Here is a 56,721-nt window from a genome sequence, read left to right as displayed (position 1 = left end):
ACCTCGAGCCGCCCGCTGAGCAGGATTCCGCCCTCTTCGCCCTCATGCGAGAGCAGGACGGCGCCCGTGTCGGCGCCGGGCTGATAGGTCTCGCGCAGGATCTGGAGCGCCCGTCCGAAGAGGTCTCCGCCGAGCTGCCGGTAGGAGATGCGTCCCTTGCCGATCTCGGTCATCTCCTCGGCGCTGTAGAAGACCTGCCTCGGCGCTCCGGGCGAGAGCGCGAAGAACTCCGCGAGGCTGATCGGCGCCCCGTCGAGGATGCGCTTGAGCGCCCCCACCGAAGGATTGCTGCGGTTGGATTCGATCAGCGAGATGGTCGAATTGGCCACGCCCGCCCGACGCGCCAGCTCTCTTTGAGAGAGGCCGCGCATCTGGCGCAGATGGCGCAGTCTGCCGCCGAGGTCCTCCATGGCCTTCCTCCTCCGGCCGCGCCTGTCGAGGCCGTTGCGGCTGACGCAACGTTACAGGATGCGCTCCTGAAGATTCAAGGCCTTGCCTCGCGAATGAAAAGGACTTGTTTTAAATTTTCGCCGGATCTCTCATGAGGCGCCCCGCGCGACGGGGAATGCCGCAGAGGAGATCGCCGTGAACGCCCCCGCCCGCCCCAATTCGCCTTCGCTCGACGCCTTCTGGATGCCCTTCACGGCCAATCGCCAGTTCAAGAAGGCTCCGCGCATGCTCGTCTCCGCCGAGGGGATGCATTATTCCTCCGACGACGGCCGCAAGATCCTCGACGGCACCGCCGGGCTCTGGTGCGTCAACGCCGGGCACGGACGCCGCCAGATCTCCGAAGCCGTGGCGCGGCAGATCGCGACCATGGATTTCGCTCCCACCTTCCAGATGGGTCACCCCGTCGCCTTCGAATTCGCCGAGCGCCTCGCGGAGATCGCGCCGGGCGAGGGCGCGGCGAAACTGGACCGCGTGTTCTACACCAATTCCGGTTCGGAATCGGTGGACACCGCCCTCAAGATCGCCATCGCCTGGCAGCGCGCCATGGGGCAGGGGACGCGCACCCGCGTCATCGGCCGCGAACGCGGCTATCACGGCGTGGGCTTCGGCGGCATCTCGGTGGGCGGCCTGGTGAACAATCGCCGCGTCTTCCCGCAGATCCCCGCCGACCATCTGCGCCACACCCATGATCCGGCCCGCAACGCCTTCACGCCCGGCCTGCCCGAGCATGGCGCCGAACTCGCCGAGGATCTGGAGCGGCTCGTGGCGCTGCACGGCGCCGAGACCATCGCCGCCGTGATCGTGGAGCCTCTGGCGGGCTCGACGGGCGTTCTGCCGCCGCCGAAGGGTTATCTCCAGCGCCTGCGCGAGATCGCGACGAAACACGGCATCCTGCTGATCTTCGACGAGGTGATCACCGGATTCGGCCGCCTCGGGACTCCCTTCGCCGCCGATTACTTCGGCGTGACGCCCGACCTCATGACCACCGCCAAGGGCCTGACCAACGGCGCGGTGCCCATGGGCGCGGTCTTCGCGAGCCGCAAGGTGCATGACGGCCTGATGACCGGACCGGACGCCGCCATCGAGCTGTTCCACGGCTACACCTATTCCGGCCATCCCCTCGCCTGCGCGGCGGGGATCGCCACGCTGGACGTCTATCGCGAGGAGAGCCTCCTGACCCGCGCCGCGGATCTGGCTCAGGCCTGGGAGGAGGCGATCTTCAGCCTCAAGGGCCTGCCGCATGTGATCGACATCCGCACGCTGGGGCTGGTGGCGGGCGTCGAGCTTTCGTCCCGCGAAGGCGCCGTCGGGGCCCGGGCCTACGACGTCTTCGTGGATTGCTTCGAGAAGGGCCTCCTGATCCGCGTCACCGGCGACATCGTGGCGCTTTCGCCGCCGCTGATCCTCGAAAAGGCGCAGATCGGCGAAATCGTCTCGATTCTGGGCGAGGCCATCAAGCGCGTCGCCTGACCTCTCCGGAGCGGGGCCTTCGCGGGCCCCGCTCCCCGCTCCTCAATATTTCAGGCGGGCGTAATAGGACTCCTGAGCCGCCTTGCGCGCCTGCCCGAAGGTCTCGATTCCCCGATGCTGGAGCAGCGGCAGCAGCTTGAGGAAAACCTCGGCGGTGGCGAGGGCGTCCCCCGCCGCCGTATGCCGCCCCGTGATCTTCACCCCCAGACGCCCCGCGATGGAATCGAGGCTGTGCGAGGTCGCGTCCGGATGCAGGATGCTCGAGAGCAGCAGCGTGTCCAGCACCGGCTGATCGAAGCGGACCCCCGCCTGCTCCTCCTTGAGCGCCAGAAAGCGCATGTCGAAGGCCACGTTGTGCCCCACCAGAGCCGTGTCGGCGGCGAAGGCGTGGAACACCGGCAGGACCTCGCCGATGGTCGGCTTGCCGCGCACCATCTCCGGCGTGACGCCGTGGATGGGAATCCCCGCCTCCGGGATGTCGCGCCGGGGATCGACCAGCTGCTCGAAGAGCTCGCCCCGCAGGATCCGCCCGTTGACGATCCGCGCCGCGCCGATCTGGATGATCTCGTCGCCGCCCGAAGGATTCAGCCCCGTGGTCTCGGTGTCGAAGACCGTATAGGCGAGGCCCGTCAGCGGGCGGTCGTCGAGGTGGCGGCTGGCCTCGCTGGCGGCGAAGAGGTTGAAGTCGTAATATTCCGGGCGGCTGGAGAGCGTTTCGGAATCCGCCGCCTCGGCGCCGCTGGCCGCCGGCAGCAGGAAGCGGAAGAAGGCGAGATCGCGCTTGCGGTCGCGCTCCAGCCAGATCTCCCCGCCATGACGCTCCGCCAGATCGCGCACGGAGGGTCCGCCTTCGCCGTTCATGGCCTCGCCCAGCCAGCCGGAGAGGGTTTCGGCGGCTGGCGCGCCCTCGCCCCGCCAGACGATGTCCAGATGAGCCCAGCCTCCGGCGGGCGCCAGACGCAGGCTCAGGCCCTGCGCCTTCAGCCGCGTCGCCAGACGCCCCCCGAGGAAGGCCAGAGCCTCGATCAGCCCGAAGCTGTCCACGCTGAGCCAGAGGTCTTCGGGCGCCTCCTCCACGGCGGCGGAGGCGCCATGGCCCGATTCCATCCGCCGCGCGGCCGCCGACAGCAGATCCGCGCCGAGCATGTCCTGAAGCGGCCAGCGGATCCGCGCGTCGCGGGCGGCTTCGGCGGCGGTGGTTTCGAGGCGCGCGCTCATGGCGCCCACCTCGTCGCGGACCACCTGCTGGAACTGCTCGCGTTCGTCGGGCTGCAGATCGGGATAGTCGAGCGTGTCGAGGGCCGCCTGCATGCTGGTGAAGGAGGAGCGGCTCGCCTCGATCAGCCCTTGCAGATGCCGGTCGCGCTGGATCTGGGCGGCGTGCTCTTCCGTCACGTCGTCGAACATGAGGACGAAGCCGGTCATGGCCCCTTCGCCGCCCGAGCGCACCGGCGCCATGCCCACCTGAAGGAGGCGCCCCTCCGGCGTGGCCGCGACGAAGCGCGCCGAGGCCGCGCCTTCTCCGCGGGCCTGGCGCCGCTCGACCGTCTCGCGGGCGTGATCGAGGCGGGCGGCGTCCACCACGCCGTGGATCGAGCGCCCGAGCCCCATCAGCTCGACGCCCCCCGCGCCTCCCGGAGACCGCGAGAGCCGTTTCGTCAGAGCCCGCGCCCGGCCGTTGTAGAGCAGGATCCGCCCTTCGAGATTGCAGACCACCACGCTTTGCTGAAGCTCCGCCATGAGCGCCGCGAGCTGGTCGCGTTCATGGGCCACGGCGGCGCTGGCTTCGCGCACGCGGGCGTCGAGGCTGTCCTGAAGGGCCTTGCGGCGCTCCGCCAGATCGGAGACGGCGGCGGTCAGGGCCCGGATCTCCGGCGCGCCTTCGGGCGCGGGCGCGGGCGCGGCGGGATTCTCGGCCATGACGCGCAGGGAATCCGTCAGACGCGCCGCCGGCGCCGCCCAGAGCTTCCGAACCCGCCCGGCGGCCCAGGCTCCGAGCCCCGCCGCCGCCAGCCACCAGAGCGCCCCCACGCCGATCAGCGGCCCTGCGGCGCTTCCCAAGGCCGCCGACAGCGCGCCGTCCTGCTCCGGCGTGAGGGTCGAGCGCAGCAGCAGCGCCCCGAGGACCAGCCAGAGCGCCAGAGCCGCCCCCGGCGCCAGCAGAGCGCCGATCCGGCGCGTCCGGCGGCTCACGCGAGCATCTCCTGAACCATCTTCACGAGATCGCGGGTGGAGAAGGGTTTCGTGACATAGGCGTCGGCGCCCGCGCCCACGCCTCTGGCGATGTCGGCGTCGCGGCCCTTGGCGGTGAGCATCAGGATGCGGATTCCCGCCAGGGCGGCGTCGGCGCGCACGGCCTCGCAGACGTCGAATCCGGTCATGCCGGGCATCATGCCGTCCAGAAGCACCAGCCGGGGACGCTCGCGACGGATGGCCTCCAGGGCGCTCGGGCCGTCGCGGGCGACCAGAACCTCATAGCCCGCCCGCTTCATCATGAACTCCAGCGAGACGACGATGTTGGGTTCGTCGTCGGCGATCAGGACCTTGGTGGTCATTCTGGCTTCCTCCCCGGCTTCGTTTCTTGTCTTGTGGGTCTGGTCTCATGCGTCTGGGCGGTCTTGCGCGGCCTCCTCCCGTCCGACGGGCAGACGGAAGGAGAAGCATGACCCCTGACCGGGCTGCGAGTCGAGGCTCATGCTGCCGCCGAAACGCTCCACGATCTCGCGGCTGATCGGCAGCCCGAGCCCCGTTCCGGGCGGACGGGTCAGGGCGTCTCCGGCCTGACGGAACTTCTCGAAGATGGTCGCCTGATCCGCCAGAGGCACGCCGGGGCCGTTGTCCCGGATCTCCACGACCAGCCAGCCCGGCTCCTCGCGGAGGAGGATTTCGGCGCGGCCTCCGGCCTCGGGCATGAATTTCGCGGCGTTGGAGAGCAGATTCACCATCACCTGGGTCAGGCGGTCGGGATCGGCGTGGAGCAGGCGCGGCCCCTCCGGCAGGCTGAGGACGAGCTCGGCGTCCTTCTTGTGGAAGAGCTCCGCCGTGGCGCGCGCGGCGTCCGAGACCAGCTTGCGCAGGTCCATCTCGACGATGCGCCATTCCGCATGGCCGGATTCGATCTTGGCCAGATCCAGCACCTGATTCACCAGCCGCCCGAGCCGCTCGCTTTCGGCGATGATGATGCCGAGGAACTCCTCGCGCTCGACTTCCTCCATGTCCGGGGCGTCGAGCATCAGCTCCGAGAGCGCCCGGATGGAGGTCAGGGGGGTGCGCAGCTCGTGCGTCACCGAGGACATGAAGTCGTCCTTCATCTGGTCGAGGCTTTTCAGGCGTTCGTTGGCCTCGCGCAGTTCGGCGCCCGCCTTCTCCAGAGCCCGGGCGTAGGCGCGGACCTCCGAGGCCTCGCCGACGATCTCCATCACGTCCTCGATGCCCAAAGGCGATTCCTGCGCCGCCTTGGAGATCAGCACCCGCGCCGAGGCGCTCCCCACCACGCCCGCCAGACGCCGCTCCACGCGATCCACCAGACGGGCGTCGGCGCGGATCTGCGCGACCGAGGGCGCGCGGGTCTCGCGGGCGTAATCCTCGAAGAAGCGCCGCGACTGCTCCGGCCCGAGCAGCCTGGCGGCCAGTCCGGTGAGATCCTCCAGCCGCGCCCGGCCGCGCCAGAAGATCGGGGCCTGATCGCGGCCCTGGGCCGAGTCCTGCGCGAAGACCTCGACGAAGAGCAGCGCCTGGCTCGCCTCCCGCGCCGAGGGCGCCCGCGCCAGGGAAAGCCCCACGTAAAGCGCGACGTTGACCAGCAGGCTCCAGAAGAGCGAATGCGACAGCGGATCCAGAGCGGTCAGGCCGAAGAGGCTCTCCGGCGCGAGCCAGCCGATTCCGAAGGGGCCATGCCGCAGGAATCCGTCGGGGATCCAGCCCGACTTCGCCACCGAAGGCAGCATCAGCGTCCAGATCCAGACGAGGAATCCGCCCGCCATGCCCGCGAAGGCGCCCCGCAGGGTTCCGCCGCGCCAGTAGATCCCCCCGAGCAGCGCAGGCGCGAACTGCGCCACCGCCGCGAAGCTGATCAGCCCGATGGAGACCAGGGCGTAGGCGTCTCCGGCGATCTGGAAATAGAGATAGCCGAGCAGCAGCACCCCCACGATGGCCGCCCGCCGGATGTTGAGCAGAAGCCGCGTCAGATCGCCTCCGGCCCGCCCTCCGAACCAGGGCTGGCGCAGGAGCGCGGGCATCACGAGATCGTTGCAGACCATGGTCGAGATCGCCACCGTCTCGACGATCAGCATGCCCGTGGCCGCCGACAAGCCGCCGACATAGGCGAAGAGCGCCAGAGCCGTCGCGCCCTGCGAGAGCGGCAGCGACAGCACGAAGGTCTCGGGATCCATGACGCCGGGCCCGAACAGGACCAATCCGCCCAGAGCGATGGGCAGAACGAAGAGGTTGATCGCCAGAAGATAGGCCGGAAAGGCCCAGGCGGCGCGCTTCACATGGCGCTCGTCCACGCATTCCACGACCATCATCTGGAATTGCCGCGGCAGCAGCAGCACCGAGAACATGGCCAGCATGGTCATGCCGAACCACTCGGCGTAGGGGAATCCGCCGCCGCCCTGTCCGCCGTCGATCCGGAGGAGGTCCGTCAGGCCGGGCAGGGCCTTCGCGCGCGCCCAGACGTCGGCCATGCCCCCGAAGAGCCCCCAGGTCACGAAGGCCCCCACCGCCAGGAAGGCGACCAGCTTGACGAGGGATTCGAAGGCGATGGCCGCCACCATCCCTTCATGACGCTCGGCGCTGTCGAGGTGCCGCGTGCCGAAGAGGATCGCGAAGGCCGCCAGAGCCAGAGCCACCATCAGCGCGCCGTCGCGCCACCAGACGAGGGCCTCCTCCTGAGGGCCGGACCCCTGGGTGAGGATCTGGTAGCCCGCCGAAACCGCCTTGAGCTGCAAGGCGATGTAGGGCACCACCCCCACCACCGCGATCACCGTCGCCAGAGCCGCGAGGGCGGGGCTCTTGCCGTAGCGGCTGGCGATGAAGTCGGCGATGGAGGTGATGCGGTGGCTCTGGGCGATGCGGATCATCTTGCGCAGCACGATCCAGGCGACCAGCATCGCCAGCATCGGCCCGAGATAGATCGGCAGGAACCAGACGCCGCCCGCCGCCGCCCTCCCCACGCTGCCGAAATAGGTCCAGGCCGTGCAGTAGACCGCCAGCGACAGCGTGTAGATCCAGGCGTTCCCGATCACCGAACGGCCCTGCGCGGCGCGGCGGTCGGCGAAGGCGGCGATGGCGAAGAGCGCCAGAAGATAGAGTCCCGAGACCGTCAGCACCACCGGGGCGGAGATCATGGCCGCCTCCTCTCGAGCGCCCAGGCCAGAGCCGCGATCAGCCCGCCCCAGATCACGAAGAGCGCCACGGGCGTCAGAGGCAGGCCGAAGATCTCCGTCTCGCTGTCCCAGAGCGCCAGAAGGGGGAAATTGAACAGGGCGAAGCCCGCCGCGCAGAGCGCGATCAGAACCGGCGTGCGGGAATCCTCCTTGGGGCTGGGGCCGCCCTTCCCGGAGCCTCCCTCCCGAGCCTCCCGGTCCTCCCTGGCCGAGTCTTCCCCTGCGGCGTCTTCCTCTTCGCCCCGGCCCGTCATATCGCGTCGAACCGGTAATGCAGCGCGAGGAAGCGCTTGAACTCGCGCACCACCGCGAGGCAGTCGCTCAGGGCCTGGCGCTCCAGCCGCCCGAGATCGGCGAGCGCGACCTTGTTGCCCGGCGGCTTGCCCTCTCCGATCTGGCGGAGGTTGTTCTCCAGCTTCAGCGCCATGAGGAAATGCAGGGCCTCGGTCAGGTCGCGGGCCTCCTTCGGCTGGATCTTCTTCGCCGCGACGAGGCCGTTCAGACGCGCCGCCGTGCCCAGCTCCTTCAGCCGCGCCTCCAGCGCCAGAGAGCGCACCCCATGGACGATGGGGAAGATCGCCAGCTTCTTGAGGTCGATTTCGGCGGCCTCGCGTCCGCGCAGGCCCGGCAGCCGCGACCACCAGCTGCGCTCCTCGCCGAACTGCGTGGCGGCCTTCGCGAAGCGCGAGAGCCAGAAGGGATTGTCCGAAAGCCCGCGGTCCAGATGGGCGCGGGCCTCCTCCAGCAGGGCGGGGTCTCCGGCGACGGCGGCGGCGTCGAGGAAGATGGCGACGTTCAGCGCGCCCGCCGGATCCGAGCCGTCTATCCAGCCGTCGAGGGTGCGCCGGAACGCCGCCAGAGGCTGGCGCCAGAGCGGGCGGCTCAGCATGATGCCGCCGGGGCAGGGCGGATATCCGAAGCCGATCAGGGCGCGGGTGAACGCCTCCGTGACCTCCTCCAGGCGCGGGCAGGCGAATCCGTCGCGCAGGAGCAGGGCGTTGTCCTGATCGGTCTTGATGATCTGTTCGCCGCGGCCCTCGCTGCCCATGACGATCAGGCAGCTGTTGGCGCGCAGCTCCTCCGGCGCGAGCAGCTCCCAGAGCCGCCGGAAGATCTGGCGGTTCAGCTCGCCGACCAGCCGCGCGATGGTCTCGACCTTCACGCCGTCCTTGCGCAGCAGCCGGATGAGTCCGTCGATCTGTCGCGCCGCCGCCCCGAGATCCTCGACCGTCTCGGCCTGCTCGGCCTCCAGGGCGATGAGGTGCGAATGGCTGGCCATGAAGGCCATCAGATCGAGCTGGCTGAGCAGCCCGACGGCCTCGCCGTTCTGGGTCACCACCAGGCGCCGCACCCGATGGCGCAGCATGAGCAGCATGGCTTCGAAGAGCTCGTCCTCGACCGAAACGGAGAAGGGCTTGAAGACGGCGAGTTCGCGGGCGGAGATTTCGGCGGGCGGGCGGCCGCTGAGCAGAGCCTCGCGCAGATTGGTGGTGGTGAAGACGCCGACGCGGGCGCCGTCGCGGATCAGGGCCTCGCTGAGGCCGCGTTGCGCAAGCTCGCGGCAGAGGGTCAGGAGATCCGCGCTCCCCTCCACGAAAAGCGGCTTGCGCAGGGGCGCCTCTCCGACGCGGGAGGTCATGAGCGAGACGAATTCGCGTCGGGCTCCGCCGCTCTCCGGCGCGGGCGAGGCCTCCTGCACGGGTTCCGCGCGCGACATGCCGATCCCCCCTCTGACAAGCGCGACGCCGAAGCGCTGCGGCCTCTGACGCGCGGCCGATCCTTGCGGCGTTCCGGAAGATCTTGTCGCACGTCGGGTGTGGATTCGCAATAATCTTGCGCGAAATCCTCCCGGAAGGGAGAGGCTGCGCCTCCGGAGCGGGCGGCGCGGTCCTGTTTCGCCCGAGAGGAGGGCGCAGCTCGGCGCGGCGCGGCGAATCAGGCGCGAATCGGCCTCCGGTCCTGCGCCGGATCGCGCGCGAATCGCTCTGGCCGGGGCCCGCCCTCCCGGCCCGGGCCCGAGCGCGTCCCGGAAGTGGGCGCCTGCGACGACGGCGCGAGGCCCGCGCCCCTCAGAACCCTTGCGGTCGACAGGGGCGCCGGTCCATAGTCCGCCCGCCTTGTCGAAGCTGTGTGATCGGACCCAATGGTTTACGTTGAGCTTGCGCTGGTGCTTCTGTTGACGGTGATCAACGGCGCCTTCGCCATGTCGGAGCTGGCGGTCGTCTCCGCCCGCCCCGCGCGCCTGAGGCCCATGGCGGAGAGAGGCGTGGCGGGGGCCGAAAAGGCCCTCGCGCTCGGCGCGGATCCCGGGAAATTCCTCTCGTCGGTGCAGATCGGCATCACGCTGATCGGCATCCTGTCGGGCGCGGTCTCGGGCGCGACGCTCGGCCAGCGGCTCGCGGGCGCGCTCGGCGAGGCGGGGCTTTCGCCGGGGCTGGCCTCGGGTCTGGGCGTCGGGATCGTGGTGACGCTGATCACCTATCTCCAGCTCATCATCGGCGAGCTGGTGCCCAAGCAGATCGCGCTGCGCGATCCGGAGCGCGTGGCCTGCCTCGTGGCGCCCTTCATGACCGGCCTCGCGAAGGTGGCCTCGCCCATCGTCTGGGTGCTCGACAGATCGGGCAAGCTGGTGCTGAAGCTGCTCGGCCAGAGCGGCGACGAAGAGAAGTCGATCACCGAGGAGGAGGTCAAGAGCATCGTGGCCGAGGCCGAAAGCGCGGGCGTCCTCGAACCGAGCGAACGGCGGATCATCTCCAGCGTGATGCGGCTGAGCGACCGCCAGGTGCAGAGCGTCATGACGCCGCGCGTGGACGTCGACATGATCGACCTCTCGGAGGATTTCGACGAGAACCGCAAGGTGATCATGGGCAGCCGCCATTCGCGCTTCCCGGCCCATGAGGGCGATCCCGACGAGATCATCGGCGTGATCTGGATCCGCGACATCTTCGACGAAACCGGCGTGCGGACGCGCGATCTGCGCAGCCTCGTGCGCGAGGCGCCGATCATCCCCGAGGGCCTGGAGGCTCTGGACGCGGTGGACGTGCTGCGCAAGTCCACGGCGCACATGGGCCTGATCCACGACGAATACGGCAATTTCCTCGGCGTGATCACCCCCGCCGACGTCCTCGAAGCCATCGTGGGCGCCTTCGCCAGCGATTCCGACGAGGGCGAGGAGGCCATGGTCCTCCGCCCCGACGGCTCCATCCTCGTCTCCGGCTGGGCGCCGATCTCCGACGTGGCCGAGGTCCTGAACCTCAACCTGCCGAAGCGGCGCGGCTACGAGACGGCGGCGGGCTTCCTCATCCAGGTCTTCGGCGTGCTGCCCAAGGTGGGCGACAGGATCCAGGCCGAGGGCTGGGAGTTCGAGATCATGGACCTCGACGGCCGCCGGATCGACAAGATCCTGGCCAGCCCGCTGGCCCCGCCCTCTGCGGAAGGCTGAACGCCGCCCCTTGCGGAAATCCGCGGCGCGCCGCACATTGGAGAACGTATCCGTATCCGTTGCTTTCAACTCCTGTCGCTTGCATGATCGTCTTCGAGAACGTGTTCAAATCCTACCCGACGAGTCGCGGCGCGAGGGTCATCCTCGAAGGCGCGAACGTCGTCATCCCGACCGACCGCAACGTCGGCGTGCTCGGCCGCAACGGCGCGGGCAAGTCGACGCTCATGCGGATGATCGCGGGAGTGGAGGCGCCCGACATGGGCGAGATCCTCTGCGACCGGACCATCTCGCCGCCCATCGGCTTCGGGGGGCTGCTGAATCCGAAGCTGACCGGCGAGGAGAACATCCTCTACGCCGCCCGGCTCTATGATCAGGACCCCGATCTGACGGTGGCCTATGGCCGGCTCTTCGCCGAGATCGGCGATTATTTCCACATGCCCGTGCGCACCTACAGCTCCGGCATGCGGGCCCGCATGACCTTCGCGCTCACCGCCGCGATCGACTTCGAGGTCTATCTGATCGACGAGGTGCTGGCGGTCGGCGACAAGGCCTTCAAGGAGAAGTGCAAACGCTTCTTCCATGAGCGCCGGGGCCGCTCCTCCATGCTGATCGTGTCGCATCAGGCCTCCACCATCGCGGAGTTCTGCGACTGCGCCGCCGTGCTCAGGAGCGGAGAACTCACCTTCTACGACGATCTGAAGGACGCGCGTCAGGCGCACGAACTCTAGAGAATCCTCCGGTCCCGCCGGTCGGCCGGAGGCTCCGGAGCTTCCGTCCGGCCGCGCGCCCACCCGGAGCCTGTTCCGGCCGCCCCGGATCTTCCGGAGCCGTCTGCTTGCTTGTCTCGTGGTCGCGTCGTCACGATGCGAAGCCCTTCCGGCTTCAGGCGAGGACGCGCCAGCTTTTTCAGGATCCGGTCATGATGGACAGCGTCGTCCCCCCGCCGCCCGCCGCGCCCGCGCCGGGCCCCGCGCCCACGAAGCCTGCGGCCGCGAAGCCCGCTCCTCCGCAGGCGGCGCCCGCCGCCGCTCCGGCCCCGGAGACGCCTCCCGACGGGCTGCTGGAGCGCGCCCGCCGCGAGGCCGAGCGTCAGCGGCGCCGCAAGAGCCGGATGGTGGGCCTGCGGTTCTTCCTCTTCGTCCTCGCCCCGACCCTGCTGACGGCCTATTACCTGCATTACTGGGCCACGCCCTATTACGAGAGCGAGACCACCTTCACCATCCAGAGCTCGGAAACGAGCTCGATTCCCTCCCTGGAGACGCTCGGCGGCCAGTTCACCGGGGTGGCCAACGCTCAGGACGCCGCGACCATCCGGGAGTTCATCCTCTCGCGCAACACCATGCGGCGCATCGAGGAGGACGAAGGCTATCTGAGCCATTTCCGCTCCACGAAGGTGGATCCCCTGCGCCGCCTCTCCGCCGGAGTCGCCGAGGACGATCAGCTCGCCTACTACCGCAACCGGGTCAAGGTGGCCTTCAACCCCAACGACAAGGTGATGACCCTCTCGGCCCAGGCGACCGACGCCGATTACGCGCGACAGATCGTGGGGCATCTCCTGCGCTACAGCGAGGAGAAGATCAACGACATCTCCTCGCGCATCCGCGACGACCAGCTGCGCACCGCCGACCGCGCCCTGGAGCAGCGCCGCGACGATCTGCGCGCGGCGCGTCAGGCGGTGCTGAGCCTCCAGCAGCGCCATGGCGAGCCCGATCCGCAATCGATCCTCGCCACCATGGTCAGCCGCCTTGCGGGCATAGAGACCACCATCGCCACGAAGAACGCCGAATATCAGGCCATGCAGTGGAATCCCGGCGGCGACGGACGCGGCACTCAGGCGGGCCGCAAGCTCATGGCGGAGATCGACTCCCTGCGCGAGGAAGCTCGACGCATCGCCGCGGGGATCGCCGCCAGCGCTCCCCGGCTGAACGAATTCGAGGCGGCGCTCTTCGAGCGCGAGACCCGTCAGACCATCTGGACCAGCGCCGTGGCCGCCTCCGGGCAGGCCCAGGCCGAGGCCCTGCGCCAGCATCGTTATCTGGCGGTGATCAATTCGCCTCTTGCGCCGGTCGATCCGCGTTATCCTCAGGTGATGCGCTCGACGCTGCTGGCTCTGGTGTTCTTCTTCTTCCTCTACAACGTGCTGGCGCTGATCGTCATGGCGATCCGGGAGCATGCGAAGATATGAGCGAGGTTCGGGACAGGATCCGCGGACGCCGCGTCGGGAGCCTCCCGGCCGGGCTGATGGGGTTCCGGCGGGTCTTCATCGCCAATTTCCTGCGCGAGACGCGCGCGCGTCTGGGCGAGGGGCGTTTCGCCTGGCTGCGGCTGCTGGTCACGCATCTGGTGGTGATCGGCCTCTTCTATTTCATGCGGAGCGCGGTCGGCGGACATTCGGCCTTGCCGGTGGATCTGCTGACCTCTCTGCTGGCGGGGTTCTTTCCCTTCCTGCTCTGCCGCTCCACGATGGACGGCGCCGCCAACGCGCTCGAGTCCAATCGGGCGCTGCTCTATTATCCGGGCGTGCGGCCTCTGGATTTCGTGCTCGCCTTCGCGGCTCTGGAGGGGGTGACCATCGTCGCGGCCTGCGCGGTGGTCCTGGCGGCGAATTATCAGTTCAATCCGGTTCCGCAGCTGCATGATCCGCTCGAAACGCTGATGGCTCTGGCGGCGGCCTGGCTGCTCGGGGGAGGGGTGGGGCTGATCCTGATGTCCCTCCAGACGCTGCGGCCCAATCTCCGGCTGCTGATCCAGGTGCTGAAGCGGCCTCTGCTGTTCGTGTCGGGGGTGATGTACGCCGCGACGGAGATTCCGCTCTGGCTGGCGCAGATGCTGTCGTGGAATCCGATCTTCCACGCCACCGAGATGATGCGCGAAGGAATCTCGGCGAGCTACCGGTCTCCGATCCACGACCCGCTCTATCTGCTCCTCTGGATCCTGGGATCCTGGGCGACGGGTCTGGCGATGGAGCGCCATCTCCGCCGCAACATCCGCTCCTGAGGCCGGTCAGCCGAGGAAGCCGAAATCCGGATGGGCCGCGAAGCGCCATTTGCGCAGAGGCCCCGCCATGACGTTGAGGTAATACATCCCGATTCCATGAGGCGCCGCGCAGGGGTGATGTCCGCGCGGCACCAGCACCACGTCGTGATCCGCCACGGCGATGGTCTCGTCGAGAGATCCGTCCTCGGTGAAGACGCGCTGGATCCCGAAGCCTTTCGCAGGGTTGAGGCGGTGATAATAGGTTTCTTCGAGACAGGTCATGCGCGGGAAGTCGTCTTCGTCATGGCGATGGGGCGGATAGGAGGACCAATGCCCCGCCGGCGTGAAGACCTCCGTGACCAGCAGGCTTTGCGCGACCTCGCGGTCCTCCATGGCGATGTTGTGGATATGCCGGAGATTGCTCCCTGTCCCGCGATCCGCCCGGACGATCCCCTCGGGCCCGAGGCGGCGGGCTTTGAAATCTCCGCCGCCCGGCGCCGTGCAGACCGCCAGGAGGCAGGGCGTGGCCGCTTCGGCCTTCCATGCGCTGTCCGCCGGGACGTAGAGCGCATGAGGCGGCGTCCCCTCGAAGACCTCCATGCGCTGGCCCATCTCGCCGAAGTCCGCTTCGGGCGTCGAGAGCCGCGCCTTGCCCTCGACGAGGACGAGGATCGCCTCGCGGCCGCCCGTCAGGGCCTCCGCGCTCTCGCCCGGCGCGAGCCGATGCAGCGCGAAGCCGACATGGCTCCATCCGGCGTTGTCCGGCGTGACGTCGTGGATCAGGCCATGCCCGGCGAGGGGCTTGCGGCGCAGATGGGACATGTCGGCCTCCTTCAGCTTGCGGCGCGGTCGAGGCCCGAGGCTCGGGCCATGCGGCGCAGGGCTTCGAGCCCCATGCTCTGATACGCCATGGGATCGCGGACGTCGGGATCCTGCTCGGCCTCGATGACCAGCCAGCCCTGATAGCCGTGATCGGCGGCGAGCTTCAGCACGGGCATGAAATCCACGCCGCCTTCGGGATCTCCGGGCACGGTGAAGACGCCCCGCCGCACCCCTTCGAGGAAGGACAGGCCCTCCGTCTCGACCTGCTGCATGATCTCGGGCCGGACGTTCTTGGCGTGCAGATGCGCGACGCGGTCCATGTGTTTCGCCGCGACCTTCGCCGGGTCTCCGCCGCCGAAGAAGCAATGACCCGTGTCGAAGAGCAGCCGCGTCTTCGGCCCGACATGCGCCATGAGAAGGTCGATCTCCCCGGGCGTCTGGACGATGGTGCCCATGTGGTGATGATAGACCAGCTGGAGGCCCTGCGTCTCCAGATGGGCGGCCAGAGCCTCGACGGCGGCGCCGAAGGCGGGCCATTGATCGGCGGGCAGGACGGGGCGTCGGCTGAGGGGCGTCGAATCCTCGCCGTGGATGGCGTTGGAGGTCTCGCAGACGATGCAGACCTCGCAATCCATGGCTTTCAGAAGATCCAGATGCGGCTGGATGGCGCGTTTCTCGGCCTCCAGATCATGGGCCAGCAGATTGGTCGACCACCAGCCCGAGACGAAGCGCAGGCCATGGGGCGCGAGCGCCGCCTTGAGCGCCTGCGGCTCGGCGGGCATCTTGTGGCCCTTCTCGATTCCATCGAAGCCGATCAGGGCGGCCTCGCGCAGGCAGCGTTCCAGAGAGATCGAGGCCCCCAGACGACGGTCGTCGTCGTTGGACCAGGCGATGGGATTGGTTCCGTAAAGGATCATGATGGGCCTCAATCGGCGCGTTGGTTGCGGCGGGCTTGGTCGTAGCGGGCGCGGGCCTCCCGGACTTCGGCGCGGGCGGAGGCTTCCGGCGGGGCCACGTCCCACCAGGCGCCCCCCGCCTCGGTGGAGGGTCCGGGGTCGGTGTCGATCACGAGGACCACGGGGCCTTGATCCGCCCTGGCCCGGAGGAGCGCGGCCTCCAGTCCGGCGATGTCCGAAAGCTTCTCCGTGCGGGCGCCCATGGCGGCGGCGTGGGCGGCGAAGTCGATATGGCTCGGATTCACATGGCGGCTGTCGTCGAGGAGATTGTTGAAGGCCGCGCCGCCCGTCGCCTTCTGCAGGCGGTTGATGCAGCCATAGCCGCGGTTGTCGGTCAGAACCACGGTGATCCTGATCCCGAGCATGGCCGCCGTGGCGAGTTCGGAATTGGCCATCATGTAGCTGCCGTCGCCGAGCATGCAGACCACATCGGCCTCCGGACGCGCCATCTTGATCCCCAGGGCGCCGGCGATCTCGTAGCCCATGCAGCTGAAGCCGTATTCCATGTGATAGCCGCCCTGAGGCGCCTTCCAGAGCTTGTGGAGCTCTCCGGGCATGGTTCCGGCGGCGCTCATGACGACCGTGTCGGGCCCGCTCGACCTCTGGACCGCGCCGATGACCTGCATGTCGGTGGGGAGGGCGTTGGCCTCGGCGTCGGGCGGCGCCGTGACCTTGTCGGCTTCGGCGAACCACGCGGATTTCAGCGCGGCGGAGGGCGCAGGCGCGCGATGTCCGCCGAGGGCGGCGGTCAGCTCCTCGAGGGCCAGCTTCGCGTCGGCGACGAGGCTTTGCGCGCCGTGTTTGGCGGCGTCATGGGCCTGGACGTTGATCGTCAGGAGCTTGCGCTCCGGATTGCGGAAGAGCGCCCGGGAGCCGGTCGTGAAGTCCTGAAGCCGCGTGCCGATCCCGATGACGAGATCCGCCGCCTCCGCCAGAGCATTGGCCGAAGCGGCTCCGGTCACGCCGACGGGGCCGAAATTCAGCGGATGATCCCAATCCAGCGCGGATTTCCCCGCCTGAGTCTCCACCACCGGGATGGAATGGGCCTCGGCGAAGGCGCGGAGGGTCTCGCAGGCGAGGGCGTAATGGACGCCGCCCCCCGCCACGATCACCGGAGCCTTCGCCGCCCGGATCGTCGCGAGGGCCTCGGCCAGCTCGACGGGATCGGGCCTCGGGCGCCGGATGCGCCAGAGCTTCGGCGCGAAGAAGCTTTCGGGATAATCGAAGGCTTCCGATTGCGTGTCCTGACAGAAGGCCAGCGTGACCGGGCCGCAGCGCGCCGGATCGGTCAGGGTCGCCAGAGCGCGGGGCAGGGCGGTGAGCAGATGCTCCGGGCGGGAGATGCGGTCGAAATATCGGCTGACCGGGCGGAAGCAATCATTGGCGGAGATGGTCCCGTCGCCGAAATCCTCGACCTGCTGAAGCACCGGATCCGGCCCGCGATCCGCAAAGACGTCTCCGGGAACCAGCAGCACCGGCAGACGGTTCACATGGGCCAGAGCCGCCGCCGTCACGAGATTCAGAGCCCCCGGCCCGATGGAGGTCGTGACGGCCATGGCCTTGCGGCGATTCATGGCCTTGGCGTAGGCGATGGCGGCGTGCGCCATGGTCTGTTCGTTATGGCCGCGCCAGGTGGGCAGCTCCTCGCGCCAGGCGTGGAGCGCCTCGCCGATTCCGGCCACGTTGCCATGTCCGAAGATCGCCCAGAAGCCTTCGATGAAGCGTCCGCCCGCTTCGGATTCCTGGCGGGTCAGCCAGAGCGCCATGGCTTGCGCCGCCGTCAGACGCAGGGTCCTGCTCATCGCGCCGTCTCCTTTTCGCGCCCTGTCTCTTGTGCGCGCGCCCTCTCCCAGATGGCGCAGAGCGCCGAGAACCGCGCCGCCATCTCCTCGACCGCCGCCGCATCCGCGATCTCTCCGGCGAACCAGCGCCGGGCCGTCGGGGCGAAGATGCTGCGGCCCACCGCGAAGCCCTTCACGAGGGGCTGTCTCGCCGCCAGAGCGAAGGACCGCGCGAGAACCTCCTCCGGCGCCTCCAGCCCGAGGACGACGATCCCCCGGCAATGCGGATCATGATCCTCGACCGCCGCGCAGGCGGCCAGCCATGCGGCTTCGTCCTCGAAGGGCTCCAGCTTCCACCAGTCCGGATAGACGCCGATCTCGTAGAAGCGGCGGATCAGATCGGCGGAGGTCTCCGGCCCGACCGGACCCACCTTCGAGGGGATGATCTCGAGCAGGAACTCCAGGCGCGCCCGCCGCGCCGCGAGGAAGAGGCGCTTCACCGAGGCCTCCTGCTCGGCGCGCATCTCCGGCGGGTCGTCGGGATGGATGAAGCAGAGGACTTTCACCACATGCTCCAGCGGCCATTCCTGCAGGCCGCCGCAATCCTCGCCGACCTCCGGCTCGAAGGCGAGAGGCCGCGAGCCGGGCAGCTCGGCGGGGCGTCCGATCCAGAGCCCCGAGCCCGCCGCCCGATGCAAGGCCCGCGCGCCGAGGCGTCCGTCGGAAAGGAAGCCATAGCCGGGGCGGTCTCCGGCCACGCGCCTGGCCGCCTCCAGGCAGAGCAGCTTGAAGGCGCCGATCCGCGCGGGGGCCTCCGCCGGGGAGACTCCCGCTCTGGCGGCGATCTCCTCAAGCTGGGCGCGATGGTCGAAGGCGAAGACCTTGAGGCTCGGCCAGGCGCCGCGCCGCGTGGTCGACCAATGCAGCCGCTCAAGCTCGGCGTCATGGCGCAAGGCGGGCGTGACGATTCCGCGCCTGAGGAAGAACTGAAGCTCCTCCCAGCTTGGATAGGCGGGGGCGCAGCCATGGCGGCTCACCGCGAAGGCGCCGCAGGCGTTGGCCCATGTGAGGCTCGTGCGCCAGTCCTCGCCGCGCAGCCAGCCGCGCAGGAGTCCCGCCATGAAGCCGTCTCCGGCGCCGAGCACGTTGAAGACCTCGACCGGAAAGCCGGGGCCGGAGATCCCTTCGTCGAGGCTTTCGGGAATCTCGCCCGTGAAGGCGGCGGCGCCCATCGGCCCGCGCTTGCAGACCAGAACCGCCGGAGTCAGCCTGCGCACCGCCTTCAGAGCCTCCAGCGTATCTTCGGAGCCTCCGGCGATGCGGAATTCCTCTTCGGTGCCGACGATCAGGTCGAAGAGCCCGAGCCGTCTTTGCAGGCGCTCCGTCACCATGCCGGAGGCGATGAAGCGGTTTTCGCCGTCGCCATGGCCGGAGAGCCCCCAGAGATTCGGGCGGTAATCGATGTCGAGCGCGGTCCGGGCGCCGTTGGCGCGGGCGAGGGTCAGCGCCTTGAAGACCGCCGCCTCGGTGCGCGGATTGCTCAGATGGGTGCCCGTGGCGACCACCGCCCCGGCCTCGGCGATGAAGGCCGGATCCACGTCCTCCTCGGACAAGGCCATGTCGGCGCAATTCTCGCGGTAGAAGATCAGCGGAAAGCTCGCCTCGTCGCGGATGCCGAGGATCACCAGAGCCGTCAGGCGGTCGGGATCCGTCTTCAGGCCCCGCAGGTCGACGCCTTCGCGCGCCAGCTCCTCGCGGAGGAAGCGGCCCATGTGCTCGTCGCCGACGCGGCTGAGCAGCGCCGAACGCAGCCCCAGACGCGCCGCCCCGACCGCCATGTTCGCCGGAGAGCCGCCCAGATATTTCTGGAAGGAGCCCATGTCCTCCAGACGTCCGCCCGCCTGGGCGCCGTAGAGATCGACGGAGCTGCGTCCCATGGTGATCACGTCGAGCTTCGGCTTCTGCGTCATCAGAGCGCTCCTTCCCCGAGGGCGGACATGTCCGCCATTTCGCCGCCGCCCGCCATGAGGTCCTGAAGCTCCGTGATCGTGACTTCGCCCTTGCGGGCCGTGCCGAGGGTGCGTCCGCGGTTGAGCACGGTGAATCGGTCGCCCACCGCGAGGGCGTGCCGGGCGTTATGGGTGATGAAGACCACCCCCACGCCGCGCGCGCGCACCCGGTCGATGGTGGCCAGCACATGCGAGGTCTGGCGCACCCCGAGCGCGGAGGTCGGTTCGTCGAGGATCAGCACCTTGGCCCCGAAATAGACCGCCCGCGCGATGGCGACCGTCTGGCGTTCGCCGCCCGAGAGCGTGCCCACGGCCTGATCGGCCTGACGCAGGTTGATCCCCATCTCGCGCATCTGCTCGGCGACCACCGCTTCGGCGTGGGCGCGGTGAAAGAGCTTGAGCGGGCCGAAGCGTTTCTGAGGCTCGCGGCCCATCCAGAAATTGCGCGTCACCGACATGAGCGGGATCATCGCGAGATCCTGGAACACCGTGGCTATGCCCGCCTCCATGGCGTCGCGCGGGCTGGAGAAGCGCAGCGGCCTGCCCTCGAAGAGGATCTCGCCGCGCGAGGGCCGGTGCACCCCCGACATGGTCTTGATGAAGGTGGATTTCCCCGCGCCGTTGTCGCCGAGCAGGCAGTGGCATTCTCCGGGGCGGATGTCGAAGGAGACCCCCGCCAGAGCCACCACCGGGCCGAAATGCTTCTCGATGCCGCGCATCTCGAGGATGGGAGGAGCTTCGGACATCAGCGTTCTCCCGTGATCATGCGGCGGATGATGGTGTTCATGATCACCGCCATGAGCAGGATCACCCCGAGGAACACCCGGAACAGCGAGCTTTCGGCGTTGGCGAAGAAGAGTCCCTGCTGCACCACCCCGAAGATCAGCGCCCCGAGCGCCGCCCCGATGACGGAGCCATATCCGCCCGTCAGGAGCGCGCCGCCGATCACCACGCAGATGATCGCCTCGAACTCCTTGAGCAAACCGCGATCCGCCGCCGCCGATCCGAACTCCATCACCTGGCAGGCCGCGAAGACGCAGGCGCAGAAGGCCGAGAACATGAACATCAGGATCTTCACCCGGCTCACCGGCACGCCGACCTTGCGGGCGGCTTCGGCGTCTCCGCCCGAGGCGAAGATCCAGTTGCCGAAGCGGGTGCGGGTCAGCAGCACATGCGCGAAGAGGATCAGTCCGAGCGCCCAGAAGACCAGAGCCGGAATTCCCTCGACCACGGGCTGTCCCATGCGGGCGCCTCGGGTGAAGGTGGCGATCCAGCCCTGATCTCCCATCCACTGGAAGAGCCCCCGGAAGGCGATTCCGCCGAAGACCGGCGCCAGCCAGTCGCCTTCGGCCGCCTGACCCACGCCCCCGATGATCGTCTGACGCGTGGTGGCGACCGAAAGCCAGATGGTCAGCCCGCGCAGGATGTAGAGGAAGGCCAGCGTGACGATGAAGCTCGGCAAACCGGTCCTGATGACGAGGAAACCGTTGACCGCCCCGATGAACAGGCAGACCGCGAAGGCGCTGAGGATCGCCGCCCAGACGGGCCAGCCCCATTGCACCGAGAGGATGGCGATCACCACCCCCGCGAATCCGATCATCGAGCCCACCGAGAGGTCGAATTCTCCGGCGATCATGAGCAGGCAGGCGCCAGCCGCGAGAATGGCGAATTGCGCCGAGACGAGAGTCCAGTTGCGGATTCCCTGCGGCGCGAACATGCCGCTGTCTCCGGCGACCATCAGGAAGAAGACGAAAACGAGGATCGCCCCGCAGATCGCCCCGAGTTCGGGCCGCACCAGAGCCTGGCGCAGCCAGGAGACTTGCTTCAATCTTTCGTCGTCGATCTTTGCGGCGGCGATTGGGGCGCTCATCGGAAAGACTCCTCAAGACATGCTTCGAGGAGACGGGCGGAAGGCCGCCCGCCGGAGATCTCTGGAGCCGTCTGGAAGGATCAGCGGTAGACGCCCGCCAGCTCCTCGACGAGGCCGATGTTGTCCTTGGTCACGAAGCCGGGGCCGGAGTTGATGGAGTTGCCCGGAACCACGCCGTAACGGGCGAGGTTGGTCAGGATCACCACCGGCAGATAGCCCTGCAGATAGGGCTGCTGGTCGATGGCGAAGGCGATGGCGCCCGCCTTGATCCCCTCGGAGATGGTCGGCGAGAGATCGAAGGTCGCGAAATAGACCTCGCCCGCGAGGCCCTGATCCTGGAGCGCCTTCAGCGTCGGTTCGGCGGAGTTCGGGCCGAGCGCGAGAATGGCGTCGGTGTCCGAATTGGCGTTGAGATAGGCCGAAACCTTGTTGGAGACCTCGCCGGGATCCATGCCCGAGTCGATCATGCGTCCCTCCAGCGAGACGCCGAGCGCGTCGGCGAAGCCCTGGCAGCGCTCCACCGAGGCGGGATTGGTGATGTAGTGGTTGACGCAGACGAAATTCGTCGCGCCGTCGGCTTTGGCCCGCAGGCCCGCGCCATGGCCCGCGTCATATTCCGGCTGGCCGACGTGCAGCAGCGCCCCGAGGCTCTGCGACTGCGCCACCGTGCCGGAGTTGATCGTGATGACCGGAATGCCGCCGTCCACCGCCGCGCGGATGGGGCCCGACAGGACGTCGTAATCGGCGATGGTGACGATGATGCCGTCGGCGCCGGCGGCGGTCGCCTGCTCGACGATGCGGGCCATGTCGGCCAGATCGCCGGTCGGCGGATTGCGGTATTCGACGGTCACGTCCATCTGGTCCGCCGCCACCCGGAGGGCGTTCTTGATGGTGTTCCACCAGCTGTCGGAATCGGGGGCGTGGCTGACGAGCACGAAGCGCTCGCCCTCCGCGAGGGCCGGGCCGACGGCGCCCGCCGTCAGGACGAGCGCGGCCGCAAGAGCGGCGCGGGTTTTCGACATGGGATCCTCCCTTAGAGGTGAATGGGGCTGTTGTTCGCCCTCTGATTTTGGAATTTTTATTCCATTTATCGAAATTGTCAATTTTTTTGTTCTGGAATCTCCGCCTCCCGTTTGACCCCCACCGCCACCGCCAGAGCCGAAGCCAGCGACAGCGTGGCGGTCAGGGGCCGGAAGGCCCCGACGTCGGCCTCCTTCACCAGCAGCGCCCGGCGCGCATGCGCCAGAAGCGGACTGGCGAGGGTGTCCGTCAGGACGGCGACCGGCAGGCCTCGGGCGGCGGCGGCTTCGGCGAAGGCCACGGTCTCCTCGGAATAGGGCGCGAAGGAGATCGCCAGAGCCGCGTCTCCGGGCCTCAGGGCCGCCCGTCGCTCCAGACGCCCCGCGAGATCGTGATTCATGGCCGGAATCTCCATCTTCTCGAAGACATAGGCCAGATAGAGCGCCACCGGACCGGCTCGCCTCAGGCCCATGACGTGGATCATGCGGGCGCGGGCCAGCAGGGCGGCGGCCTCCTCCAGGTCGGCCGGATCGAGGGTCTTGGCGAGGGTCTCCAGCGAATCGCGCCCGGCCTCGACGAAGGCCGCGAGCAGCCCCGGCGCGCTGCGGTCGCCTCTGGCGCGGAGCTTCTCCAGACGCACGCCGTAATCGGGCCAGAGATAGCCCTCGCGATAGATGGTCTGGAAATCCGAGAAGCCCGCATAGCCCAGCGCCTGACAGAACCGCACGAAGGCGGAAGGCGGGGCCTCGGCGCCCGCCGCGAGCTGCGCCACCGTCGAGACGGCCACGCGGTCGGGATGCGCCAGCGCCCATTCCGCGCATTGGCGCAGACGCTTGGGCAGATCCGGCGCCAGAGCCGCGATGCGCCTTTGCAGCGCCTCCAGATCGGCGGGCGGGGCGGGAGAGGGGGAGGAATGCGGAGAAGCCATGCTCGCCTTTCGACTTGACAGACGGAAACTCTGTTCCGCATCATCCAGCGAATGGAAAAAAAATTCCAATTTTAAATGCAGGGGAGGCGCGAACCGTCATGGTTCAGCAGGAGATCGGCGTCGGACTCGTCGGGACGGGCTTCATGGGCAAGACCCACGCCCTCGCCTGGCGGTCGGCGCGGGCCGTCATGGGGCGCGATCTGCCCCGCGTGAGGCTGGAGGCGCTCTGCGATCAGCCGCTCTCCCGCGCCGAGGCCATGGCCGATCAGCTCGGCTTCGCCCGCGCGACCGGCGACTGGCGCGCGCTCATGGCCGATCCGCGAATCGACGTGGTGTCGATCGCCACGCCCAACGCCCTGCATCATGACATGGCTCTCGCGGCTCTCGGGGCGGGGAAGCATGTCTGGTGCGAGAAGCCCATGGCCCTGACCCTGGACCAGGCCCGCGCCATGGAGGCCGCCGCCCGCGCTGCGGGACGTCAGACGCTGGTGGGCTACAACTACATCCGCAATCCGGCCTTCCGCCATGCGCTGAAGCTGATTCGCGAGGGCGTCATCGGGCGTCCCGTGCATTTCCGCGGCTGGGTGGACGAGGATTATCAGGCCGATCCGGATCTTCCCTGGACCTGGCGCGCGAAGCTCTCGGAGGCGGGCCTCGGGACTCTGGGCGACCTCGGCTGTCATCTGGTCTCCTTCATGAGCGAGCTGATGGGTCCGGCGGAGAGCCTGCTTGCGGAGACCCAGATCATCCACGAGACGCGGCCTCTGCCGGAGGGCGGCGGGCGCGGACCGGTCGAGAACGAGGATGTCGCGAACGCCCTGATCCGCTTCGCCAGCGGCGCGCAAGGCGTCTTCACGACCTCGCGTTCGGCCTGGGGCCGCAAGAACCGCCTCGGCTGGGAGATCCACGGGCTGAAGGGCATGCTGATCTTCGATCAGGAGCGCATGAACGAGCTTCAGCTTTACGTCAACGAGGGCCCCAGAGGCTCTCAGGGCTTCCGGACCATCCTGACCGGGCCGGAGCATCCGCCTTTCGGCGGCTTCGTGCCTGCGCCGGGGCATCAGCTCGGCTTCCTCGACCTCAAGACCATCGAGGCGGCGGAGTTCCTGCGCGGACTCGGAGGCGGCGCGGCCGCCCGTCCGGATTTCTCCGAGGCCCTGAAGATCGAGATTTTCATCCACGCCGTGGCTCTGTCCGCCCGGGAGGGGCGGAGAGTCCGCCTTTCGGAGTTCGACTCATGACGCTGAACATCGCCCTTCTGGGCGCGGGCCGGATCGGCAAGGTCCATGCGAAGGCGGTGGCGGCTCAGCCTTCGGCGCGGCTGAGCGCGGTCCACGACGCCTCGACGGAGGCGGCGCAGGCTCTGGCCTCGGCCCATGGCTGCGCGGTGCGTTCGCTGGAGGAGATCCAGGTCGATCCGGCCGTGCAGGCCGTGCTGATCTGCACCCCCACCGACACCCACGCCGACCTCATCGAGCGCTTCACGGCGGCGGGCAAGGCGGTCTTCTGCGAGAAGCCGGTGGATCTGGACATCGGCCGCGTGCGGTCCTGCCTCAAGGCCGTGGAGGCGGTCGGCGGCAAGCTGATGATCGGCTTCAACCGGCGGTTCGATCCGCATTTCGCGGCGGTCAAGGCGGCCATCGAGGCCGGAAAGATCGGCAAGGTGGAGATGGCGACCATCACCAGCCGCGACCCCGGCCTGCCGCATCTGGAGTATCTGCCGCGCTCGGGCGGAATCTTCCGCGACATGACCATCCATGATTTCGACATGGCGCGTCATCTGCTCGGCGAGGAGATCGCGAAGGTTCAGGCCAGCGCGGCGGCTCTGGTGGATCCGCGCGTGGCGGAGCTCGGAGATTTCGACAGCGCCAGCGTGATCCTGACCACGGCTTCGGGGCGTCAGGCGCTGATCTCGAACTCGCGCCGGGCGAGCTACGGCTACGACCAGCGCATCGAGGTCCATGGCTCGGAGGGCATGATCTCCGCCGAGAACCAGCGCGCCTACGACATCGAGCTGGCGACGAAGGCGGGCTATCTGCGTCCGCCCCTGCAGGATTTCTTCATGACCCGCTACGCCGCCGCCTATGAGGCGGAGATCGCGGCCTTCATCCGCATGGCCGTGGAGGGCGCCGCGCCCTCGCCGGGCGGCCATGACGGACTGAAGGCTCTGGAGATCGCCGAAGCGGCCTTGCTCTCGGTGAAGGAGGGCCGCGCGGTCGCGATCTGACCCGGGCGGGAGGGAAATCGGCGCCGCATCGCGAAAACCGGGATGCGACGCCGCCTTTCTCCGCCTGTTCAATCATTTGTGAGGAGAAACTCCGACCCCGCCCATCTTGCGTCGGGGAAGGACCGCGCGTAGCTTGCCTGGATTGTCGCATCGCAACACTCCCGGACGCCGCGCCTTTCGGCCTCGAGCGGCGGGATGGACGATGAATCCGGAGCATGTTTCCCAGATGATCGAAGCCTTCAAGAAGCGCCGCACGCAATATGCGCTCGGCAAGACCCTGCCGCTGCCGCCCCAGGAGATCGACGCGCTGATCCGCGAGACGGTGCGCCTTGCGCCTTCCTCCTTCAACTCGCAGAGCTCGCGGGTGGTGGTCCTCTTCGGCGCCGAGAGCGCGAAGCTCTGGAGCATCGTCAAGGAGGCGCTGCGTCCTCTGGTTCCGGCCGCCGACTTCTCCGGCACGGACCGGAAGATCGACAGCTTCGCGGCGGGCGCCGGAACGGCCCTCTTCTTCGAGGATCAGGCCGTGGTGAGCGATCTCCAGGAGAAATTCCCGCTTTACGCCGCGAATTTCCCCGGCTTCTCGATGCAGTCGGGCGGGATGGCGCAATTCGCCGTCTGGACCGCTCTGGCCGACGTCGGCCTGGGCGCGAGCCTCCAGCATTACAATCCGCTGATCGACGCCGAGGTGGCGAAGGCCTGGGATCTCCCGACCTCCTGGAAGCTGATGGCCCAGATGCCCTTCGGCTCCAACGAGGCGCCCCTCGCCGCCAAGACCTTCATCCCGGACGAAACGCGCTTCCGCACCTTCGCCTGAATCCAAAAAGACGAGCCCCCTCTCTTGCGGGAGGGGGCTCGTCTCCAGGCTGCGCGGCTTCAGCGACGCCCGCGACGCCCCTGTTGCAGGCGGCGCAGGACGTCGATCATGACGTCCACCTCCGCGCAGGTGTTGTAGAAGGCCAGCGAGGGCCGCACCGTCGTTTCGAGCCCGAGCCGCCTCAGGATGGGTTGGGCGCAGTGATGCCCCGCCCGCACCGCGACGCCTTCGCGATCCAGAGCCGCGCCGACTTCGCGCGTCTCCCAGCCCTCCAGGACGAAGGACAGCACGCTCGCCTTTTCGCGCGCGGTCCCGATCAGCCGGAGGCCCGGAATCTCGCGCATGCGCTGGGTGGCGTAGAGCAAGAGCTCATGTTCGTAGCGCGCGATGGCCGGACGCCCGATCCGCTCGACGTAATCCAGAGCCGCCGCCAGCCCCACCGCATCGGCGATGTTGCCGGTGCCCGCCTCGAAACGCGAGGGCGGCGGCTGATAGACGATGCGCTCGAAGGTGACGTCGGCGATCATGTTGCCGCCGCCTTGCCAGGGCGGAGTCTTCTCCCAGATCTCCTTGCGGCCCCAGACGGCGCCGATTCCGGTCGGCCCGAAGACCTTGTGGCCGGAGAACACGAAGAAGTCGCAGTCGATCTCCCGGACGTTCACCGGCATGTGCGAGACCGATTGCGCGCCGTCCACCAGCACCGTGGCGCCATGGCGCCTGGCGATGGCGGTCAGAACCTCGACCGGGTTGACCGTGCCCACGGCGTTGGCCACCTGCGTGATGGAGACCAGCTTCGTGCGCGGCCCGATCAGGCGCTCGAACTCCTCGACGAGCAGTTCGGCGTCGTCGTTCACCGGAGCCACCTTCAGCTTCGCGCCGGTTTCGGCGCAGAGCTGGCTCCAGGGGACGATGTTCGCGTGATGCTCCAGATGGGTGACGAGGATCTCGTCGCCCTCGCGGATGTTCGCGCGGCCCCAGCTTTTGGCGATGAGGTTGATTCCCTCGGTGGTTCCCCGGACGAAGACCACCTCGCCGGAGCTTCCCGCGCCGAGAAATCGCGCCACGGTCTCGCGGGCCTTGTCATAGGCTTCATCCGCGCGGGCGGCGATGGCGTGGGCCGCGCGATGGATGTTCGAGTTCTCATGGGCGTAGAAATGCGCCAGCCGGTCGATGACCACCTGAGGCTTCTGCGTGGTGGCGGCGTTGTCGAACCAGATCAGCGGCTTGCCATGGACGCGCTCGCTCAGGATCGGGAAATCCCTGCGAATCGAGCCCACGTCGAAGATCCGGTGGCCCTGATCCAGATCGCGGCTCAGGCCCGGCGCGAGCCGAGAGGAAATCTCCGGCGCGCGGGCCTCCGCCGGAGCGCGCGCTTCGGCCTGAGGGAGGCGGGGAGCCTCCGCCAGAGGGGCGCGGGCTTCGGGACCGCGCGCCTCCCGCAGGAAGCCGTAGCCGCCTTCGGGAGAGGGCTGGGCGGTCGGCTCGGGAGCCGACCCCTCCCACAGGGCGTGGGGCGCGAGCTTCAGGACTTCCGCCAGAGCCAGTCCCAGAGCCTCCGGCAGGCCGCCGGGTCCGCTCTGGGGCGGGGCCTGGGGAAGCTCGAATCCGCTGACGCCGAAGCCCGGACGCGGCGCATGGAGCGCCGCGGCGGAGGGCGCCGCCAGAGGCTGGACATGCGGAGGCTCGATTCCGCCCGTTCCGGAGGAACCCGGAGCAGGCAGGCTTCCGGGGCTTCCGCCGAAGCTGGGCCTCGGGGCCTGCAGGGCGGCCTGCGAGGGCGCCGCCAGAGGCTGGGCCTGCGGATGAGGCGCGCCGGGCGGAGCCTGGAACAGGGCGTTCGCCAGAGCGGCGATGGTCCCTGCGTCGGGCCAGCCGGGCGGGGCTCCGCCGCCCGACCCGCCTTCCGGCTCAGACGTAGGAGTCAGGATAGGCATGATATTTCGTCACATCCACGTCTTCGAGGGCTGCGATGGCGTCGTGGGTCAGGATCGCCGAGGAGCAGTAGAGCGAGATGAGATAGGAGGCGATGGCCTTGCGGTTGATGCCCATGAAGCGCACCGAAAGGCTCGGCTGGATCTCGCCGGGGACGCCCGGCTGGAACAGGCCGATCACGCCCTGCTTCTTCTCTCCGGTGCGGATCAGCAGGATCGTGGATTTGCCCTTGGCGTCGATGGGCAGCTTGTCCGAAGGCACCAGCGGCAGGCCGCGCCAGGTCAGGAAGGGCTGGCCGAAGAGCGTGACGGTCGGAGGCGGCACGCCGCGACGGGTGCATTCGCGCCCGAAGGCCGCGATGGCCCGCGGATGGGCGAGGAAGAAGGAGGGCTCCTTCCAGACCTTCGAGATCAGTTCGTCCAGATCGTCGGGAGTGGGGGCGCCGGTGCGGGCCTTGATTCTCTGGCGCTTGTCGGTGTTGGCGATCAGGCCGTATTCGGCGTTGTTGATGAGCTCGCTTTCCTGACGCTCCTTGACCTTCTCGATGAGCAGGCGGAGCTGCTCCTGGATCTGGTCGTAGGGGGCGTTGTAGAGATCGGAGACGCGCGTCTGGACGTCGAGCACCGTGGTGACGGCGTTCAGCGAATATTCGCGCGGATTCAGCTCGTAATCGACGAAGGCCTCGGGCAGGTCGGGGTCGCGGTCGCGCGGCGGCGAGCATTCGACCTGCGCGTCGGCGAGCTGGCCTCCCGCCTCCTCCTTGACGCGGTTCAGCCGGTAGATGCCCGCCTCGACCGGCGTCCAGGGCAGGAAGGACACCAGCCAGCGCGGCGTGACTCCGGACCATTGAGCCCGGGTCTTGGTCGCGTTGGCGAGTTGGCGCGCGGCGGCTTCGCTCAGCGTGCGCCGGGCGACGGATTCTTCGCTCATTCGGTCTTCCCCCAGTCCGCTCCCGCCGAGCATGGCGGAGGCGGAGAATTGCGTGACGTCCCGAGCCATAGACCGAAAGCTTCAGAAGTTTATGGAATTAGAAATCATGATTTATTGCGTTTTGCGCATTTGAAGGCGGGATCCGGCGCCCGCGAACCGCATTTCTCGCAGCCTGGGTGTTGCAAATCTGAAAAACCGGCCTAATATCCTGCGCATCGACTATTGCTTGTGACGCTGGCCCGGAGCGATTCGCTCAAGTCCGATTTCCTTTCAAAGACTCGATCTCATCCCGCAGGGCATCGCGGGAACACCAACGGTTGCTTGAAAAAGGAAATCGTCATGAACACCGGTACTGTGAAGTGGTTCAACGCCACCAAGGGCTTCGGCTTCATCCAGCCCGACAGCGGCGGCCCGGACGTCTTCGTCCACATCTCCGCCGTCGAGCGCGCCGGATGGCGCTCGCTCGCCGACGGCCAGAAGATCGGCTACGACATCGTGCAGGACCGTCGGTCCGGCAAGAACTCGGCCGACAATCTGCAGGCGATCTGATTCTCCAGGCTGCTTCCGCCGGGCGCGACGCGCAGGCGGCTCCAGCCCGAGGACGACGCATTCGAGAGGCCGGACGCAAGTCCGGCCTCTTTCATTCTGGCGGGACGAATCCCGATCCCGCCCGCGCCTCCGCGCGCTATCTTCCGGGATTGTCGGGGTCGGGCTCCTCCAGCGTGAGGGCGCCTTGCTCCAGGATGGCCTCCATGGCGACGTAGCTTGAGGTCGCATGCAGATGGGGCAGGGCGGAGAGCCTTTCGCCCATGATGCGCCGATAATCGGCCATGTCTCTGGCCCGGATCTTGAGGAGGTAGTCGAATCCTCCGGCGATCATGTGGCATTCCTCGACTTCCGGAATGGCCTTCACGGCGGCGTTGAACTGCTTGAGCGCGGTTTCGCGGGTGTCGGAGAGCTTCGCCTCGACGTAGACCACATGAGTCAGCCCGAGCCGGATCGGCGAGAGGATCGCCCGATATCCCGTGATGAGTCCGGCCTCCTCCATCTGCCTGACGCGCAGCGCCACGGGGGTTTTCGTGAGTCCCACCCGTCGCGCCAGCTCGCTGACGGGAATCCGGGCGTTGCGCTGCAATTCCAGCAGGATGCGGCGGTCGGCGGCGTCGAGTTCGAAGGCCAAGCCTGAATCTCCCCTGATCTTTGCTCCATTCGCCCATGATAACGCGCAAGATCAGGCGCATCGACCATGAGGAATCCGTTATTCCTGATCTCAGCGCTTCCTCTGTCGAGGATCTGGAGATCGCCATGGTCGAGTCCCCTTCGCTTTTGTCTCCCGCCGCCAAATTCGCCGCCAAATTCGCCGACGAACAGGCCGTGCTTGAACGCCTGCTCGCCGAGGCCGCCCTCCCCGAGAGCCTGCGGGCGGCGGCTTCGCTCCGGGCTGCGGATCTGGTGCGCCGCATCCGCGCGGGGGCCTCGCCTTCGCTGATGGAGAACTTCCTCGCGGAATACGGGCTTTCGACCCGCGAGGGCGTGGCGCTGATGTGCCTCGCCGAGGCCATGCTCCGCGTGCCCGACGCCGAGACCATCGACGCCCTGATCGAGGACAAGATCGCGCCTTCCGACTGGAGCCTGCATCTGGGCTCGGCGGCTTCGCCTCTGGTCAACGCCTCGACCTGGGCGCTCATGCTGACGGGCCGCGTGCTGGACGACGATCAGCCGGGACTCGTGGGCCTGCTGCGCGGCGCGGTGAAGCGCCTCGGCGAGCCGGTGATCCGTCTGGCGGTGGGCCGGGCGATGAAGGAGATGGGCCGTCAGTTCGTGCTCGGCGAGACCATCGGGAAGGCCATGTCCCGCGCGAAGGAGCGCGAGGCTCAGGGCTTCACCTACAGCTACGACATGCTCGGCGAGGCGGCGCTGACCTCCGCCGACGCCGCGCGCTACGCCCGCTCCTACGAGCAGGCCATCGCCGCCTTGGCGGGCGCCTGCGTCAAGGGCTCGGTGGAGGCCAATCCGGGGATTTCGGTGAAGCTTTCGGCGCTGCATCCGCGATACGAGGCGGCGCAGGAGGCGCGGGTCATGGCCGAGCTGGTCCCGCGGGCGCGGCGTCTGGCGCTTCAGGCGCGCGCGGCGAACATGGGCTTCAACATCGACGCCGAGGAGCAGGACCGCCTGATCCTCTCGCTGAAGGTGATCGAGGCGATTCTCGAAGATCCCGCCTTCGCGGGCTGGGACGGCTTCGGCGTGGTGGTTCAGGCCTATGGCAAGCGGGCGGGTCTGGTCCTCGACCGGCTGAACGCGCTCGCCGCGCGGCTGGACCGGCGGATCATGGTGCGTCTGGTGAAGGGCGCCTATTGGGATTCCGAGATGAAGCGGGCTCAGGTCGAGGGCCTGCCGGATTTCACGCTCTTCACCTCCAAGACCGCCACCGACGTGAGCTATCTCACGCTGGCGAAGAAGCTGTTCGGCTACGCCGACCGGATCTATCCGCAATTCGCGACCCACAACGCCCAGACCGCCGCCGCCGTCCTGGAGCTGGCCGAGGGCCGTCCTTTCGAGTTCCAGCGTCTGCATGGCATGGGCGAGCGCCTGCACGACATCCTGTTGAAGGAGACGGGCGGACGCTGCCGCATCTATGCGCCGGTGGGGGCGCATCGCGATCTGCTGGCCTATCTGGTGCGGCGTCTGCTGGAGAACGGCGCGAATTCCTCCTTCGTGCATCAGATCGTGGATGAAGGCGTCGCGCCCGAGACCATCGCCGCCGATCCCGTCGCGGCTCTGGCCGAGGCCAGGGCTCCGGCGAATCTGAAGCGTCCGGAGGCGCTCTTCGGCGCCGGGCGGCGCAATGCGCGCGGCTTCGATCTGACCGACGCCGAGACTCTGGCGCGCATCGACTCCGCCCGCGCCGTGGAGATCCCCGAGGCCGGGCCGATCCTCGCTGTGGAGGCCGCGCCCGCAGGCGAGGGGCATCCGCTCCTCAACCCCGCCACGGGCGAGCCGGTCGCGCTGGTGCGGGAGGCGGGCGAAGCCGAGGCGCAAGCGGCTCTGGGGGCGGCGCGTCCATGGGCGGCCTCCGTGGCGGAGCGCGCGGCGGTTCTGCGTCGGGCCGCCGATCTCTATGAAGCGGATTTCGGGCCCTTCTTCGCGGTTCTGGCGCGCGAGGCGGGCAAGACTCTGCCCGATTGCCTCGGCGAACTCCGCGAGGCCGTGGATTTCCTCCGCTATTACGCCGCCGAGGCGGAGAACCTTCCTCCGGACGCCGAGCCTCTGGGGGTCTTCGCGGCGATTTCGCCGTGGAATTTCCCTCTGGCGATCTTCACGGGACAGATCGCGGCGGCTCTGGCGACGGGAAACGGCGTGCTCGCCAAGCCCGCCGAACAGACGCCCCTGGTCGCGGCCATGGCGGTGCGGCTGCTGCATGAGGCCGGAGTCCCGCCTTCGGCGCTGCAGCTCCTGCCCGGCCCCGGCGAGACGGTCGGGGCGGCGCTGACCTCCGATCCGCGAATCTCGGGCGTGGTCTTCACCGGCTCCACCGAGACGGCCCGACGCATCCGCCGGAGCATGGCCGAGGGCCTGTCTCCTTCGGCGCCGCTGATCGCCGAGACGGGCGGCCTGAACGCGATGATCGTCGATTCCACCGCCCTCCCCGAGCAGGCGGCGCGGGATGTGGTGGCTTCGGCCTTCCGTTCGGCGGGCCAACGCTGTTCGGCCCTGCGCTGCCTCTATCTTCAGGAGGAGATCGCTCCTCACATGATCGAGATGATCAGGGGCGTGATGGACGAGCAGAATCTCGGCGATCCCTGGAGGCTCTCCACCGACATTGGTCCGGCCATCGACGTCGAGGCGCGGGACTCCATCGAGGCTTACCTCGAAGCCGCAGAGGCGCAGGGCCGCCTGATCCATCGCCTGACCAAACCTGCGGAGGGATGTTTCGTCTCTCCGGCGATGATCCGCGTCGCGGGGATCGAGGAGCTCGAACGCGAGGTCTTCGGCCCGGTCCTGCATGTCGCGACCTGGAAGGCGGGCGATCTGGAGAAGATCGCGGCGGCGATCAACGCCCGCGGCTACGGCCTGACCTTCGGCCTGCATACGCGCATCGATTCCCGCGTCCAGGAGATGGCCGACCGCATTCAGGCGGGGAATCTCTATGTGAACCGCAACCAGATCGGGGCGGTGGTGGGCAGCCAGCCCTTCGGCGGCGAGGGCCTCTCCGGCACAGGCCCCAAGGCGGGCGGGCCGCTCTATCTGGCGCGTTTCCTCAAGCCTGCGCCCGGCCCTGCGGGCGAGCCCTGGACCCGGGAGGCCGATCTCTTGACGCTGCGTCGCCGCCTCGCGGAGACCGGCGCGGATCTCCCGAAGATCGAGACCCGCGCCATGCCCGGCCCCACCGGCGAGACCAACCGCCTGACGCTCTTCGCGCGCGCGCCGGTCCTCTGCCTCGGCCCCGGAGAAGCCGCCCTGCAGGCGCAAATTCAGGCGGTGCGGGCTCTGGGCGGCCTGGCGGTCGGGGCGGAGGGGAATCTCGCGCCCGAGGCTCTGGCTGGCCTCGCAGGCTTCGGCGGAGTCCTCTGGTGGGGCGCAGAAGCCGAAGCCCGCAGATATGCGCAGGCTCTGGCGGCGCGTCCGGGTCCGATCCTGCCTCTGATCGGCGGGCGGCCGGATCTCGCCCATGTGGCCCATGAGCGCCATCTCTGCGTCGACGTGACCGCCGCAGGCGGAGACGCCGCCCTGCTGGCCGGAGGCGTCGGGAGCTGACTCCTCCCGCGCCGGATCCCGCCCCGAGGAAAGCCCGCCGGAAAACTTCCGGCGGGATCCAGGGCGCGCCCTTCCCATAAGTAATAAAGTATGATTTATTGAGTCGGGGATGGAGACGTATCCCATGGGAGGAAAAAAAATCATGATTCACCGCAACACCCTGCGCGGGCTTCTGCTCGGCGCGGCGATGCTGACCCCCGCCTCGGCCCGGGCGGCGGGCGAGACCATCGGCTTTTCCCAGATCGGTTCGGAATCGGGCTGGCGCGCCGCCGAGACCACCGTCACCCGTCAATCCGCGACCGAACGCGGCTATGACCTGAAATTCGCCGACGCCCAGCAGAAGCAGGAGAACCAGATCCGGGCCCTGCGCAGCTTCATCGCCCAGGGCGTGGACGCGATCCTCGTGGCGCCGGTCGTGGCCACGGGCTGGGACGAGGTGCTCAAGGAGGCCAGGGACGCCGAGATCCCCGTCGTGCTCCTCGACCGCACCGTGGACGCCCCCGACGACCTCTACCTCACCGCCGTCACCTCCGACACCGTGCATGAAGGCGTCGTCGCGGGCGACTGGCTGAAGGAGGCCGTCGGAGACCGCGCCTGCAACATCGTCGAGCTTCAGGGCACCACCGGATCCTCTCCGGCCATCGCGCGCAAGAAGGGCTTCGAGCAGTCCATCGCCTCGGCGCCGAACCTCAAGATCACGCGCAGCCAGACCGGCGACTTCACCCGCGCCCAGGGCAAGGTCGTCATGGAGAGCTTCCTGAAGTCCGAGGGCGGCGCCAACATCTGCGCCCTCTACGCCCATAACGACGACATGGCCGTGGGCGCCATCCAGGCCATCAAGGAGGCGGGGCTGAAGCCCGGTTCGGACATCCTCGTCGTCTCCATCGACGCGGTGCCGGACATCCACCTCGCCATCGCCCAGGGCGAGGCCAACGCCACCGTCGAGCTGACGCCCGACATGGCGGGTCCGGCCTTCGACGCCCTGGAGGCCTTCTGGAAGGACGGAACCCTGCCGCCCAAGTGGATCCAGACCGAATCCCGCCTCTACACCTCCGCCGACGACAATCAGGCCGTCTACGAGGAGAAGAAGGGCCTCGGCTACTGACGTCTCCCGGCTGAAGATCCGCGGCCGGAGGCGTCTTGACGTCTCCGGCCTTCCGGGCCTTCCTGTCAGGCGGAGGGCTTTCTCAGGCTGGGGCGTCCCATGGAGCAGATGGCGGAGCCCGTCCTTCAGGCGACGGGCGTATCGAAGTATTTTCCGGGCGCCATCGCGCTCGACGAAGTGGACCTGCGGCTCTATCCGGGCGAGGTCCATGCGCTGCTCGGCGAGAACGGCGCGGGGAAATCCACGCTGATCAAATGCCTGACCGGCGCCTACGCCCGCGACGGCGGCGCGATCCTGCTGGAGGGCGTCGAGATCGATCCGCGCGATCCCCTCGACAGCCAGCGGCTCGGGATCGGCACGGTCTATCAGGAGGTGAACCTCCTGCCCAATCTGACCGTGGCGGAGAATCTCTTCCTCGGGCGCCAGCCGACGCGCTTCGGCTTCGTGGACCATCGCCGCATGAAGCGGGATTCGGCGCGCATCCTCGCGGAATACGGCCTGGAGATCGATCCGGGGCGGCTCCTGTCGAGCTTCTCCATCGCGGTGCAGCAGATCGTCGCCATCGCGCGGGCGGTGGAGATGTCGGGCAAGGTGCTGATCCTCGACGAGCCCACCGCCAGCCTCGACCGCGAGGAGGTCGAGCTGATGTTCTCCGTGGTGCGCCGCCTGACGGCCCGGGGTCTGGCGGTGGTCTTCATCACGCATTTCCTGGATCAGGTCTTCGCGCTCTGCGACCGGGCGACCATCCTGCGCAACGGGCGGGTGGTCGGCAGCCGCCTTCTGCGCGAGGCCGGCCAGACCGAGATCGTCACCCTGATGCTCGGGCGTCAGCTGGAGGCCGCGACCCGGACGCCCCATGAGGCGGAGCCGGGCGAAGTCCTGCTCTCCTTCGCGGGGTTCGGGCGTCGCGGGGCCATCGAGCCCTTCGACATGACGATCCGCTCGGGCGAGGTGGTGGGGCTGGCGGGTCTTCTGGGCTCGGGCCGCAGCGAGACCTGCGCCGCGATCTTCGGCGCCGCCCCCGCCGACCGGGGCGAGGCCCGGCTGAGGGGCCTTCCGGTCCGGCTGGGCGATCCGCGCGAGGCCGTCGGGCACGGGCTCGCCTTCTGCCCCGAGGACCGCAAGATCGACGGGATCGTGGGCGATCTTTCGGTGCGCGAGAACATCGTCCTTGCGCTTCAGGCGCGTCAGGGCTGGGCGAAGCCCATCTCGCGGGCGCGGGCCCAGGAGATCGCGGAGGGCTACGTCAAGGCGCTGGACATCCGTCTGGCGCATCTCGACATGCCGATCCGGCTCCTGTCGGGCGGCAACCAGCAGAAGGCGCTTCTGGCGCGCTGGCTGGCCACCGAGCCCGCGCTCCTGATCCTCGACGAGCCGACGCGGGGCATCGACGTCGGGGCGCACGCCGAGATCCTCAATCTGATCGAGCGGCTGAGGGCGCGGGGCATGGCGCTTCTGGTGGCCTCCTCGGAGATGGAGGAGCTGGTGGCCTGCGCCGGCCGGGTGATCGTGCTGCGCGACCGTCGCCAGGTGGAGGAGCTGACCGGCGCCGACATTTCGCCCGACGCCATCGTGCGGGCCATCGCAGGCGAGGAGGAGGCGGCGTGATCAAGGCGACTCTCCGGCGCATCGCGCCGCAACTGGCGATTCTGGCGCTGGCTCTGGCGCTGAACTTCATCGTCTTTCCGGATTTCTTCTCGATCCGGATGCAGAACGGCCGTCTCTACGGCAATCTGGTCGACGTGCTGAACCGCGGCGCCCCGACGGCGCTTCTGGCCATCGGGATGACTCTGGTGATCGCCACGCGGGGCATAGATCTGTCGGTGGGGGCGGTCATGGCCATCGCGGGCGCGGTGGCGGCCCTCGCGGTGACGAGCGGCCATCACTGGACGGCGGCGCTCGGGGCGGGGCTTCTGGCGGGCGCGGTCTGCGGGCTCTGGAACGGCTTTCTGGTGGCGGTCCTCGGGATCCAGCCCATCGTCGCCACGCTGGTGCTGATGGTCGCCGGGCGCGGAGTCGCGCAGCTTCTGACCGAGGGCGCGATCCTCACCTTCAACGATCCGGGACTGAGCGGGCTTGGCTCGGGCGCGATCCTCGCCCTGCCGACTCCGGTCTGGATCTGGGTGGGGGTGGCGCTGGCGGCGGGGCTTCTGGTCCGCCGGACGGCGCTCGGCATGCTGATCGAGGCGGTGGGGGTCAACGAGCGTTCGGCGCGTCTGGCGGGGGTGGACTCGCGGGCGCTGCTGATCGCGGTCTATCTGGTGGCGGGGCTCTGCGCGGCTCTGGCGGGGGTGATCGTCGCCGGAGACATCAAGGGCGCCGACGCCAACAACGCCGGACTCTGGATGGAGCTGGACGCCATCCTGGCGGTGGTGATCGGCGGGAATTCGCTGCTCGGCGGACGCTTCTCCATCGCGGCCTCTCTGCTGGGGGCGCTGATCATCCAGTCCGTGAATTCGGCGATCCTGCTGTCGGGGATGCCGGTCGAGTTCAATCTGGTGATCAAGGCCCTGCTGATCATCGCCATTCTGGTGATCCAGTCGCCGAAGGTGAAGCGCGCCGTCTATCTGCTGCGGGCCTCGACCGGGCAGCCCGCCCGCGAGACGCGCCCTCCGGCTCCGCGCCGACCCGCCGAGGAGGGCAGGACATGAGACATTCCCCCCGTCTGCCGCTTTACGTCACTCTGGCGACCTTCCTTCTGGCGCTGATCGCCTGCGTGGCGCAGTTTCCCGCGATGCTGTCGTGGCGGGTGGCGGCCAATCTGCTCACCGACAACGCCTTTCTGGGGATCGTGGCGGTGGGGATGACCTTCGTGATCCTGTCGGGGGGCATCGACCTTTCGGTGGGCTCGGTGATCGCCTTCACGAGCGTCTTTCTGGCGGTGCTCATCCGCGACGCCGGGATTCATCCTCTGGCGGCCTTCGCGCTGGCTCTGGGGGTCTCGACGCTCTTCGGGGCGGCGATGGGGGCGATCATCCATCATCTGGAGATGCCGCCCTTCATCGTGACTCTGGCGGGGATGTTCCTGATGCGCGGGATGGCCTATGTGCTCTCGACGGATTCCGTGCCGGTCACGCACGAGTTCTACGGCTGGCTCCAGTCGCTCTACTGGCGCGCTCCGGATGGCGGCCGCTTCCGGCTGATCGGCTTCCTGATGATCCTGACCTTCCTTCTGGCGATGCTGGCGCTGCACCGGACGCGCTTCGGCCAGAACGTCTACGCCCTGGGCGGCTCGGCCCAGACGGCGCAGCTGATGGGCGTCCCCCTGGCCCGGACGACCATTGGAATCTATGCGGTTTCGGGCGGTCTGGCGGGGTTCGCGGGGATCGTCTATTCGCTCTACACCTCGGCGGGCTACTCGCTGGCGACGGTGGGGGTCGAGCTGGACGCCATCGCGGCGGTGGTGATCGGCGGGACGCTGCTCTCGGGCGGAGCGGGCTTCGTGCTGGGGACTTTCTTTGGCGTTCTGATCATGGGCCTGATACAGACCTACATCGTGTTCGACGGGCAGTTGTCGAGCTGGTGGACCAAGATCGTGATCGGCGGGCTGCTGTTCGCCTTCATCCTGTTGCAGAAGGTGTTGGGTTGGGCGACCACGGCGCGCATTCGACCGGCGACCGCATCCGCCGCGCGATCATGAATCTCTCGGGGGCGGGCGGCTTCGCGGACCGCGCCTTCAACCACACCGCCCATGTGGTCGACCAGATCGGACAGGCCATCGTCGCGGGGGAATATCCCGAAAGGACGATGATTCCCCTGGACCCCGATCTCGAGGAGATGTTCGGCGTCTCGCGCACCGTGATCCGCGAGGCGAAGAAGACGCTCATCGCCAAGGGGATGCTGACCTCCAAGGCCAAGGTGGGGACGCGCGTCCAGCCCTCCTCCGACTGGAACATGTTCGACCCCGACCTGCTGCGCTGGCACAGCATGCAGCGGGCGCCGGGGAAGTTCCTCGAGGAGCTCTTCGAGATCCGGCTGATCTTCGAGCCCGCCGCCGCCGCCCGTCTGGCCGAGATCGCCCGGCCGGAGGATCATGCGGCTCTGGCCCGCCAATGCGCCAGCCTGGAGGCGGCGCGCAGTCGGGCGGCCTTCGCGGCGGCGGATCTCGAATTCCACAAGCTGATGCTGCGTCTGTCGGGAAACCGCTTTCTGGCCTCCCTGGGCGATCTGGTGCAGGCGGCGCTCTATTCGCTGCTGGCCGCCGAGGGCTCCGGAGAGGCCCGCAGCCCCGAGGAGATGCGCGAAGTGGCGCAGAAGCATCGGGCCATCGTCGCGGCCGTGACGGAGGGCTCGCCGGAGCGGGCGCGTCAGGCCATGGCGGCGGTGATCGCCGACGCCCATCACGAGCTCTTCCGCGCCCGCGAAAAGGCCATCCGCGGGGTCTAGGGCCCTGGGTCCTCCGCCGCCTGCCGGGCCGCCTCCCGGGCCGCCTGCCGGATGGAGTCGCGCACCCTTGCGAACAGGGCTTCGGCGGCGCGCGAGATCTCCCGGCCCCTGGCGCGGAGGATCAGATAGGGCTCCACGATCAGGGAGCGGTCCAGCGGCAGACGCCGGAAGCCCGCCGAGACCGGCGGCTCGAGCATCAGGTCGGTCACCTCCTGGGACATGGGCGCGACGGCGTCGGAATCGCGCAGCAGCGCCACGATCATCAGCAGCGAGGAGGTCGTGGCCACGTCGGCGGGCGAGGAGAGGGCTTCGTCATGAAAGGCGGCCTCGATCACGCGGCGGATCGGGGCGCCGTGATCCTGAAGAACCCAGGGCAGCCCGTGCAGGTCGCGCATCGAGACCGGCCCCCGTCCGAGCAGCGGATGGCCGTCGCGCACCATGAGCCGCACCACCTCCTCGCGGGCGGATTCGATCAGGAATCCCCGGTCGTCGAATCCGGGCGGCAGGCGCGCCAGGGCGAAGTCGAGTTCGCCGCGCTCGAGCATCCCGACGAGGGTCGCCGAGGGCGCCACCTCCACCGAGACGTCCACGCCCGGCGCCTCGCCCTTCAGCCCCTGGATGGCCGGCGCCAGATGCCGCAGGGCCGGACCCGTCACGGCGCCCACCCGCGCCAGACCGCCGCGTCCCGAGGTCAGATCGGCGAACTCCCCCGCGAGCAGGGCCTGTTCCTGAAGGAGGCTCCGGGCGCGTCTGGCGACCAGGGCGCCGACGGGCGTGGGCTCCATGCCCTTGGGCCTGCGCAGGAAGAGCCTCTGTCCGAGCCGCGTCTCGATCTCGGCCAGCGCCCGCGAGGCCGCAGGCTGGGTCAGGCCGCAGGCGGCGGCGGCGCGCTGGAGCTGGCCATGCGCCGCGATCTCCGCCACGAGCCGGGTTTGCGCAGGACGCATCTCGCGCAGGAATTCGAGCGCCTTCATGTCGATTCCGCCATGTGGGTTCCTCATCTTGATATTTGAACGATATGTCCCATCCGGTTAGAAAAAGGGAAGCCCTCCCGTCGCCCCGCCCGTGAAGATCCGGCGGGCGTCCGGAGAGGGGACAGGAGCGGTCAAGCTCCGCTCAGGGAGGACGACATGAAATTTCTGAAACTGGCGGGCGCGCTCGCCATGGGCCTCGCCGTCTTCGCGCCGCAGGCCTGGGCGCAGGACAAGGGTCTCGTCGGCATCTCGATGCCCACGAAATCCTCCGCGCGCTGGATCGCCGACGGCGAGAACATGGTGCGTCAGTTCCAGGCCGCGGGCTATCGCACCGATCTGCAATACGCCGAGGACGACATCCCCAACCAGCTCGCCCAGATCGAGAACATGGTGACCAAGGGCGTGAACGCTCTGGTCGTCGCCGCCATCGACGGGACCACGCTCTCCAACGCCCTGGAGAACGCCGCCGCCGCCGACATCCGCGTCATCGCCTACGACCGCCTCATCCGCGACAGCGGAAACGTCGATTATTACGCCACCTTCGACAATTTCAAGGTGGGCGTGATCCAGGCCGAATCCCTCGTGGAGGGGCTGAAGGCCCGCTTCCCCGACGCGAAGCCCTGGAACGTCGAGCTGTTCGGCGGCTCGCCCGACGACAACAACGCCTATTTCTTCTACAACGGCGCCATGTCGGTGCTTCAGCCGCTGATCGACTCCGGCGATGTGGCCGTCCCCTCGGGACAGACCGGCATGGACAAGGTCGGCACCCTGCGCTGGGACGGCGCGGTGGCTCAGGCCCGCATGGACAACCTGCTCTCGGCCAACTACACCGAGCGCCAGGTCCATGGCGTGCTCTCGCCCTATGACGGGCTCTCCATCGGCGTGCTCTCCTCGCTGAAGGGCGTGGGCTACGGCTCGGGCGACCTCAAGATGCCCATCGTCACGGGTCAGGACGCCGAAGTCCCCTCGGTGAAGTCGATCCTCGCGGGCGAGCAGTATTCCACCGTCTTCAAGGACACCCGCGAGCTGGCCGGAGTCGCCGTCAAGATGGTGGACGCCGTGCTCCAGGGCTCCGAGCCCGAGATCAACGACACCGAAACCTATGACAACGGCGTCAAGACGATCCCCTCCTACCTGCTGGAGCCGGTCGAGGTGGACGCCTCCAATTACGAGAAGATCCTCGTCGAGGGCGGCTACTACACCCCCGACCAGCTGAAGTGATCGGCCCGGCCGCCCGGCCTTCGGGCGGCCCTCCTCCTCCGGACGGCGGGTCCGGAGCCAGCCCTCCCGCGCCGAGCCGCGCAAGCGCGCCCTCGACCTCTCCGCAGAGAGGGGAGCGGGGCCGCACGCCTCCGGGCGGGGCCGCCAGCGCGCCGGAGCCTCCGGCAGGATGAGACCATGACCGCTTTGCTCGAAATGCGCGACATCACCAAGGAGTTTCCGGGCGTCAAGGCTCTGGACCGGGTGAATCTGGTCGTTGAAAGAGGCGAGATCCACGCCATCTGCGGCGAGAACGGCGCCGGGAAATCCACGCTGATGAAGGTGCTTTCGGGCGTCTATCCGGCGGGGAGCTACAAGGGCGAGATCCATTACGACGGCGCTCTGGCCGAATTCCGGAACCTCTCCGAGAGCGAGGCGCGCGGGGTGGTGATCATCCACCAGGAGCTCGCGCTGATTCCGCAGCTCTCCATCGCCGAGAACATCTTCCTCGGCAACGAGCGGGCCGCGCGCGGCGTGATCGACTGGAACGAGACCTGGCGGCGCACCGAAGAGCTTCTGGCCAAGGTCGGGCTCCGCGACGCGCCGGGGGTTCTGGTCGGGACTCTGGGGGTGGGCAAGCAGCAGCTGGTCGAGATCGCCAAGGCGCTGTCCAAGGACGTGCGCCTGCTGATCCTCGACGAGCCGACCGCCGCCCTTCAGGAGACCGACTCGCGCAAGCTGCTCGACCTGATGCTGGAGCTGAAGGCTCAGGGCGTCACCTGCATCATCATCAGCCACAAGCTCAACGAGGTGCGCCAGATCGCCGACACGGTGACCGTCATCCGCGACGGCGCGACCGTCTCGCGCATCGACGCCCGCGAGGGCCTGAGCGAGGACCGCATCGTGCGCGACATGGTGGGCCGCGACATGTCGCACCGCTATCCGGCGCGCGTCTCCGATCCCGGCGAGAAGATCTTCGAGGTGGAGGGCTGGAGCGTCTGGCATCCGGAGCAGGCCGAGCGCCGGGTCATCCGCGACGTCTCCTTCCATGTCCGGGCAGGCGAGGTGCTGGGGATCGCGGGGCTGATGGGCTCGGGCCGGACGGAGCTGGCCATGTCGCTCTTCGGACGCAGCTGGGGGCGGAACGTCTCGGGCGAGGCGCGGATGCGCGGACGCCCCGTGGATCTCTCCAGCGCGCCGAAGGCCATCGCGGCGGGCCTGGCCTACGTCACCGAGGACCGCAAGCATCTGGGCCTGATCCTCGACGAGAGCCTGCGCTTCAACACCACCCTCGCCAATCTTCCGGGCGTCTCCAGGGGCGGCGTGCTGAACGAGGCCGAGGAGACCCGCGTGTCGGAAGGCTATCGCAAGGCCATGGCCACCCGCACCCCGAGCGTCCTGCAGAAGGTGGGGAACCTCTCCGGCGGGAATCAGCAGAAGGTGGTGCTGGCCAGGTGGCTCTTCACCGATCCCGAGGTGCTGATCCTCGACGAGCCGACGCGGGGCGTGGACGTTGGGGCGAAATACGAGATCTACACGATCATCAACCAGCTCGCGGCCCAGGGCCGGGCGGTGGTGATGATCTCCTCGGAGATGCCCGAGCTTCTGGGCATGTGCGACCGCATCCACGTCATGAACGAAGGGGCCTTCGTGGGCGAGCTGACCGCCGCCGAGGCCAGTCAGGAGCGCATCATGTCGCTCATCGTCGCGCAACCTCGAGAGCAGGGAGCCGCCTGATGGCCGTCGCGGAGACCGCGCCCAAAGCTGGCGAACTCAGGGCCTATCTGAAGACCCACATGCGCGAATACGGGCTGCTGTTCGCCCTGATCGCGATCATGGCGTTCTTCCAGATCGTCACCTCCGGCACGCTGATGCGTCCGGTGAACATCACGAACCTGTTCCTGCAGAACAGCTACATCATCATCATGGCGCTCGGGATGCTGATCGTCATCGTCTCCGGCAACATCGACCTGTCGGTGGGCTCGGTGATGGGCTTCGTGGGCGCCTTCGCGGCGGTGATGATCGTGAAGATGGGCGCGCCGATCTGGCTGACCATCCTCGCCTCGCTGCTGATGGGGGCGGCCATCGGAGCGGCTCAGGGCTACTGGGTGGCCTACTGGAAGATCCCGTCCTTCATCGTGACCCTGGCGGGGATGCTGGTCTTTCGCGGCGCCTCGCTCTGGCTGCTGGAGGGGCAGTCAGTGGGGCCCTTCCCGCCGGAGTTCCAGCGGCTTTCGACGGGCTTCGTGCCGGATCTCTTTCCCCGGAGCGTCACCGAGCCCATCGGCGCCCTGTTCGGGCAGCGCAATCTGAATCTGCTCTGCATGGGCGTCGGAGTCCTCGCCTCGGCGGCGATCCTCTGGAGCGGGCTGAGGCGCCGCGCGCGCGACGCCGCCTATGGCGTGGCGGGCGAGCCTGCGCGCTTCTTCTGGCTGCGCAACGTCGTGGCGATTGGAGCGCTGCTCTTCCTGACCTTCAAGCTGGCGACCTTCCGGGGCTTTCCCAACGTGCTGGTGAGCATGGCCCTGCTGACGCTGCTCTACGCCTTCGTCACCCAGAACACGGTGATCGGACGCCGGATCTACGCGCTCGGCGGCAACGAGAAGGCGGCGAAGCTCTCCGGCGTCCGGACCGAGCGCCTGACCTTCCTGGCCTTCGTCAACATGGGGGTTCTGGCGGCTCTGGCGGGTCTGATCTTCGCGGCGCGGCTCAACACCGCCACGCCCAAGGCGGGCTTCGGCATCGAGCTGGACGTGATCGCGGCGGTGTTCATCGGCGGCGCCGCCATGGCGGGCGGCGCGGGCAAGGTGGTCGGGGCGGTGATCGGCGCCTTCATCATGGGCGTGATGAACAACGGCATGTCGATCATGGGCATCGGCATCGACTATCAGCAGGTGATCAAGGGGCTGGTGCTGCTCGCCGCCGTGATCTTCGACGTCTACAACAAGCGCAGGCAGGGCTGAAGACATGCATCTGAGCCAGTTGAAATCCGGAGGCGTGATCTGTCGCCTCGGCGAGGAGGCGCGGCTTCTGCCCGGTCTGAAGAGCGTCTACGAACTCGCCGGACTCGCCGTGGCGGCGGGGGCGCGGCTCGCGGATCTGCTGCCCGAGGGCGGCGAGCGGGTGGACCTCGCGGCTCTGGCGGCGGAGAACAAGCTCGACGTTCCGGCGCGTCATCCCGAGCCTGCGCGCATGCATCTCTGCGGCACGGGCCTGACGCATCTGGGCTCCGCCGCGACGCGGGACTCCATGCACGCCAGGCCGGAGGCCCAGCTCACCGATTCGATGAAGATGTTCCGCATGGGCGTCGAGGGCGGCAAGCCGGGAGCGGGCGGCGTCGGCGTCCAGCCGGAATGGTTCTACAAGGGTCCGGGCTCGGAGGCCGTGGCCTCGGGAGATCCGCTGACCTCGCCGGGCTTCGCCCTGGACGGCGGCGAAGAGCCGGAGATCGCGGGCTTCTACCTCATCGGTCCCGACGGGACGCCCAATCGCATCGGCTTTTCTCTGGCGAACGAATTCTCGGACCACGTCACCGAGAAGATCAACTACCTCTATCTCGCGCATTCGAAGCTGCGTCCGGCCTCCTTCGGGCCTGAGCTGCTGGTGGGGGATCTGCCGCGCCACATCGAGGGGCGTTCGCGCATCCTGCGCGACGGCGCGGTCGTCTTCGATCAGCCTTTCCTTTCGGGCGAGGACAACATGTCCCACAGCATCGCCAATCTCGAACATCACCATTTCAAGTATGCGCCCTTCCGGCGTCCGGGAGATCTGCACGTGCACATGTTCGGCACGGCCACGCTGAGCTTCGCCGCCGGGATCGCGCCGCGGGCGGGCGACGTCTTCGAGATCTCTTCTCCGGCTTTCGGCCTGCCTCTGCGCAATCCTCTGCGGACGGCGCCCGAGGCGGGCTTCGTCGCCGCGCGCGTCTTGTGATCCCAGGAGACGACCCATGTCCGCCAGCCCGTTCGTTCCGGCCCCATGGCCGCGCAAGCTCAGGTCTCAGCACTGGTATGGCGGGAACTCCCGCGACACGATCTATCATCGCGGCTGGCTGAAGAACCAGGGCTGGCCTCATGACCTCTTCGACGGACGCCCGGTCGTCGGGATCCTCAACACCTGGTCGGATCTGGCGCCCTGCAACGGCCATCTGCGCGAGCTCGCCGAGAAGGTGAAGGCGGGCGTCTGGGAGGCGGGCGGCTTCCCGGTCGAGGTTCCGGTCTTCTCGGCCTCCGAGAACACCTTCCGGCCCACGGCGATGATGTATCGCAATCTGGCGGCTCTGGCGGTCGAGGAGACGATCCGCGCCCAGCCCATCGACGGATGCGTGCTGATGGTCGGTTGCGACAAGACCACGCCGAGCCTGCTCATGGCGGCGGCGAGCTGCGACGTGCCCTCCATCGTGGTGACCGGCGGGCCGATGCTCAACGGCTATTTCCGCGGCGAGCGGGTGGGCTCGGGGACGCATCTCTGGAAGTTCTCCGAGGCGGTGAAGGCCGGAGAGATGACCCAGGAGGAGTTCCTCGAAGCCGAGGCCTCCATGTCGCGCTCGACGGGCAGCTGCAACACCATGGGCACGGCCAGCACCATGGCCAGCATGGCCGAGTCGCTCGGCATGGCCTTGTCGGGCAACGCCGCCATTCCCGCCGTCGACAGCCGCCGCCGGGTCATGGCGCAGCTGACGGGGCGGCGGATCGTGCAGATGGTCAAGGACGACCTCAAGCCCTCCGACGTCATGACGAAGGAGGCTTTCGAAAACGCCATCCGGACCAACGGCGCCATCGGCGGCTCGACCAATGCTGTGATCCATCTTCTGGCCATGGCGGGGCGGGTGGGGGTCGACCTGACTCTGGACGACTGGGACCGCTGCGGACGCGGCGTCTCCACCATCGTGAACCTGATGCCCTCCGGCAAATACCTGATGGAGGAGTTCTTTTATGCGGGCGGCCTGCCGGTGGTGCTGAAGCGCCTCGGCGAGGCGGGGCTCCTGCACAAGGACGCCCTGACCGTCTCCGGGAAGTCCATCTGGGAGGAGGTCAGGGACGTCCGCAACTGGAACGAGGAGGTGATCCTCCCCGCCGACAAGCCCCTGACCGCTCAGGGCGGCATCGCGGTGCTGAAGGGCAATCTCGCGCCCAATGGGGCGGTGCTGAAGCCTTCGGCGGCCTCGCCGCATCTGATGGTCCATCGCGGGCGCGCCGTGGTCTTCGAGGACATCGACGACTACAAGGCGAAGATCGAGGATCCGGATCTCGACATCGACGAGACCTGCGTGATGGTCATGAAGAATTGCGGGCCGAAGGGCTATCCGGGCATGGCCGAGGTCGGCAACATGGGCCTGCCGCCCAAACTGCTGAAGAGGGGAATCACCGACATGGTGCGCATCTCCGACGCCCGCATGTCCGGCACGGCCTACGGAACAGTCGTGCTGCATGTCTCGCCGGAGGCGGCGGCGGGCGGACCTCTGGCGGTGGTGAGGAACGGCGACATGATCGAACTCGACGTGCCGAACCGTCGCCTGCATCTGGACGTCTCCGAAGCGGAGCTGGCCGCGCGGCTGGAGGCCTGGCTTCCGCATCACGATCAGGCCGAAAGCGGCTACGCCTGGCTGCATCAGACCCATGTCCAGGGCGCCGACACCGGCGCCGACCTCGATTTCCTCAAGGGCCGCCGCGGAAACGCCGTGGGCAAGGACAGCCATTGAGGAGCTTCGGCGCGCCCCGCATCCTCCCCCTCAGGCGGGGCGCGCCGAAAGCAGAAGGAGCCGGGAGGTCGTCATGAACGTTTCGCCAGACTGGATCGCGGTGGACTGGGGCTCCTCGAATCTGCGCGCCTTCGCGATGCGCGGCGGAGAGCCTGTCGCGGAGGCCGCTTCGGGCGAAGGCGCCTCCGGTCTGGCGCGCGAGGATTTCGAACCGGCGCTCCTGCGGGCCATCGGACCATGGCTGAGCGAAGGGCGCGTCACGCCCGTGCTGGCCTGCGGGATGGTCGGGGCGCGCCACGGCTGGATCGAGGCGCCTTACCGCGTCGTTCCCTGCGCGCCCGCCGCGCCGGGCGAGACCATCCTCGCGCCGACGCAAGACCCCCGCCTTTCGCTGCGGATTCTGCCGGGGCTCAGCCAGGCTTCTCCCGCCGACGTCATGCGCGGCGAGGAAACCCAGATCGCAGGCTTCCTCGCGGGAGATCCCGGATTCGCGGGCGCCCTGATCCTCCCCGGCACTCATTCCAAACAGGCGCGGATCGCGGGGGGGCGGGTCCTGAGCTTCTCCACCTGGATGACGGGCGAGCTTTTCGCCTTGCTGTCGCAAAGCTCGGTCCTGCGCCATTCGCTCCAGGGGGTCGGGGGCGAGGATCCCGCCGCCTTCGCCGCAGGCGTGAGGATCGGCGCCGGAGGAGGCGCGCTGCGCGGCCTCTTCGCCTTGCGGGCCGAGGGCCTGCTGGAGGGCTTGCCTGCGCAGGCGGCTCGGTCGAGATTGTCGGGGATGCTGATCGGCGCGGAGCTGACCGGGTTCGATCCGGGCGGAGATTGCGTGGTGATCGGCGCGGGAGGCCTGGCGCGGGCCTATCTGGCGGCGCTGGATCTGCTCGGGATTCCGGCGCGCGCCTGCGACGGCGCGGAACTGGCGCGGCGCGGCCTCGCCCTGATCCATGAAGGGAGAGGCCTGTGAGCCGGAAGATCATCGCCATTCTGCGCGGTCTGCGCCCCGAGGAGGCCGTCCCCTGCGCGGAGGCTCTGGTGCGGGCGGGGATCTCCGTGATGGAGGTTCCGCTGAATTCTCCGCAGCCTTTCGACTCCATCGCGCGCATGGCGCAGGCCTTCGCGGGAGATCCGGAGATCGTGGTGGGCGCGGGCACGGTCCTGACGACCGACGAGGTCGGGCGGGTCGCGGCGGCGGGCGGACGTCTGGTCGTCTCGCCCAATTGCGACCCGGAGGTGATCGCCGCGACGCGGGCTCTGGGGCTGGCCTCATGGCCGGGAGTCTTCACCCCCACCGAGGCCTTCGCCGCGCTGAAGGCAGGCGCGACGGGACTGAAGCTCTTTCCCGGCTTCATGGCTGGGCCGGAGGGTCTGAAGGCTCTGCGGGCGGTCCTGCCGCCGGGGACTCAGGTCTACGCGGTGGGCGGGGCGGGTCCGGAGAATTTCGGGCTCTGGCTCAGGGCGGGCGCGGACGGCTTCGGCATCGGGACGGCGCTTTATCAGCCGGGCTTTTCGGTCGCCGAGGTCGCGGAGCGGGCGGCGCGTCTGGTCGCGGCTCATGACGCGGCGAAGGAGGCTCTGGCGTGACCCTCTTCGATTCCCGTATCTGCGCCTTGGGCGAAGGGACGCTCTGGCATCCCGAGCGGCGCGAGCTCTTCTGGTTCGACGTGACCGGTCGGCGTCTGCTCTCGCGGTCGCCGGAGAGCGGCGCGACCCGCGAGGTCGCCTTGCCGGAGATGTGCTCCGCCGCCGCCTGGATCGACCGCGCGCGGCTGCTGATCGCTTCGGAGACGGGGCTTTCGGTCTTCGATCTGGAGTCCGGAAGCTTCGTCCGGCGTCTGGCCGATCTGGAGGCGGAGAATCCCGCCACCCGCTCCAACGACGGGCGGGCCGACCCCTGGGGCGGCTTCTGGATCGGGACCATGGGCAAATCCGCCGAGCCGGGCGAGGGCGCGCTCTACCGCCATTTCGCGGGAGAATTGCGGCGGCTTTTCTCCAATCTCTCGATTCCGAACGCGATCTGTTTCGCGCCGGATCGGCTTCTGGGCTATTTCGCCGATACGGAGCGAGGTTTGCTCTTCCGCGTGGCGCTGGACGCCCAGGGCTGGCCCGCCGCGGAGCCGGAGCTCTTCGTGGATTTCGCGCGTCATGGCCTCTGGCCGGACGGCGCCGTGACCATGGCCGACGGCTCCCTGCGCGTGGCGCTCTGGGGCGCTGGGGCGGTGGTCGCGGTCTCGCCGCAAGGCGAGATCGGCGCGCGCCTGAGCTTCCCGGCGCTTCACACGACCTGTCCGGCCTCCGGCGGGCCGGATTATCGGACGCTGTTCTGCTCCTCGGCGACGCAAGGGCTGTCGCCCGCTCAGCTTGCGGAGGCGCCTTTGTCGGGCGCGCTCTTCGCGGCGGAGGATTCCGCCCCCGGCAAGCCCGAGCCCGCCTTTCGCCTCGACCTTTGCGGAGATCCCCGATGACCGATCCTCTTGCGCTCGGGCTCGTGGGCCTCGGCGTGATCGCGCGCAACCAGCATGTCCCTTCTCTGGCCGCGACGCCCTCCCTGAGGCTGGCCGCCGTGGCCAGCCGCAACGCCGCGCTCGAAGGGACGCCGAGCCATCGCGACCTCGACGCCATGCTGGCGGCCCATCCCGAGATCCGGGCGGTTTCGCTCTGCACCCCGCCCCAGGGACGTTTCGAACAGGCATGGACGGCGCTTCAGGCCGGGCGCCACGTCATGCTGGAGAAGCCTCCCGGCGCCAGCCTCGGCGAAGTGCGGAGTCTGGCGGCTCTGGCGGCGGCGAAGGGCCTGACGCTCTTCGCCTCCTGGCATTCCCGCGCGGCGGCGGCGGTGGAGGCGGCGCGGGATCTGCTCTCCGGCGCCGAGATCCGGCGCGTGGAGATCACCTGGAAGGAGGATGTGCGCCATTGGCATCCGGGTCAGGAATGGATCTGGAGTCCGGGCGGCCTCGGCGTCTTTGATCCGGGGATCAACGCGCTTTCGGTGCTGACCCGCATCCTGCCGCAGCCGGTCCATATGCGGGCGGCGCTGCTGGAGGTGCCCGCCAACAAGCAGGCGCCCATCGCCGCGCGGGTCTCTATGGCTACGGCCTCCGGCGCGCCGGTCGAGGCGGAGTTCGACTGGCGCCAGACCGGGCCGCAGACCTGGGACATCCGCGTCGAGCGCGACGGCCCGGAGATTCTCCTCCGTGAGGGCGGCGCCCGTCTTTTCGTGGGGGGCGTCGAGAAGATCGCCGCCGCCGATGAGGAATACCGCCGCCTTTACGCCCGTTTCGCCGAGCTGATCGCGGCGGGGGAGTCGGATGTGGATCTGACGCCCCTGGAGCTTGTCGCCGACGCCTTCCTGCTGGGCGAGCGCCGCCTCGTCGAGGAGTTCCAGGCATGATCGAAGCTTTCGGCCGGACGCCCGAAGGCGCCTCCGTCGAGCGGATCACCTTGCGGGCGGGGGCGGCGCGGGCGCGGGTCCTCACCTGGGGCGCGACGCTCCAGAGCCTCGAGGTTCCGGATGCTCGCGGCGACCTCGACGACGTGGTGCTGGGCCATGACGATCTTGCGGGCTATCTGAACCACCGGAGCTTCTTCGGCTCGACCATCGGGCGGGTGGCCAACCGCATCGCCGGAGGCCGCTTCACGCTCGACGGGCGCGAAGTCCGCCTCGCGCGGAACGAGGGCGAGACCACGCTCCACGGCGGCCCGGAAGGTTTCGACCGCAGGCTCTGGCGGATCGAGGCGGCGGAGGAAGGCTTCGTCCGGCTGACGCTGACCTCTCCGGATGGGGATCAGGGCTTTCCGGGAGAGCTGCGCGTCCGGGTGACCTGCAGCCTCGCGCAGGAGGGAGAGGTTGCGGTCCTGACCATCCTGCACGAAGCCGAGGCCGAGGCTCCGACGCCGGTCGCGCTGACCAATCACAGCTTCTTCGCTCTGGCGGGGGCGCGGGGTCTGGAGAGCCGTCCGCAATCGGCTCTGACCTATCGCTTCAAGGCGGCGGCCTCGCGCTATCTGCCGGTGGACGCAGCGCGGATTCCCTCCTTTCCGGCCTTCGTCGAGGGAACCCCCTTCGATTTCCGCGACGGGACCCAACCTCTGACCGGCCTTGAGGGCGGCTATGATCATTGCCTCTGTCTGGATCAGGGGCGGGCGGAGCTTGTCGATCCGGTCACGGGCCGCCGCATGGAGCTGCTCACCGATCAGCCGGGGCTCCAGCTCTACACCGGGAATTTCCTCGACGGCTCGGTGAGGGGGAAGGGCGGGCGGGCCTACGCCCGGCATGACGCCCTCTGTCTGGAGCCTCAGGCCTGGCCCGATGCGGTCAACATGCCGCCGGAATGGGGGGCGGGCTCGGCGATCCTCCGCCCCGGCGAGCGTTACGCGGCCCGCATCGAGCTGCGCTTCTCCACGGAGGGCTGAGGCCGCGCGTCAGGAGGGCGCAGGCGGGCTCAGGCGGCTGGACGGCGCAAGCCGCTCCGGGCAGACTGGGCGGGCGGAGTCCCTTGCGCTCCGCCTTTCCTTCCGGTCCGCAGATGATCGTCCGCAAACGTCCCGGCGCTCTGGAGCTGTTCTTCGTGCTGAAGGGCTCCATTCTTCCGCGCATCTGGCCTCAGCTTCTGGGCGTGGGGCTGCTGTCGGCTCTGGTGGTCGCGGCGCATCGCTTTGCGCCGGACCTGGCGCCGAGCGTGGATCCGGCGCCTTTCGCGCTGATCGGCGTGGCTCTGTCGGTCTTCATGAGCTTCAAGAACAACGCCAGCTACGACCGCTGGTGGGAGGCGCGCAAGCTCTGGGGCCAGATCATCCAGACCGCGCGGGATCTCGCGCGCCAGACCATCGTTCTGGACCCTGGCCCCGGCCAGGTCTCGCCGGAGCGCCGCGAGATCCTGCACGCGGTGGTGGGCTTCGCCGGAGCGGCGGTCCGCCAGCTGCGCCGCGAATCCGGCGGACTGGAGCCCGGCGCGAGCCCCGGTCCGATCAATCCCGCCGACGCCTTCCTGACGCAGATCTCCCGCCGGATCGGGGCCTTGCTCCGGGCGGGGCGGCTGGAGCCGGTCGAGGCCCTGACGCTCAATGAAAGCCTCGTGCGGCTGAATCAGGCGCTGGTGGGCTGCGAGCGCCTGGCCAATACGCCCTTGCCTTTCCCCTATGCGCTGCTGCTGCACCGGACGGCCTATCTCTTCTGCTTCATGCTGCCCTTCGGCCTGGCCGACAGCCTCGGCTGGGCTTCGCCTCTGGCGACGATGCTGGCGGCCTACACCTTCTTCGGGCTCGACGCCGTGGGCGAGGAGCTGGAGGAGCCTTTCGGTCTGGCGCCCAACGACCTGCCCATCTCGGCCTACGCCACGCTCGTCGAGATCAATCTGCGCGCCGCCCTGGGCGAGACGGATCTTCCGCCCGCGCCCCTGCCGAAGGATTACGTCCTGACCTGAGGGCGGCGACCTGGGGGCTCAGGCGCCCAGAGGCTCGGCCTTGCGCTCCGGCGCGAGCAGCCCCCGGAGCCGGATTCCGTCATGGAGGATCTGGGCGTAATCCTCCGCCTCGAATTCATAGGGCAATTCAAGCCGCAGGGAGGACACCCGGCTCACGACGGAATCCGCGCGCAGACGTTCGGCGATCTCTTCGGTGCTCCCCACGATGTCCGGCAGGAAGAGCGTCCGGCGTTCGCCTTGCGGAGCTCTGGTGCGCGCGTCCCGGGAGGCGGCGAATTCGACGTAGCGGCGCCGGGTCGCGGGGGAGGCGGAATCCGTCGGCAGGATCACCCGCCCGAGTCCCGCCTCCGGAGCCGGGCCGGAGCCGCGCCAATTGGCCTGGAAGGCGTCGAGCAGGGCGTTCTGCGCCGTGAGGAAATCCTCCGTGCGCTCGCCCGTGACGATGTTGCCGCCGAGCAGGCGGAATCCGGCGCGCCCCGCCCAGGCCGCCGATTTCAGCGAGCCCCCGCCATACCAGAGCCGATCCGCCAGACCTTGCGCCACCGGCTGGAGCCTCGGGATCTGCGCGCTTGCGGCGTTGCCCGCGAGGCTCTCCTTGTGGAGGGGCTCGGCGCGGATCGCCCAGGCGAGTCGTTCGGCGCGGGCGTGGGAGTAGTCGATGCGCTCGGGATCTCCGTCGTAGAGGAGATCGCCGAGCAGAGGGCCGAAAGGCGGCGGTCCGGCGCTCACGCCGACCTGAAGCCGCCCGCCGGACAGCACGTCGACCATGGCGAGGTCTTCGGCGAGGCGGAAGGGGGTTTCGTAGCCGAGTTGAATCACCGCCGTCCCGAGCTTGATCCGCGTGGTGCGCTGGGTCGCGGCGGCGAGGAAGACCGCCGCCGAGGAGACGCCGCGCTCCAGATGGCGTTGACGGACCCAGGCTCCGGCGTAGCCGAGCTTCTCGCCCTCCGCGATGAGATCGAGCGTGCGCTCCAGCCCGGCGCGGGGGTTCTCCTCCTCGAAATTGCCGGGGATGAGGAAATGAAGCTCGGAGATTCCGGTGAAATCGACCATGGCGCGGGCTCCCTGGAGCGTCGCCCGATCCTTTCGGGATCGTTCGAAGGCTCCGATGTCTCTTGTGGCCGCATCTTCGCGACGCGAAGCCGAAAAGGCTTCTCTGGAACATGCTCTAGAACTTGGGCAGGCCCTTGGGATTGGTCTCCGAGACCTCCAGAGCCTCCGCCTCGACGCCCCAGCGGGCCAGAGACCGGGCGTAGAGGCCCTCCGCGATCAGCTCGTTGAGCGCCAGGGTCAGGACCGGCGCCAGACCCGAGCCCTTGCGGGTGGTCACGGCCACGTCCGAGCGCTCCGGCCATCCGGCGCTGAGGACTCCGAGCCGCCGCAGATTCCTGTCCCGCGCCGCCAGATAGACCAGGGTGGCGTGCGGCTGGACGATCACGTCGGCCCGACCTGCGGCCAGCGCCAGAAGGCTGGCGGCCTCGTCGTCGAAATACTTGAATTCGACCGGCTTGAGTCCTTCGGCGCGGTTGCGCTCGTCCCAGAGCGTGAGGATGCGCTCCTGATTGGTCGAGGCGCCGACGATGATCCGCAATCCGGCGACGTCCTTCGGCTCGGCGATGGGGGCGATCCCGCTGTTCAGCCCGGCGTAGAAGCCGTGCAGCCCGAGGCGATAGGTGGAGAAGTCGAATTTCTCCTTGCGGGCCTCGGTCACGCCGACGTTGGAGATCACGGCGTCATATTTGCCCGAGGCCAGCCCGAGCGGCCAGTCGACCCAGGCCACGGCGTTCAGCTTCAACTCGAGTCCGAGCTTGTCGGCGAGCAGCTGCGCGATGTCCGGATCCGCTCCGACGGGCGTGCGGGCGTCTTCGGCGTAGAAGGCCAGAGGCGCGACGGAAGGCGCCACGGCCACGGTCAGCTTGCCGGGCTCGACGAAGGCGAAGCCCTCGGGCAAGGCTGCGGCCACGGCCTCCGAGGCTTCGGCGCGAGGACGCGCGGCCTGTTCGGCGCTGAAGTCGAAGACGGGCGCGGGAGCTTCGGCGGCGGAGAGGGCGGGCGCCTGGAGCAGAAAGGCCGTCGCGGCGAGGGGGAGGAATCCGGAGAGCGAACGCATGGACTTCACCTGAAGGGCGGGAGGAGAAGGCGGCCTCCCTTGCGGAGAGGCCGCCGCAGGGGTCACTTGCGGGGCAGGCCCGGCGGATTGACGCGGGATTCCGTCACGGCTTCGGCCCCGAGTCCCCAGCGTTCCAGCGCGAGCAGGTAATTTCCACTGGCGATCTGGGCGTTGAGGGCGGCGGCGAAGGCCGGAGCGATCCCCGAGCCCTTGCGGGTCGCGACGGCGATTTCAGCGGTTTCCGGGAATCCGCCGGAGAAGACGCCCACGAGCCGCGTCTTGCCCTCGCGCCGGGCCTTGAAGGCCTGGACGGCGTTCGGATGCAGATAGGCGTCGATGCGGCCCGAGAGCAGCGCCAGATCCAGCACGGCCGGATCGTCGTAATAGAGGACCTGGGCGTCGGGGAGGCCCGCCGCCTTGTTCTCCTCGATCCAGCGCAGGAGGATCTGCTCCTGATTGGTGCCCGAGCCCACGGCCACCTTCAGGCCCGCCACATCCGGCGCGCCGTCGATCTTCAGCACCTTGCTGTCGTTGGCGACGTAGAAGCCGATGAGATCCTGACGATAGGTCGCGAAGTCGAACTTGTCCTTGCGCTCCTCGGTGACGGTGACGTTGTGGATCACCGCGTCGTATTTGCCCGAGGTCACGCCCAGCGGCCAGTCGGCCCAGGCCACCGGCACGAGCTCAAGCTCCAGCCCGAGGCTGTCCGCCACCAGTTGGGCGATGTCCGGCTCGGCGCCGACGGAGGTCTTCGTGTCCGTGGCGTAGGCCGCGAAGGGCAGATGTCCGGGCACCGAGGCCACGGTCAGCTTGCCGGGCGTCACGAACCTGAAGTCGGCGGGGATGAGCGCCACGGCCTCCGGAACGACCTGGGCGCGCACGCGGCCCGCCTGTTCGGGGCTGAGGTCGATCTCGGCGACCGGCGCAGCCTGTTCGGCGGCGAAGGCGGCGGGCGGCGCGAAGACCAGAGCGGCGCCCAGCAGCAGGCCGCGAAGTCGGGATCGGATGATCATGGGAGAAAGCCTTTGATCTGGGGAAGGGGGAGGTTTCACAAAACCTTGGCGAGGAATTCGATGGTGCGCGGATGCTTCGGCGCGCCGAGAACCTGGTCCGGAGGTCCGCTTTCGATCACGCGGCCCTTGTCCATGAAGACGACGCGGTCGGCGACTTCGCGGGCGAATCCGATCTCGTGGGTCACCACCGCGAGGGTCGCGCCGGAGCGCGCCAGCCGCTTGATCACGTCGAGGACTTCATTGACGAGTTCGGGATCCAGCGCGGAGGTGGGTTCGTCGAAGAGCAGCACCTTGGGCTTGAGCGCCAGAGCCCGCGCGATGGCGACGCGCTGTTGCTGTCCGCCCGAAAGCTGGCGCGGATAGGCGGCGGCCTTGTCGGCCAGCCCGACGCGGGCCAGAAGCTCGCGGGCGAGGGCCTCGGCCTCGGCGCGCGGGACGCCCCGCACCGAGATCGGCGCCTCGATCAGGTTTTCGAGAACCGTCAGATGCGGGAAGAGGTTGAAGTTCTGGAACACCATGCCGACGTCGGCGCGGCGGGCGAGGATCTCGCTTTCCCGCAGCTCGTAGAGCTTGTCGCCTTCGCGGCGATAGCCGATCAGTTCGCCGTCCAGCGCGACGAAGCCGGAATCCGCGCGCTCCAGATGGTTGATCGCCCGCAGGAGCGTCGACTTCCCCGAGCCCGATTGCCCGAGGATCACCGTCACGCTGCCGGGCGGCAGGGTCAGCGACACGTCGTCGAGAACCTTCAGATCGCCGAAGCTCTTGGAGAGATTGCGGACGACCACTTCTCCGCCGGGCGGCAGGCTCTCGGTCCAGCTTCCGGCGAGGGGGGCGGCGGCGCGGGGCGTCTCCCGGATCGGGGCGGGGCGGGAAGGCGCTTCGGGACGCAGCAGCCCGAGCTTGACGAAAGGCTCTCGGAAGGCGTTGGGCGGCAGATTGCGCAGCGCGCCCCGGGCGTAATGGCGCTCGACGTGATACTGGATCACCGACAGCGCGCTCAGGATGACGAGATACCAGACCGTCGCCACCATGAGCAGCGGGAT

The 56,721-nt window shown here is 68.6% G+C and carries 48 protein-coding genes and 1 pseudogene (2 of these 49 only partly in view); 26 read left to right on the top strand and 23 right to left on the bottom strand.

The genetic code is table 11. From position 1 onward, the window contains the following. A protein-coding gene (locus PHN62_RS02515) for a cupin domain-containing protein (RefSeq protein WP_300145834.1) crosses the window boundary here: on the bottom strand, positions 1 to 410 show its 5' portion. It extends 136 nt beyond the left edge of the window; only the first 410 of its 546 coding nucleotides appear in the window; its start codon is at positions 408 to 410; the stop codon falls past the left edge of the window. A 223-nt stretch (positions 411 to 633) separates the two neighbouring features. Here PHN62_RS02515 and PHN62_RS02510 point away from each other — a divergent pair, with 223 nt between their 5' ends. Next, complete coding sequence (locus tag PHN62_RS02510) at positions 634 to 1,920, top strand: aspartate aminotransferase family protein (RefSeq protein ID WP_300145959.1); 1,287 nt, start codon at positions 634 to 636, stop codon at positions 1,918 to 1,920. Positions 1,921 to 1,962: 42 nt separating this feature from the next. Here PHN62_RS02510 and PHN62_RS02505 read toward each other — a convergent pair whose 3' ends face one another. Genes PHN62_RS02505 through PHN62_RS02485 form a run of 5 tightly spaced genes read right to left on the bottom strand, consistent with a single transcriptional unit; the run spans position 1,963 to position 9,024 of the window. Continuing rightward, positions 1,963 to 4,113 (bottom strand): exonuclease domain-containing protein, encoded by a 2,151-nt coding sequence (locus tag PHN62_RS02505; RefSeq protein WP_300145831.1) that lies wholly within the window; start codon positions 4,111 to 4,113, stop codon positions 1,963 to 1,965. Continuing rightward, entirely contained in the window at positions 4,110 to 4,475 is a 366-nt protein-coding gene (locus PHN62_RS02500) for a response regulator (protein WP_300145828.1), read from the bottom strand. Before PHN62_RS02500 ends, PHN62_RS02505 begins: the two co-directional genes overlap by 4 nt. A gap of 45 nt (positions 4,476 to 4,520) precedes the next feature. After that, complete coding sequence (locus PHN62_RS02495; RefSeq protein WP_300145826.1) at positions 4,521 to 7,268, bottom strand: sensor histidine kinase; 2,748 nt, start codon at positions 7,266 to 7,268, stop codon at positions 4,521 to 4,523. Next, positions 7,265 to 7,561 (bottom strand): hypothetical protein, encoded by a 297-nt coding sequence (locus PHN62_RS02490; RefSeq protein ID WP_300145823.1) that lies wholly within the window; start codon positions 7,559 to 7,561, stop codon positions 7,265 to 7,267. Before PHN62_RS02490 ends, PHN62_RS02495 begins: the two co-directional genes overlap by 4 nt. Further along, a complete protein-coding gene (locus tag PHN62_RS02485) occupies positions 7,558 to 9,024 on the bottom strand; it encodes a DUF294 nucleotidyltransferase-like domain-containing protein (RefSeq protein WP_300145820.1) in 1,467 nt (488 codons plus the stop codon). Before PHN62_RS02485 ends, PHN62_RS02490 begins: the two co-directional genes overlap by 4 nt. Positions 9,025 to 9,450: 426 nt before the next feature. Here PHN62_RS02485 and PHN62_RS02480 point away from each other — a divergent pair, with 426 nt between their 5' ends. From PHN62_RS02480 to PHN62_RS02465, 4 genes are all read left to right on the top strand, one after another. After that, positions 9,451 to 10,749, top strand: coding sequence for a hemolysin family protein (locus tag PHN62_RS02480; RefSeq protein WP_300145817.1), 1,299 nt, complete (start codon positions 9,451 to 9,453; stop codon positions 10,747 to 10,749). A gap of 101 nt (positions 10,750 to 10,850) precedes the next feature. After that, positions 10,851 to 11,477, top strand: coding sequence for an ABC transporter ATP-binding protein (locus PHN62_RS02475; RefSeq protein ID WP_300145816.1), 627 nt, complete (start codon positions 10,851 to 10,853; stop codon positions 11,475 to 11,477). Positions 11,478 to 11,668: 191 nt separating this feature from the next. Beyond that, positions 11,669 to 12,934, top strand: coding sequence for a hypothetical protein (locus PHN62_RS02470; RefSeq protein ID WP_300145813.1), 1,266 nt, complete (start codon positions 11,669 to 11,671; stop codon positions 12,932 to 12,934). Next, positions 12,931 to 13,746 carry an ABC transporter permease gene (locus PHN62_RS02465; protein WP_300145809.1) on the top strand — a complete coding sequence of 272 codons (816 nt, stop codon included), beginning with the start codon at positions 12,931 to 12,933 and terminating at the stop codon, positions 13,744 to 13,746. Before PHN62_RS02470 ends, PHN62_RS02465 begins: the two co-directional genes overlap by 4 nt. 6 nt (positions 13,747 to 13,752) lie before the next feature. Here PHN62_RS02465 and iolB read toward each other — a convergent pair whose 3' ends face one another. From iolB to PHN62_RS02425, 8 genes are all read right to left on the bottom strand, one after another. Further along, entirely contained in the window at positions 13,753 to 14,547 is a 795-nt protein-coding gene (gene iolB / locus PHN62_RS02460; protein ID WP_300145806.1) for a 5-deoxy-glucuronate isomerase, read from the bottom strand. Positions 14,548 to 14,558: 11 nt separating this feature from the next. After that, positions 14,559 to 15,464: a myo-inosose-2 dehydratase gene (gene iolE, locus PHN62_RS02455; RefSeq protein ID WP_300145803.1), complete on the bottom strand. Its 906-nt coding sequence runs from the start codon at positions 15,462 to 15,464 to the stop codon at positions 14,559 to 14,561. 8 nt (positions 15,465 to 15,472) lie between these two features. Further along, a complete protein-coding gene (gene iolD / locus PHN62_RS02450) occupies positions 15,473 to 17,305 on the bottom strand; it encodes a 3D-(3,5/4)-trihydroxycyclohexane-1,2-dione acylhydrolase (decyclizing) (protein WP_300145799.1) in 1,833 nt (610 codons plus the stop codon). Further along, positions 17,302 to 19,254, bottom strand: a complete 1,953-nt coding sequence (iolC, locus tag PHN62_RS02445; RefSeq protein ID WP_300145796.1) for a 5-dehydro-2-deoxygluconokinase — start codon at positions 19,252 to 19,254, stop codon at positions 17,302 to 17,304. Before iolC ends, iolD begins: the two co-directional genes overlap by 4 nt. Then, the gene (locus PHN62_RS02440) at positions 19,254 to 20,039 is read right to left on the bottom strand and encodes an ATP-binding cassette domain-containing protein (RefSeq protein WP_300145793.1); all 786 of its coding nucleotides are present in this window, start codon (positions 20,037 to 20,039) and stop codon (positions 19,254 to 19,256) included. Before PHN62_RS02440 ends, iolC begins: the two co-directional genes overlap by 1 nt. Beyond that, positions 20,039 to 21,163 carry an ABC transporter permease gene (locus tag PHN62_RS02435; RefSeq protein WP_300145791.1) on the bottom strand — a complete coding sequence of 375 codons (1,125 nt, stop codon included), beginning with the start codon at positions 21,161 to 21,163 and terminating at the stop codon, positions 20,039 to 20,041. Before PHN62_RS02435 ends, PHN62_RS02440 begins: the two co-directional genes overlap by 1 nt. Positions 21,164 to 21,243: 80 nt before the next feature. Continuing rightward, positions 21,244 to 22,185 (bottom strand): sugar ABC transporter substrate-binding protein, encoded by a 942-nt coding sequence (locus PHN62_RS02430; RefSeq protein WP_300145789.1) that lies wholly within the window; start codon positions 22,183 to 22,185, stop codon positions 21,244 to 21,246. A 77-nt stretch (positions 22,186 to 22,262) separates the two neighbouring features. Further along, complete coding sequence (locus tag PHN62_RS02425) at positions 22,263 to 23,111, bottom strand: MurR/RpiR family transcriptional regulator (RefSeq protein ID WP_300145786.1); 849 nt, start codon at positions 23,109 to 23,111, stop codon at positions 22,263 to 22,265. Between the two features lie 98 nt (positions 23,112 to 23,209). On the opposite strand from PHN62_RS02425, the gene PHN62_RS02420 reads away from it, so the two are divergent. The 3 genes from PHN62_RS02420 to PHN62_RS02410 all read left to right on the top strand — a co-directional run bounded on the left by PHN62_RS02420 (position 23,210) and on the right by PHN62_RS02410 (position 26,152). Beyond that, entirely contained in the window at positions 23,210 to 24,352 is a 1,143-nt protein-coding gene (locus PHN62_RS02420) for a Gfo/Idh/MocA family oxidoreductase (RefSeq protein ID WP_300145783.1), read from the top strand. Then, positions 24,349 to 25,338, top strand: coding sequence for an inositol 2-dehydrogenase (iolG, locus tag PHN62_RS02415; RefSeq protein ID WP_300145781.1), 990 nt, complete (start codon positions 24,349 to 24,351; stop codon positions 25,336 to 25,338). The genes PHN62_RS02420 and iolG overlap by 4 nt, the downstream gene beginning before the upstream one ends. Positions 25,339 to 25,564: 226 nt before the next feature. Further along, entirely contained in the window at positions 25,565 to 26,152 is a 588-nt protein-coding gene (locus tag PHN62_RS02410) for a nitroreductase family protein (RefSeq protein ID WP_300145779.1), read from the top strand. Between the two features lie 59 nt (positions 26,153 to 26,211). Here the strand turns inward: PHN62_RS02410 and PHN62_RS02405 are convergent, their stop codons facing one another. Beyond that, positions 26,212 to 28,086: a family 2A encapsulin nanocompartment cargo protein cysteine desulfurase gene (locus PHN62_RS02405; protein ID WP_300145776.1), complete on the bottom strand. Its 1,875-nt coding sequence runs from the start codon at positions 28,084 to 28,086 to the stop codon at positions 26,212 to 26,214. After that, on the bottom strand, positions 28,061 to 29,014 hold the full coding sequence (locus PHN62_RS02400) for a family 2A encapsulin nanocompartment shell protein (RefSeq protein ID WP_300145774.1): 954 nt from the start codon (positions 29,012 to 29,014) through the stop codon (positions 28,061 to 28,063). Before PHN62_RS02400 ends, PHN62_RS02405 begins: the two co-directional genes overlap by 26 nt. A 339-nt stretch (positions 29,015 to 29,353) precedes the next feature. Between PHN62_RS02400 and PHN62_RS02395 the strand changes: the two genes are divergently transcribed. Then, on the top strand, positions 29,354 to 29,563 hold the full coding sequence (locus PHN62_RS02395; RefSeq protein ID WP_300145771.1) for a cold-shock protein: 210 nt from the start codon (positions 29,354 to 29,356) through the stop codon (positions 29,561 to 29,563). Positions 29,564 to 29,699: 136 nt separating this feature from the next. On the opposite strand, the gene PHN62_RS02390 is transcribed toward PHN62_RS02395, so the two are convergent. Then, the gene (locus tag PHN62_RS02390; protein WP_300145768.1) at positions 29,700 to 30,194 is read right to left on the bottom strand and encodes an Lrp/AsnC ligand binding domain-containing protein; all 495 of its coding nucleotides are present in this window, start codon (positions 30,192 to 30,194) and stop codon (positions 29,700 to 29,702) included. 125 nt (positions 30,195 to 30,319) lie between these two features. Here PHN62_RS02390 and putA point away from each other — a divergent pair, with 125 nt between their 5' ends. From putA to PHN62_RS02360, 6 genes are all read left to right on the top strand, one after another. Continuing rightward, positions 30,320 to 33,769 (top strand): bifunctional proline dehydrogenase/L-glutamate gamma-semialdehyde dehydrogenase PutA, encoded by a 3,450-nt coding sequence (putA, locus tag PHN62_RS02385; RefSeq protein WP_300145766.1) that lies wholly within the window; start codon positions 30,320 to 30,322, stop codon positions 33,767 to 33,769. A gap of 142 nt (positions 33,770 to 33,911) precedes the next feature. Continuing rightward, positions 33,912 to 34,874, top strand: a complete 963-nt coding sequence (ytfQ, locus tag PHN62_RS02380; RefSeq protein ID WP_300145763.1) for a galactofuranose ABC transporter, galactofuranose-binding protein YtfQ — start codon at positions 33,912 to 33,914, stop codon at positions 34,872 to 34,874. A gap of 99 nt (positions 34,875 to 34,973) precedes the next feature. Beyond that, positions 34,974 to 36,482, top strand: a complete 1,509-nt coding sequence (locus PHN62_RS02375; RefSeq protein WP_300145760.1) for a sugar ABC transporter ATP-binding protein — start codon at positions 34,974 to 34,976, stop codon at positions 36,480 to 36,482. Beyond that, on the top strand, positions 36,479 to 37,525 hold the full coding sequence (locus PHN62_RS02370; RefSeq protein WP_300145757.1) for an ABC transporter permease: 1,047 nt from the start codon (positions 36,479 to 36,481) through the stop codon (positions 37,523 to 37,525). The genes PHN62_RS02375 and PHN62_RS02370 overlap by 4 nt, the downstream gene beginning before the upstream one ends. Next, entirely contained in the window at positions 37,522 to 38,514 is a 993-nt protein-coding gene (gene yjfF, locus PHN62_RS02365; RefSeq protein ID WP_300145754.1) for a galactofuranose ABC transporter, permease protein YjfF, read from the top strand. Before PHN62_RS02370 ends, yjfF begins: the two co-directional genes overlap by 4 nt. Further along, the gene (locus PHN62_RS02360; RefSeq protein ID WP_300145751.1) at positions 38,460 to 39,260 is read left to right on the top strand and encodes a FadR/GntR family transcriptional regulator; all 801 of its coding nucleotides are present in this window, start codon (positions 38,460 to 38,462) and stop codon (positions 39,258 to 39,260) included. The genes yjfF and PHN62_RS02360 overlap by 55 nt, the downstream gene beginning before the upstream one ends. On the opposite strand, the gene PHN62_RS02355 is transcribed toward PHN62_RS02360, so the two are convergent. After that, the gene (locus PHN62_RS02355; RefSeq protein WP_300145748.1) at positions 39,257 to 40,261 is read right to left on the bottom strand and encodes a LysR family transcriptional regulator; all 1,005 of its coding nucleotides are present in this window, start codon (positions 40,259 to 40,261) and stop codon (positions 39,257 to 39,259) included. The two genes, PHN62_RS02360 and PHN62_RS02355, sit on opposite strands and share 4 nt — an antisense overlap. Positions 40,262 to 40,390: 129 nt before the next feature. Between PHN62_RS02355 and chvE the strand changes: the two genes are divergently transcribed. The 11 genes from chvE (at position 40,391) to PHN62_RS02300 (ending at position 52,555) form a co-directional block, all read left to right on the top strand. Then, positions 40,391 to 41,455 carry a multiple monosaccharide ABC transporter substrate-binding protein gene (gene chvE, locus PHN62_RS02350; protein WP_300145745.1) on the top strand — a complete coding sequence of 355 codons (1,065 nt, stop codon included), beginning with the start codon at positions 40,391 to 40,393 and terminating at the stop codon, positions 41,453 to 41,455. A gap of 177 nt (positions 41,456 to 41,632) precedes the next feature. After that, positions 41,633 to 43,171: a multiple monosaccharide ABC transporter ATP-binding protein gene (gene mmsA / locus PHN62_RS02345; protein WP_300145742.1), complete on the top strand. Its 1,539-nt coding sequence runs from the start codon at positions 41,633 to 41,635 to the stop codon at positions 43,169 to 43,171. Further along, entirely contained in the window at positions 43,171 to 44,397 is a 1,227-nt protein-coding gene (mmsB, locus tag PHN62_RS02340) for a multiple monosaccharide ABC transporter permease (protein WP_300145740.1), read from the top strand. Before mmsA ends, mmsB begins: the two co-directional genes overlap by 1 nt. A 4-nt stretch (positions 44,398 to 44,401) precedes the next feature. After that, positions 44,402 to 45,367 carry an AraD1 family protein gene (gene araD1, locus PHN62_RS02335; RefSeq protein ID WP_300145738.1) on the top strand — a complete coding sequence of 322 codons (966 nt, stop codon included), beginning with the start codon at positions 44,402 to 44,404 and terminating at the stop codon, positions 45,365 to 45,367. A gap of 16 nt (positions 45,368 to 45,383) precedes the next feature. Further along, complete coding sequence (araD, locus tag PHN62_RS02330; RefSeq protein ID WP_300145735.1) at positions 45,384 to 47,135, top strand: L-arabinonate dehydratase; 1,752 nt, start codon at positions 45,384 to 45,386, stop codon at positions 47,133 to 47,135. A 73-nt stretch (positions 47,136 to 47,208) separates the two neighbouring features. Then, positions 47,209 to 48,099, top strand: coding sequence for a 2-dehydro-3-deoxygalactonokinase (locus tag PHN62_RS02325; protein WP_300145733.1), 891 nt, complete (start codon positions 47,209 to 47,211; stop codon positions 48,097 to 48,099). Next, positions 48,096 to 48,716 carry a 2-dehydro-3-deoxy-6-phosphogalactonate aldolase gene (locus PHN62_RS02320; RefSeq protein WP_300145730.1) on the top strand — a complete coding sequence of 207 codons (621 nt, stop codon included), beginning with the start codon at positions 48,096 to 48,098 and terminating at the stop codon, positions 48,714 to 48,716. Before PHN62_RS02325 ends, PHN62_RS02320 begins: the two co-directional genes overlap by 4 nt. Continuing rightward, complete coding sequence (locus PHN62_RS02315; RefSeq protein WP_300145727.1) at positions 48,713 to 49,597, top strand: SMP-30/gluconolactonase/LRE family protein; 885 nt, start codon at positions 48,713 to 48,715, stop codon at positions 49,595 to 49,597. The genes PHN62_RS02320 and PHN62_RS02315 overlap by 4 nt, the downstream gene beginning before the upstream one ends. After that, positions 49,594 to 50,523 (top strand): Gfo/Idh/MocA family oxidoreductase, encoded by a 930-nt coding sequence (locus PHN62_RS02310; RefSeq protein WP_300145724.1) that lies wholly within the window; start codon positions 49,594 to 49,596, stop codon positions 50,521 to 50,523. Before PHN62_RS02315 ends, PHN62_RS02310 begins: the two co-directional genes overlap by 4 nt. Then, positions 50,520 to 51,545 (top strand): aldose epimerase family protein, encoded by a 1,026-nt coding sequence (locus tag PHN62_RS02305; protein WP_300145721.1) that lies wholly within the window; start codon positions 50,520 to 50,522, stop codon positions 51,543 to 51,545. The genes PHN62_RS02310 and PHN62_RS02305 overlap by 4 nt, the downstream gene beginning before the upstream one ends. 83 nt (positions 51,546 to 51,628) lie before the next feature. Then, a complete protein-coding gene (locus tag PHN62_RS02300; RefSeq protein WP_300145718.1) occupies positions 51,629 to 52,555 on the top strand; it encodes a bestrophin family protein in 927 nt (308 codons plus the stop codon). Positions 52,556 to 52,573: 18 nt separating this feature from the next. Here the strand turns inward: PHN62_RS02300 and PHN62_RS02295 are convergent, their stop codons facing one another. From PHN62_RS02295 to PHN62_RS17405, 5 genes and pseudogenes are all read right to left on the bottom strand, one after another. Beyond that, the gene (locus PHN62_RS02295) at positions 52,574 to 53,608 is read right to left on the bottom strand and encodes an LLM class flavin-dependent oxidoreductase (protein ID WP_300145715.1); all 1,035 of its coding nucleotides are present in this window, start codon (positions 53,606 to 53,608) and stop codon (positions 52,574 to 52,576) included. Positions 53,609 to 53,723: 115 nt separating this feature from the next. Next, positions 53,724 to 54,665, bottom strand: a complete 942-nt coding sequence (locus PHN62_RS02290; RefSeq protein WP_300145712.1) for an ABC transporter substrate-binding protein — start codon at positions 54,663 to 54,665, stop codon at positions 53,724 to 53,726. Between the two features lie 62 nt (positions 54,666 to 54,727). Continuing rightward, positions 54,728 to 55,678, bottom strand: coding sequence for an ABC transporter substrate-binding protein (locus PHN62_RS02285; RefSeq protein WP_300145709.1), 951 nt, complete (start codon positions 55,676 to 55,678; stop codon positions 54,728 to 54,730). Between the two features lie 35 nt (positions 55,679 to 55,713). Further along, on the bottom strand, positions 55,714 to 56,427 hold the full coding sequence (locus PHN62_RS17410) for an amino acid ABC transporter ATP-binding protein (RefSeq protein WP_367186983.1): 714 nt from the start codon (positions 56,425 to 56,427) through the stop codon (positions 55,714 to 55,716). A gap of 222 nt (positions 56,428 to 56,649) precedes the next feature. Further along, positions 56,650 to 56,721, bottom strand: a pseudogene (locus tag PHN62_RS17405) (amino acid ABC transporter permease) (its annotated part continues 792 nt past the right edge of the window); the annotation flags it as partial.

This window comes from Neomegalonema sp. (assembly GCF_028688855.1).
Classification (GTDB): Bacteria; Pseudomonadota; Alphaproteobacteria; order Rhodobacterales; family Rhodobacteraceae; genus Neomegalonema.
The sequence above is the reverse complement of the archived record's forward strand: the minus strand, read 5'-3'. Positions and strand labels throughout refer to the sequence as shown.

Excerpts from the sequence above, each read along its gene's own strand:
- PHN62_RS02510 (WP_300145959.1), top strand. The coding sequence starts at position 634 with ATGCCCTTCACGGCCAATCGCCAGTTCAAGAAGGCTCCGCGCATGCTC.
- PHN62_RS02500 (WP_300145828.1), bottom strand. The coding sequence starts at position 4,475 with ATGACCACCAAGGTCCTGATCGCCGACGACGAACCCAACATCGTCGTC.
- PHN62_RS02495 (WP_300145826.1), bottom strand. The coding sequence starts at position 7,268 with ATGATCTCCGCCCCGGTGGTGCTGACGGTCTCGGGACTCTATCTTCTG.
- PHN62_RS02490 (WP_300145823.1), bottom strand. The coding sequence starts at position 7,561 with ATGACGGGCCGGGGCGAAGAGGAAGACGCCGCAGGGGAAGACTCGGCC.
- PHN62_RS02485 (WP_300145820.1), bottom strand. The coding sequence starts at position 9,024 with ATGTCGCGCGCGGAACCCGTGCAGGAGGCCTCGCCCGCGCCGGAGAGC.
- PHN62_RS02480 (WP_300145817.1), top strand. The coding sequence starts at position 9,451 with ATGGTTTACGTTGAGCTTGCGCTGGTGCTTCTGTTGACGGTGATCAAC.
- PHN62_RS02470 (WP_300145813.1), top strand. The coding sequence starts at position 11,669 with ATGATGGACAGCGTCGTCCCCCCGCCGCCCGCCGCGCCCGCGCCGGGC.
- PHN62_RS02465 (WP_300145809.1), top strand. The coding sequence starts at position 12,931 with ATGAGCGAGGTTCGGGACAGGATCCGCGGACGCCGCGTCGGGAGCCTC.
- iolB (WP_300145806.1), bottom strand. The coding sequence starts at position 14,547 with ATGTCCCATCTGCGCCGCAAGCCCCTCGCCGGGCATGGCCTGATCCAC.
- iolE (WP_300145803.1), bottom strand. The coding sequence starts at position 15,464 with ATGATCCTTTACGGAACCAATCCCATCGCCTGGTCCAACGACGACGAC.
- iolD (WP_300145799.1), bottom strand. The coding sequence starts at position 17,305 with ATGAGCAGGACCCTGCGTCTGACGGCGGCGCAAGCCATGGCGCTCTGG.
- iolC (WP_300145796.1), bottom strand. The coding sequence starts at position 19,254 with ATGACGCAGAAGCCGAAGCTCGACGTGATCACCATGGGACGCAGCTCC.
- PHN62_RS02440 (WP_300145793.1), bottom strand. The coding sequence starts at position 20,039 with ATGTCCGAAGCTCCTCCCATCCTCGAGATGCGCGGCATCGAGAAGCAT.
- PHN62_RS02435 (WP_300145791.1), bottom strand. The coding sequence starts at position 21,163 with ATGAGCGCCCCAATCGCCGCCGCAAAGATCGACGACGAAAGATTGAAG.
- PHN62_RS02430 (WP_300145789.1), bottom strand. The coding sequence starts at position 22,185 with ATGTCGAAAACCCGCGCCGCTCTTGCGGCCGCGCTCGTCCTGACGGCG.
- PHN62_RS02425 (WP_300145786.1), bottom strand. The coding sequence starts at position 23,111 with ATGGCTTCTCCGCATTCCTCCCCCTCTCCCGCCCCGCCCGCCGATCTG.
- PHN62_RS02420 (WP_300145783.1), top strand. The coding sequence starts at position 23,210 with ATGGTTCAGCAGGAGATCGGCGTCGGACTCGTCGGGACGGGCTTCATG.
- iolG (WP_300145781.1), top strand. The coding sequence starts at position 24,349 with ATGACGCTGAACATCGCCCTTCTGGGCGCGGGCCGGATCGGCAAGGTC.
- PHN62_RS02410 (WP_300145779.1), top strand. The coding sequence starts at position 25,565 with ATGATCGAAGCCTTCAAGAAGCGCCGCACGCAATATGCGCTCGGCAAG.
- PHN62_RS02405 (WP_300145776.1), bottom strand. The coding sequence starts at position 28,086 with ATGCCTATCCTGACTCCTACGTCTGAGCCGGAAGGCGGGTCGGGCGGC.
- PHN62_RS02400 (WP_300145774.1), bottom strand. The coding sequence starts at position 29,014 with ATGAGCGAAGAATCCGTCGCCCGGCGCACGCTGAGCGAAGCCGCCGCG.
- PHN62_RS02395 (WP_300145771.1), top strand. The coding sequence starts at position 29,354 with ATGAACACCGGTACTGTGAAGTGGTTCAACGCCACCAAGGGCTTCGGC.
- putA (WP_300145766.1), top strand. The coding sequence starts at position 30,320 with ATGGTCGAGTCCCCTTCGCTTTTGTCTCCCGCCGCCAAATTCGCCGCC.
- ytfQ (WP_300145763.1), top strand. The coding sequence starts at position 33,912 with ATGATTCACCGCAACACCCTGCGCGGGCTTCTGCTCGGCGCGGCGATG.
- PHN62_RS02375 (WP_300145760.1), top strand. The coding sequence starts at position 34,974 with ATGGAGCAGATGGCGGAGCCCGTCCTTCAGGCGACGGGCGTATCGAAG.
- yjfF (WP_300145754.1), top strand. The coding sequence starts at position 37,522 with ATGAGACATTCCCCCCGTCTGCCGCTTTACGTCACTCTGGCGACCTTC.
- PHN62_RS02355 (WP_300145748.1), bottom strand. The coding sequence starts at position 40,261 with ATGAGGAACCCACATGGCGGAATCGACATGAAGGCGCTCGAATTCCTG.
- chvE (WP_300145745.1), top strand. The coding sequence starts at position 40,391 with ATGAAATTTCTGAAACTGGCGGGCGCGCTCGCCATGGGCCTCGCCGTC.
- mmsA (WP_300145742.1), top strand. The coding sequence starts at position 41,633 with ATGACCGCTTTGCTCGAAATGCGCGACATCACCAAGGAGTTTCCGGGC.
- mmsB (WP_300145740.1), top strand. The coding sequence starts at position 43,171 with ATGGCCGTCGCGGAGACCGCGCCCAAAGCTGGCGAACTCAGGGCCTAT.
- araD1 (WP_300145738.1), top strand. The coding sequence starts at position 44,402 with ATGCATCTGAGCCAGTTGAAATCCGGAGGCGTGATCTGTCGCCTCGGC.
- araD (WP_300145735.1), top strand. The coding sequence starts at position 45,384 with ATGTCCGCCAGCCCGTTCGTTCCGGCCCCATGGCCGCGCAAGCTCAGG.
- PHN62_RS02325 (WP_300145733.1), top strand. The coding sequence starts at position 47,209 with ATGAACGTTTCGCCAGACTGGATCGCGGTGGACTGGGGCTCCTCGAAT.
- PHN62_RS02310 (WP_300145724.1), top strand. The coding sequence starts at position 49,594 with ATGACCGATCCTCTTGCGCTCGGGCTCGTGGGCCTCGGCGTGATCGCG.
- PHN62_RS02305 (WP_300145721.1), top strand. The coding sequence starts at position 50,520 with ATGATCGAAGCTTTCGGCCGGACGCCCGAAGGCGCCTCCGTCGAGCGG.
- PHN62_RS02295 (WP_300145715.1), bottom strand. The coding sequence starts at position 53,608 with ATGGTCGATTTCACCGGAATCTCCGAGCTTCATTTCCTCATCCCCGGC.
- PHN62_RS02290 (WP_300145712.1), bottom strand. The coding sequence starts at position 54,665 with ATGCGTTCGCTCTCCGGATTCCTCCCCCTCGCCGCGACGGCCTTTCTG.
- PHN62_RS02285 (WP_300145709.1), bottom strand. The coding sequence starts at position 55,678 with ATGATCATCCGATCCCGACTTCGCGGCCTGCTGCTGGGCGCCGCTCTG.